This is a genomic window from Acinetobacter haemolyticus, from assembly GCF_003323815.1.
Taxonomy (GTDB): Bacteria; Pseudomonadota; Gammaproteobacteria; order Pseudomonadales; family Moraxellaceae; genus Acinetobacter; species Acinetobacter haemolyticus.
The window spans coordinates 519,043-576,713 of the sequence record NZ_CP030880.1 but is presented as its reverse complement, the minus strand read 5'-3'; the positions used below and the strand labels follow the sequence as shown (position 1 = coordinate 576,713).

Genomic DNA, 57,671 nt, shown 5'->3' with positions numbered 1-57,671 from the left:
GTTTTCTATTGAAGGTATCTGCCCATGGCTATGCGTCCAGATGTTCGTCGACATACCATTGTTATTATTGTGTTTTCACTCGCGCAATGGTTCCTTATGCGTTACATCTTGTCGAATGAACTCTTCAATATGACCACTTATCAACGCATCTTATATTTTTGTGTCAGTAGCTTAGCCGGCGCCTTACTGATCTTTGCAGCACTGATTTATATGGTGCTCAAAGGAAATGCGGATAAGCAAGATTAATTCACATGTCCTTTTATCGTACCTTGCTTCGAGTTTTACCTTTACCATTTTTACGTAGTATTGCAAAAGTGGCGGCATACTTTATCAATCAAAATCCAAACAAAAGTATGTTATGGAAAACTCGAATCAATTTAGCTCTCGCCTATCCAGAGCTAACGATCGATCAAAAAGAAAAAATGGCTCGGGAAAGCGTCACCAAGCAATGTCTCAGTTATATCGAATCTGGGAAATGCTGGGCAATGCCTCCTGAGTGGAGCATCCAGCAAATTCATACTGTGCATAATTTAGAAGTCTTAACCGATGCACTCAATGATCCTAAAGGCGCTTTAATTATTACCCCTCATCTTGGAACTTGGGAAATGATGAATGCTTGGGTACACCAATACGGTATCCCCACCATCATGTACAAACCAATGAAAGATAGTGGCTTTAATAGCTTTGCTCTCCATGCTCGTCAGCGACTCAATGCAACATTGGTTCCAACTGATGCCAATGGTGTAAAGGCTTTATTTAAAAACCTTAAACAAGGTGGATTTAGTGTAATTTTGCCCGACCATGTGCCCCAACCTTCAGGTGGTGTTGTGGTTCCTTTCTTCGGAATTCCCTGCCTTACGAGCACATTAGCAAGTAAAATGGCACAAAAAACCCAATGTCGTTTAGTAGGTTTAAGCTGTTTTCGTCGCGAAGATGATGAAGGTTTTGATGTCTACTGTGATGATCTTAATGATCCTCAACTCTATGATCGAGATATTGAAGTTGCAACGACTGCACTGAATAAAGCAGTTGAACAGATGATCAACCGCTTTCCTACAGAGTACATGTGGGGATATAAAAGGTTTAGGGGCGGTAATCAGAAATTTTATACAAATTAAATTACATTAATTCCCATTCAGCATATTTCCCCCAAACTATTTAAATTTGACAGTACGATAAGCTGAGAATTTTTTTAACTTCAAGACCTGAAAAATTAACCGTAAAAACTCTCTCTTTATTTTAAAAGCTAAGCTTAATTGACGTTTCTGCTTAGCGATAGCAATTCTTTCTGCCGCATGCCTAACCTCACGCTCATCTTCCAAATGACTTGGAAAATTATCATATTTATTATATAGGTAAAAATCCTGTGCACAAATTGCAGGGGTTATTTGATAAACTTTGTATTGCCCATACTTCACATCACGTCCAAACAAGATATGATCAACGGGAACTAGCTCAGGCATACTTTGGATAATTTTAAGAAAGTGTTCTGCTGCTTCTCTTGATAAGATATAACCAGCACCACCTAAATGCATAGCTTTTAAATGATATAAAGCTCTACCATTCTTTAGTAATTTTGGAAAAAAAGATAAATCGACTTCTTTATCAAATGCCTCTAATTTTATGACATGAACATCATTGGGAATCCAAGAAAAGTTTTCAAAAAAACTTTGTATATTTTTACCTAGATAGACATCATCTTCAAAAATTGCCATATATTCCAAGTTTTGATCAACAATTTTCTTCCACAGCATCACATGACTTAGTAAGCAAGCCACTTCGCCATTGGTTAAAACACCCTTACGTGTTAAATCTATTCCGACACTTTGAGCAGATTCTAATGCAGTAATAGGCGTAATTGCATTATAAAAATTAAAATCAATTAAACTCTTTTTAAACTCTTCACATATATGTTGTCGTCTCTCTTTAGCTGAATCTAGGCTAATAACAAAAACATTCATCTAGGAAACCATCATAATTAATATTGATAAATACTCATCACAATTATATACAATTCAAAAGTAAAATTTAAACTAAAGTAAAAAAACTGTGATCTCATAAAAAAGTAGTCGCACGATTTAATTTTCCATTAACTCTCACTACTCTTTATAAATTTTAATTTGGTTTTATATGGAAATTCCGCTAGTTGAATAAAAATTCGATAAAACTCTCTAAGTAGCTTTTTCACTCCTTTGGGTTTAATCTGTTTCTTATCTCGCCATTGAAGGCTAGTTTTAAACTTCTGCTCATCTGGATTCAAAATATAATCTTGAATACATAAAGTCGGATTCAACTGATAGATTCCCAAATCGCCTTCATGGATATACTTTCGAAAGACAATTTGGTCAATATGATCAAGTGTATTTTGATTTTTAAGATATTCAAGAAGTGCTACTGCACCACGATAAGACAAGATATAACCCGCAGCCCCAAGATGTGATTTTCTTAAGCGCCTCAAAACAAACTCTTTATTATTAAACACTTGAAACTTTGCTAAATCCAAAATTACACTTTTATAAGACTTCTCTAACTTAATAATGTCAAACTGTAACCAACTAGAATCTTTTAAAAATAGCTCCGCATCGTGACTCAAATGCACATCATCTTCAAAAATTGCGATTGCTGATATTTTTTCATCAACTACTTTTTGCCAAAGAGAAACATGGCTCATTAAGCAGGCCACTTCGTTTTGAGTAAGATCGCCCTGACGAATGGTAAAATTAATTTTTTCAGCCTGACTCTTGATCTGAGAAGGTTCAATCGCATCAAAAAATTGAAATGGAATCTGTTTATCCCCAAACTGTTCTTGAATATGAGCTCTACGATCAGAAGCCGATTTTAAGCTGATAACAAAATTTTCCATTGTATGCTTCCGTTTATTTAAACCCAACCGTTTTAAAGAAAATAAGATTCCTGATTTGCTGAAAAATTCGAATCAACTCTAACTTGACTTTTTCCATCCCATGCTTTTTATCATATTTTCTTCTGGTTAAGCGCTCTTTATACAAATGGCTTGCAAATCTGACACTATCTTTTGTAGAAAAGAGCGTAACATCTTGGATACATAATGCTGGTTTCATCTGGCATACAGCTAAAACTTTATCTTGAATAAGCTTTTCAAACATTAAATGATCTAATGCAATCAACTTATCCAATGATTGAATATAATTGATTAATTGCTTAGCTCCATGTAAAGACAGAATATAGCCAGCCGTTCCCAGATTTTTACTTTTAAGGTCAAACAACGCTCTTTGTGGTTCAGTTTGAAACACTTTAATTTTTTCACCCAAAGCTACTTTTGGTGTAAATTCCTCTATTTTAATCAGATGCCAATCAGGTTCAATCCAAGAAGTTTCTGTCAGGAATGTTTTAACGTTCTCACCTAAATAAATATCATCTTCAAAAATTGCCATATGTGGAATATTCTCGCTAATCATTTTATTCCACAAGAACACATGGCTCATAAAGCATGCAACCTCACCCTTTGTTAAAGACTGTTCATCAACGTTTAAGTTAAGTTCTTTCGCAAAAAGAGCTGCAGGCTCGGGAGTTAAAGCATCAAAAAAGTCAAAATTTATACTTTTTTTACCGAATTCACTAGAAATATGCTCTCTACGTTCATTCGCTGTAGATAGACTGATAACAAATTTTTTCATAATAGTATAAAGCTGAAGATTAGCCGTATTTTACTATTTTTTTGAATAAGCTTCACCTCCAATTAATATAGACAACAAATGTGGTCAGATATTTAAGAGAAATCTAGAAGAGAGCCTTCCAAATACATTCCTTTTTTATAGTAATGACTCAGTGTCTTTCTTTCCTTGCCTGCAAGCTTGATCAGCTTTGGCATTTCAGTAGGCGAATGATGAATTGCCATATCAATGAGTACTTTCTCTTTGATCCATTGATGTTTCACCTGAAAATACAGTGCATTTTTATCGCAGTTAATTAAACACATACTTGGCAAATGATTACGCATTACTTTCTGACAGGCAACATACGCTACAAGATACTCGAGGCGACCAATGTGCTGAAATAAGTCCTGACAATCAGGTTCTGTTTCTTTTAATTTTTGCAAATACGCTTTAGGACTTAATTCAATCGCTGTGACCAGCTCATCAAACCAGTACTTAAAAAATGGATTTTTTTCTGCGCTAGCCAACAACCAGTTTTCAAGAACAGGAGATGCTTTAAGGGTTGTATTCTTGGCACGATAATAAGCAAAACTATTGGTCTGGGTCTTTTTAACCAGATCCTGAATCCAATCTAAAGACTCATACACGATGATACTGGCATCTAACCAGATCCCTCCATATTGATAAATCAGTTCAAAGCGGAGCAGATCGGCCTTTTGTTGTGGCGTTGCCTTTGGGAAACGGCCAAAATCAATATCACAGAAGTTTTTGACTGTATCAGGTGTGAGAAAATGGACCTCATAATCTGGATTGGTCTTTTTAACTTGTTCCACACATTCTTTCACAAATCCAGCCAGCGGACCTTCCCAATACATCCAGATTTTCTTTGGAATGGCCGCATCAGTAATAGTCGGATTAAGCACAATCAAATCTGCTTCATTGTCTATGGCAGCATTAACCCCTCTCTTTTTGTTCGAATACATCGTATAGAACTTTAAGAGATAGAATATTTTTTTAAATATTTTCATACAGGTCACTCAGCCATATCTTTATATTACTTCAGTCCATCTTTGTTCCAAAGTGATTTACCCAAACAATTTTAATTAAAAATAAAGATGTTTAATCGCATAAAAACGGTCACGCCACATTCTTTTCTGCTTCTTAAAACCATGTGAAGCACTTCTATTTTCCAGTGCTTTACGTTGAATACCCTGTGTTGCCACAGTGCCTAGAATATCACTATCAATCCCTGCAGGCTGAACGAAAGGCTGCCACACACCCAACCCTTTACCATTTTTACTTAACCAGCTTTGAAAAAAGATATCGACAGGGACTTGCATGGTTTTACCCAGCTCAACAAATGCCTCTGCACCTGCTCTTGACCATATTAATCCTACACCGCGGATCGGAAAGTAATAAGCATGCCAAATTGTATAACCATCAATCTGAACGATGTCTTTTGCTAATTTTTTCTTTTTTGCAGCAAGATTAACCACATACCATTCGAGTTCTTTATGCTGATCAAGATAGCTGATTAATGAATTAAGATTTTGTTTAAAGTTCGGTAACACTTGAATATCATCTTCAAGGACAACAAGATAATCAGCATCGGTTTCTAAAAATTTTTTAGCACAACCATAATGACTAAGGTAACAGCCTAACTCGGAACTTATCAAACTGCGACCTAATATTTTCTGGGCTGCTGCATCATCATAATTTTCAAATTCGGATAATGCTTTACCACGCCCATCATAGGCAGGAAAACGAGAAAATGCCCAATCTGCTTGTTGCAACTGAGCTGTAGCACTTGCTAAACGCTGATCACTACCCTCTAGATTTATAAGATAAGTAATAACTTTCATCCGATTTTCCTTTGCTTATCCTGCAATAGTCGCTTGGATTTGACTAGGCAAAACATCTTTAAATTTATGAATGAGTTCATGACGTATATGCTGCTCATCATTGTGTTGCAGTTGGTCCAAACTTTGAATACAACCAAATTTCACATCTGGATTAGATAAAGCCTGAGTAAATAACTCTAAATCACGATGATCTTTTAAATAAGCGATTTCAACATCATCGTTGAGAATTGCTTGGTCATTTTTAATCGCTAGATGATTAGATAAACCTACAGGTAATATCTGATCGATATTCCTAAATTTAAAGCTAATTTGCTTCTGCAATTGTTGCATATTTTTCTCAAAATAATTGCAGAGAAGTATCCGATTCAAGATATGCGGACGATGGTGAATCTCAAAATATTTAGACATGCCAACACAATCTGCACTTAACATTTGCGCCATTGTATATGAGGGTTGTGCCAGTTTTCCAAATTTATTTTGCACAAACTTTCTAACAATATATTTGATTTTTTTTACTAGATTACTTTCCCAATGCCCATACATCACCATTTGACTATCGATTAAAAAGTCTTGTGGATCAGAGGGTTGGTTAAAGAAGAAATCATCATTTAAATAAATAAAATAATCTGAAATACTTGGGATATTCCAAAGCATCGTTTCAATACTTAAAGAATTAAACGTCGGCAATGCAAATTCGTATCCTCTAAACAACTCTGTGTGGTCGACCACTCTAATTTTGCCTTTCTCACAGAGATTCTGCTGCTCAAACTGATCCAGCCATTGTGGTGTTTGTTGATCAGTGACTACATAAATTTTCCCACAATACGGTACAAATTTGAGTATGGAGGCAATACAGAAATAAATTTCATCATTACTCGCAAAACGCGTTGCATCTAAAGCATTTGACGGTGCAGTTCGATTTATAAATTGTTGACGCTTGTTTTTTAACTTAGGATCATTTCCATCCACCCAAGCAATTACGATATCAATAGGTTCTATTGTATCTTTCATAAATCAAACTCTTGTAATGATGTCGTCTTGCTTACTGCCAAGACTCTTTGATCCAATCAGAAGGCAATACATAGCGATACCACTTACCACCACCACCAGAAACTGCATCAGGTGGGTTAATCTCACCGTGGAAAATAATAATTTTTGCGCCTTTAGGTTTAATCGGCGGTTGAAAATACGCAAATGGTACTTTTCTTAAACAGTGGTATTTGTAACTCTTACACCAATCTTTATCCCAATAACTCAGCTTCCCCTCTTTGTGTACAAACCAAGAGAGATATTCTTGCTCATTGCGGAATTTTTCACGGATTTCATCAAAATTTTCACGGAAATACGGTAAAATCCCAGAAAACTCGCCGAGTTTAAAGCGATACACTGAGCTATTACCCGTGACACGCCACGGGCGTTTCCAATCGTGGATAATTAAAAACTCACCTGGTGCCTGAAAGAAACCATCGATGTTGTCGACAATCACCACGTCTAAATCGAGAAAAAGCGCATTGCCTTTTAAACCATACAGATCAGGTTCAAAGGTAGATAATTTATTCCAGCCTCGCTCGGGTGCACCTTCAGGTAAATCTAGGGATGGAATCGGAAAACATTGAACATTTGGGTCAATACCTTCAGTACGATCCGTCAAACATACCATTTTAAATGGCAATGTAAGATGGCGCTTCACCATGTTATACAAACGATTGACGTATTCAGCACCGTATTTGGTTCCCCACTTCATACACAAAATAATATTTTCTTCGTGTGTTTCTGAATTTTGTTGAATATCGACCATTTGATAACCTTGAATGCCTGAAATCGTATTTTTGCTTGGCGCATCCAAATCGCAAGCTTTAAATAATATGCACCGAATACCAACTATCTTAGCATAGGCATGATTAAATTGATTATTATAAATTCGTCAAACAACAAGCATTAGCGTGGGTTTATTTTTAAAACTAATTCACACCAAATAAATCTCGCGTATAGATTTTTTCCATCACATCCCCAAACATTGGCACCATTCTGTTCACAATGATCAAATCCGATTGGTTTTTAAACTTTTGCAAACTAAACTCAATCGGATGACCTAAATATTCCTTCACATCCAGCGTCGGTTCATAAATCACGATTTTGATTCCATGATCAGCTAGACCTTGAAGTACATCATGCACCGCAGACTCTCTAAAATTATCTGAATCAGCTTTCATGGTTAATCGATAAATCCCAACACATGCAACATTTCGGCTTAAAATATCTTCAATAATCGCTTGTTTGCGTGTTTGGTTGGATCGAATAATTGCAGAAATCAGTTCTTGTGGTGTTTCGTGATAATTGGCGAGCAACTGTTTGGTGTCTTTCGGTAAGCAATAACCACCATACCCAAAAGACGGATTATTGTAGTGATCGCCAATTCGCTGATCCAACCCGACACCTTTAATAATATCTAGCGCGCTTAATTTATTTTTTATGCAATAGGTGTCCAACTCATTAAAGAAAGCAACGCGCATCGCCAAATATGTGTTAGAAAATAATTTAATTGCTTCAGCTTCTGTGGACTCCACACATAGCAATACCGCATCTTTTTTAATTGTTGCTTTAAGATACAGCTTAGCAATTTTCTCTGCACGTCTTGATTTCTCACCAACAATAATACGAGCAGGGTATAGATTATCTTGCAAAGCTTGCCCTTCCCGTAAAAACTCAGGAGAGAAAATCAGATTTTTTAATTTGAGTCTTTTCGAGATTTCTTGGGTATAACCGACAGGAACTGTTGATTTGATTAACATCAACGCTTTGGGATTGACAGCCTGCACATCATTAATCACGGCTTCGATACTTGAAGTATCGAAATAATTCGTTTCAGGATTATAGTTGGTGGGTGTTGCGATGATAATCAGCTTAGCATCTTGATAAGCCAAAGTCTTATCGCAAGTCGCCTCAACGTGAGATTCGGATAAATAATTTTGAATACAGGTATCACTGATCGGAGATACTTTCTGATTGATTTGCTTCACTCGAGCCTTATCAATATCTAAGATCATCACATCGTGTTGTTTGGAAAATAATAAGGCATTCGATAAGCCCACATACCCAGCACCAACCACCGTAATTTTCATTGTTACTCTATTTTTTAATTTTGCTTATAGATCAAGCTAATTGAGTTAAATGAAAGATTGATGATCGTTTGGTTGCAATCTATTGACAGTTTTAGCATAAAAAAAGCGAAGCCTAAGCTTCGCTTTAATCATGGATTAAGCTTATTTGATATAAGTTAACCAATCTGCATACTTGTCATTACGACCTTGTACGGCATCAAAGAAAGTCTTTTGAATTTCAGTGGTGATCGGACCACGTGAACCACAACCGATTTGACGGTCATCATATTCACGAATTGGTGTGACTTCAGCAGCAGTACCCGTAAAGAAAGCTTCATCTGCGATATAGAATTCATCACGCGTGATACGGCGTTCAACGATTTCATAACCCAAGTCTTTCGCAATGGTCATCACGGTTTGACGAGTAATCCCTTCTAATGCGCCACCAGCCAAATCTGGTGTATGTAAGACACCATCTTTGATCAAGAATACGTTCTCACCCGCGCCTTGGCATACAAAGCCCTGAGGATCAAGCAACATTGCTTCGTCATAACCTGCACGTGCCACTTCTTGATGTGCCAAGATGGAAACAGTGTAGTTACCACATGCTTTTGCTTTACACATGGTCACGTTTGGATGATGGTGCGTAAATGAAGAGGTTTTTACACGAATACCGTGCGCCATTGCTTCTTCACCAAGATATGCACCCCAACCCCATGCCGCAACCGCAGCATGAATTGTATTTTCAGTTGCAGCAATACCCAACTTCTCAGAACCAATCCAAATAAGCGGACGCAAATAGCAAGATGCCAATTTATTTTCGCGCACAACATCAATTTGTGCTTGTTCTAATGTCGCTTGATCAAATGGCACATTCATTTGATAAATTTTTGCTGAATTTAATAAACGCTTAGTGTGATCTTGCAAACGGAAGATGGCTGTTCCATTTGGTGTTTCATAAGCACGAACACCTTCAAAGACACCCATACTATAATGCAGTGTATGTGTTAAGACGTGAATTTTTGCATCACGCCAATCAACTAATTTTCCATCTTGCCAAATAAAACCATCACGATCAGCCAAACTCATCGCACATACTCCATTTTTTTCTACACAATTATTCACTTTCCAATGCTATTGCAGTTGGATCAACTAATCTTTGCCATAACTTGCAAACGATCTCACGGGTATCGTGCCAATCCGCAGCATTGACTTGCATAGATTGATTTGCAAGCGCTAGACGGTGACTCTCAGCTCGTTCACGGAGATAAGCGTGGATTAATGCTGTGGCATCTTCACTGGATAAGCAGCCTGCTTTAGCAGCATCTTCTAGAATTCTTACATTATCGGAATAATGGGCGAGATCTGGATTCGTCCCACTCCATGCAAGTACCGCATACTGTGCCATAAATTCAATGTCAACGATACCACCTGAGTCCTGTTTTAAATGAAAAATCCCATGTTTTTTTTGCTCAGAAGATGAACCTAAATGATCTTTCATTTTTTGACGCATTTTGATCACTTCTTCACGTACCATATTTTCATCACGGACTTGGGTCAGGATCTGACAACGTACCTTCTCGAACTGCTGACACAAAGCCTTCTCACCAGCGATAGAGCGCGCACGAACCAATGCTTGGTGCTCCCACAACCATGCGCTTTTCTGCTGATATTGCTCAAAAGCCTTGAGGCTTGTCACCAACATTCCTGCTTCACCTGAAGGTCGCAAACGCGTATCAATTTCGTAGACACGACCATCCAAAGTTTGTGTGGTCATCAAAGACATGAACTTCTGTGCAACACGAATTGCAAACTCAGCGCCACTAATTGACTTACGCCCATCCGTTTCACTTTGCTCTTCAAAGGTATGAATAAACACTAAATCAAGATCAGAACCATAACCAAGTTCAATGCCACCCAATTTCCCATAACCGATCACAGCAAAGCCTTTGGCATCTAAACTACAACGTTCACCTGTATTGCTGAGTGGATAACCATGACGCTGTGCGACTGCTTCATAAGCTAAATTCAATGTGGCCTGTACACTAACTTCTGCAATATCAGTTAAGGCATCAGATACTTTCATTAGCGGACTTTCTGCCAATACATCACTGGCAGCAACCGTTAAGACATTACTCTTTTTAAAGAGTCGTAACACTCGCATCTGATCTTCAACTTGATCAATTTCAATGCGCAATAACTGTTGGCGTAACGAATCTTCTAAATCTTGGCGTTGTGGCAAGCCAAAATCCATCGATAAGAACTCATCTAATAACACCGGATATTGCGCCAGTTCCTCGCAAATCCACGGACTCACGGTTGCCATTTTTACGAGTCGCTGCAAAGCTCCACGACTTTCCATCAACATCACTAAATACACAGTGCGGCGTAACACCGACTCCACCAATGGCATTAAACGCAATAATGCCACTTGTGGCCGATCTGACTGTAAAATTGCTTCTATCAAATGTGGCCAGAACTTCTTTAATCGTTCTAGCGCACTGGCTGGAATCTTGCGTAATGCTTGCCCATGCCAAAAATTCTGAATCAAATTTTGCGCATCAGGATCTAGCACTGCATTCAATTGCTGTTCCAATTGGATAAAATCATCAATCGGCGCAGAGAATTCTTTTTCCTGAATCAACTGTTTAAACTGAACTTTAACTTTGTCTCGTTTCTGATTGAGCTCAGCTAAAAAAGCAGACCAATCAGCAAAGCCCAACGTATCCAGCATCCGCTGTCTCAGATCTGGCTCTGTTGGTAAGGACTGTGTTTGTTGATCGTTCAGTGCCTGAATGGCATGCTCAACCCGTCTTAAAAATAAATAAGCATCTTCTAAATCAATAACCGCTTGCGCATCCAGCAACTCAGCTTGTCCAAGATGCTGTAAGTTCACCAAACATTGACGATCTTGTAACTCACGTCTCGAACCGCCATAAATCAACTGAAAAACTTGAACAATAAACTCGATTTCGCGAATCCCACCTGCACCCAACTTGATATCATCTTCAATATTGCGGCGCATGACTTCACGTTCGATCATGGCTTTCATTTCACGCATTGCAGCAAATGCTGAATAGTCCACATAGCGGCGAAATACAAATGGACGTGACATTTCCATCAGATCATCGCCAGCTTGTCCCCCTGTGATGACCCGTGCCTTAATCCATGCATAACGTTCCCACTCTCGTCCGTGCTGGCTTAAATATTTTTCTAAACCACTGTGACTAATGGCTAATGCCGAGCCATCCCCCCACGGACGCAAGCGCATATCGACACGAAAAACAAAGCCATCAGCAGTAATATGATCCAGCAAATAAATCAGTTTCTGTCCCCACAGAATACAGAATTGCTGCACATCGATACTTTTTCGGCCATTACTTTCACCTTGTTCGTCAAAAGCAAAAATCAAATCAATGTCACTGGATAAATTCAGCTCTTGTGCGCCTAATTTCCCCATACCGATCACAATCAAATCTTGAAACTGACCTGAGTATCCAATCGGTTCGCCATGTTTGGCAATCAAAGGAGGCAATGCAAATGCCTTTGCCGCACAAATACTAGCATCAGCAAAGTCTGATAACTCTCGAGTTAATGTCACAACATCTGTAAGTTGATTGGCATCCTGCCAAATCCAGCGGAACATCAATCTAGCACGTAAGATACGTAAGGCTTTCATCCAAGCCTGTTCATCGCTTATATCTGCAACAGCATGTTGAACCTTGTCAAAAATATTTTCAGTCGAAAGTGAGCAAAGAAATTGATCTTCTGCATAATCTTGTTCTAATTGTAATGTGTATAAATTTAAAACTTGTTCTGCATATTGACTTGCGACTAAGGTTTTTTCTAGCTGTTCCACATTCATATAAAAAAAGCTCAACTGATGCCATCGTAATAAGATCTATAACACCATTGTAGTTATATCAGTTACTGACCAAGGATTAAAATCTGTTTAGACTAATTTTTCCTGACTTTTATTTTGCTCAACGCACAAATCTACATGTTCACGCGCAACAGGCAATACCACCTTAAACAAAGTCCCTTCTCCTTCTTTTGAACTGGCACTGATCTTCCCGTGATTCATTTCAACAAAACGCTTACACAACGCCAACCCCAGCCCCGCACCTTTCTCACCTGCAGTGCCTTTTAAACTGATGGTTATACGTGGTTGAAACAAATCTTTGAGCTGATCAGGGGTCATACCTAAACCCGTATCTTTAATATAGATCTCAACAACGTCACCACGTGCCTTTGCTTTAATATAAACTTTGCCTGAACCATCCACATCGGTGAACTTCAGCGCATTTGAAACAAGATTTTGGATGACAGAAGTAATCATATTCATATCAGCATAAACTTTGAGGTTTTCATCGACCTCATTCACCAATTCAATATGCTTTTTCAAAGCCAAAGTTTTTAAAATATCAGTCACAATATTGGTTATTTGACGCAACTTAAAATTAATTGGGTGATAAACAAAACGCCCACCTTCAGCCATCGCCCAATTGAGTAGACTTTCTAATAAGTTATATGTTGATTGCGAGGTATCATGCAGATAATCAGCAATATTTTGAATACTCGACTCATCTAAGGTTTCACGTTCTTTCGCCAGAATCTCTGAAAACCCCAACAATCCATGAAATGGTGCTCTTAAATCATGCGAGATAATCGAGAAAAACTTAGTTTTACTAACATTGAGCGCAGCTTCTTGCTCATAAAGTTCCTTTAATTCATCATGATTAAATTTCAACTCAAGCTGCTGCATAAAGTTACGACAATGTGCTTGCAATAACTCTGTTTGTAGTTTTGAGAAGGCCTGCGCCTCTTCATCAAATAGGATCACATACCCCAAGGATGTCTGATCTGGATGTCTTAAATGCAACGCAACAGCACGTTGGACTTTCTTCTTGAAAACATTAAGAAAAGCCATCAAACTTGGGTAGCGAGGATGATCACAATCAATCAGATCATTATTGACAAATAAGGTATTTAAACTTTTTGCAATTTTTGTAGAATCAATTGCTTGTAGTTTTTCTGGGCAACGATGCCATAAATAGGGTTCTTGGTGGAATGCGAGCAATGCGGTACTTGCCTGCATCAATTTACGATTAAATTGCAGGAATTGTTCAATCAAGTTTTGCTCTGAGTTAAGACCCAAAGAAAGTGAAATTTTACAAGCGCTTAGCTTATCGGCTTGCTGTAATTCTAATAATTGAATAGCCATGCCCGCCTCTCGAATATTATCATTATTTGGTTATTTACGTTTTATTAAAAAAAATGTGAAAACCATCACTTAGTATTAACAAACTTTAACATAAAAGGCAATTGCTGCTTCCGACAATTTCGCAACAAAACGTGAAATTTCAACAATAATTTATTTCATTATTATAAAAATAGTAATTTTTGAACAATTTTTATAAAAAAACGATAAATTGCTCTAAAATTCAGCAACTGTTAAATCTGCATGATTGACAAGTGATTTAAACAAGGTATTATACGCAACACAAAGCATCGCACTCTTCCCGAGGTGGTGAAATTGGTAGACGCGGCGGACTCAAAATCCGCTGTCAGAGATGACGTGTCGGTTCGAGTCCGACCCTCGGGACCAAAATTTCAAAACCCCAAACTAGCACTAAAAGTTTGGGGTTTTTTCATATGTGGTAAAGAAAAATATGCAACTCTCCGACTTCTCTTTTGATCTCCCAGATGAACTTATCGCTCGCTACCCATTAGAAAGCCGCAGCGCATCACGCCTACTCCATATCGATACTCAAGGTCAGTATTACGACCATGCTTTCACCGATATTCTCGATCTACTTGAAGACGGTGATTTGCTGGTACTGAATGACACCAAAGTCATGAAAGCACGCTTAAAAGGTAAACGTGCGACAGGTGGTGCAATCGAAGTTCTGGTTGAGCGCATGTTGGATACTCACACGGCCCATTGCCATATCAAATCAAGCAACTCACCCAAAGCAGGTGCCGAACTGTATATCGGTGAAGATGCTGTTCCTGTCACCGTACAAGGTCGCCACGAAAACCTGTTTGTGGTGAAATTTTCACAACCGATTCTATCGGTACTGGATCAATACGGTCAGCTGCCGATTCCACCTTATTTCAATCGTGAAGCCGAAGAGATTGATACCGAACGTTATCAAACTGTGTTCCACGATCCTGAAAAAATTGCCAGCGTTGCAGCCCCAACAGCCAGTCTGCATTTCGACCAAAGCTTATTAGAAAAACTAGCCACTAAAGGCGTACAAAAAACATTTGTGACCTTGCACGTCGGTGCAGGGACATTTATGCCTGTACGTACTACAGACATTACCAATCACATTATGCACAGTGAATGGTGTGACGTACCACAAGCGACGATTGACCTGATTTTGGAAACCAAAGCACGTGGTAATAAAGTTATTGCAGTAGGCACTACGGCGACCCGTGCGCTGGAAAGTGCAGCACAAGCAAATGATGGCAAAATCGCAGCATGGACAGGCGACACTCAGATTTTCATTTATCCAGGTTATCAGTTCTGTATCGTGGATCGTTTGATTACCAACTTCCATTTACCTGAATCAACCTTATTGATGCTGGTTTCAGCGTTGTCGAATCGAGATAACATATTGGCTGCGTATAAACATGCCGTGGAGCAACGCTATCGCTTCTTTAGTTATGGCGATGCTATGTTGATTGATAAACTTGCTTAAATATATTTCCATAGGCTAAATCATGGTTTAGCCTATTTTTTAATATGATGATTTAAAAAAATTATGCCATTTATATCTAAAAAAATTCAAAAAGCTTTTCAAAATCAATTTATGCATAATCAGGTGACCTTAGAAAATATTGAGGCCATTCGCCACTTCCTTGAGGAACACCCTTCACCCGACACACTTATTAATCACTTAAAACACTGGCAAGGCGAGCAAAACCTGTATATCAAGAATTACCTGTACTGGACAATGTCCACGCTGAGCCTGATTTTTTTATTGGCAGGCCTTTTGTTCTCTGCCTACTATCTATTTGTTTGTGTTGTTCTGTTTAGTATTGGTGCGCGTTATCGTATTCCGACAACTGAATTAGACAGCCTAAAAGAACAATTAAGAATCTATGTTCTGGAGCAGACCTATCAGATTAAGTTTCATGCTGATAGCACCCCCTTAAATCCTGCTTTACTGGATCATCCCTTATTTAAATTAGGTGATAAAGACAATATTGTTAAAATATTGCTAGATGGGCAATTAGTGATTAAACAAAAAACATATGATTATTCTGTTTTTAACTATCACTACACCTATCAAACAAGAATAACCGATGATCAAGGCAAAGAATTCTATGAAACGACCCATTGTGATCTGTGGGGCGTACTGATGGAGAATTTTCCATTCAAAGGCATCAGCATCTCAGCTCACTATAAACATCAATGTCATCTAGGTATAGAGTGGAAATCTAGTGATATTCTCTTTAATAAGAAGTATCAGCAAACTGGCGTAAATAAATACGAGTTTGTTAAATTTTTAACTCCAGAAAGGCTATTGTCACTGGAAAAAATGATGCAAACTTTTCATGGGGATTTTTATGTACCTCCACAAACTAGTGTGATGTACTGGTTATTCAATGAATCCCCTTTAATCGAGAGTAATTATTTATTTCAGGCAATCACGGTAAATAAACTTGCTGAAAAGCTAGAACAACTTCAAATGCCAAAACTTCAACGTTTACAAGAAGCTCTTACCAGTCTACTCAAGACTCTCTAATTGCATCTATAACGATTAAAATAGCCCACAAGGTACTTCTTAGTTTCTGAAATTTAAAGCATAATCCACTCATCATCGACCTATTATAATGAACTGATCCTTTCCATGCCGATCGATACTGTACAACAAGCGCTTCATATAAGACGTAAAAAAAATGCTCAGGTTTTCCGTAATATCGCTCGGCTTTGGGATATTGGAAACAAATCAACCAATGATCAAGAGTTACTCGACAAGTTACATCCGTGGGGTGAAGCACATGATCTACATTTTTTTAATGTACTCCCCTTGCTCCTCACCATCGTTAGTGTCTGTTGCTTAGTGTTTGGCTACTTTATTCATCCGCATATTCAGTTCATTTGGAGCTTTTTAGCTGCATTTTTGATAGGATTTTTAGCCTATCTACTCTACGAGCCGAAACAACCTTTAATTCAGGTGACCGAGTTTCTCGAACAACGCATGATGACGCTACGTTATCAGTTAAATTTCCAGCAACTCCCAACCTATCTCCCAATCCAAGCACAACCCAGCTTAGTCATCAGCCGACTACGACAACTCTTTCCATTGTTTTATCGTGGTACTGAATCCAATCAAATTACCCAATATGCATCTACGACGTGGCATGATGGAACAACTGAGCATCAAGTTCTCATCTTTCAATATCACTATGTCAGTGAAATGCCGATCCTCCAAGATAAAACGAGTGATAAAAAAATCGTCAAGGAAATTCACAAAGATTTGTGGGGAGCTTTCATATTTCAAATACCCAACCTAGGTATCGCTGTCAGCAATCAACGCTCTCGTTTTTTTGAACCTTATGGTAGTGTTTGGGAAAGTAGTGATATTTCAGTAAATCGCAATCTAAAAATTTTTGGCTGTAGTCAACATGAACTGGCTAAAAGCATTAGTCCAAGTATGACCCTAAAATTACATGATTTTTTTCAACACTTTAAAGGTGATTTAATTTATCATCATCAAGAGCAAATACTTTGCTATGTTGGGGAACAAAACCTATTACAAACAACCAGTAAGCGCGATCAAATCAATGATATTCCTGCATTACGTGGACATTTACGCACCATGACCATGCCTCAATATCAAAGGTTCCAAGAATTGATGCTTAACTTAATTCGATAAAATTTCCCTCAGCGACGCATACATAGCATAAGTCGAAAGGGACAAAATAAAGGGGTATGGCGATGACAGGCTTAATTATTTTCTTAGGCATTTTCGTTGTCTTAATTGTTTGGGGAATTCATATCCGCAATACGATTGTGCGATATTTCAATGCAACCAAACGTGCGTGGGCAGAAGTTGCCAACTTCGAACGCCAGAAAGTCAAAACCTTAGAGGCTTTAGAAGATACGCTCAGTAAATACACTGTGTTTGAAAAATCAACTCTAGAGCAAGTGACGGCTTTACGTCAGCAAATCATGAATTTGAATGTGAATGACACCGATATTGCTAAATTGCAGCAGATTGAAAAATTAAATACCGATTTGATGCGTAGTCTAAATGTCGTTGTAGAAAACTATCCAGAACTAAAAGCTGACACGCTGTACAGCAAAATGATGGATGATATTCAAGAACAAAATGAAAATGTTGGTGCAGCAATCACCATATTTAACCGTAATGTCGAGTTATTTAATAATCACATTCAGATTTTTCCAAACAACTTAGTGAATACCATGACCTTAGCAAAGAAAGCGATTCGTCCTTTCCGCGATCAAGTAATTGACCGTAATTTTGACTACAAACCAAATTTTTAACGCAAGCTACATTTAGTAGTAGAACTACACGCCATAATCAAGGAAAATACCCGCTTTTGATCAGCGAACTGTTTTTTCGCCTTGATGGATAGTGTCATGAAATTTGAGAAATTAGGTCAGTCGGGACGCGCCCGTCGTGGTCGACTTACCTTAGAACATGGTGTTGTTGAAACACCTGTATTTATGCCTGTCGGTACCTATGGTACGGTAAAAGGCATGTTGCCTCGTGATATTGAAGAAATTCAGGCACAGATTATTTTAGGTAACACCTTCCATTTATATTTACGTCCAGGCTTAGAAGTCATCAAAGAGCACGGTGGCCTGCATGAGTTTATCCAATGGGATAAGCCGATTTTGACTGACTCTGGTGGCTTCCAAGTGTTCAGCTTGGGTGCAATGCGTAAGATCAAAGAAGAAGGTGTGACTTTCCGCTCACCGATCGACGGTTCAAAAGTATTTTTATCTCCAGAAATTTCGATGGAGATTCAACATGTGCTTAATTCAGACATCGTGATGATCTTTGATGAGTGCACACCTTACCCTGCTACTCATGAAGAAGCACAAAAATCATTGCAACTTTCATTGCGCTGGGCAAAACGTTGTAAAACGCACCATCACGATGAGCTCAAGAATAAAAATGCATTATTCGGCATTATTCAAGGTGGGATGTACGAAGACCTGCGTGATGAATCACTCAAAGGTTTACTAGAAGTCGGTTTCGATGGTTATGCCATTGGTGGTTTATCGGTAGGTGAACCTAAAGAAGAAATGATCAAAGTATTGGATTATCTTCCAAATAAAATGCCCGAAGACAAACCACGTTATCTAATGGGTGTAGGAAAACCAGAAGATATCGTTGAAGCTGTACGTCGTGGTGTCGACATGTTTGACTGTGTCATGCCAACACGAAACGCACGTAATGGTCACTATTTTGTCACCGATGGGCTGGTAAGAATTCGTAACAGTAAATATCGTCATGATAAAGGGCCTTTAGACCCACATTGTGATTGTTACACTTGTAAAAACTTTACTCGTGCCTATTTATATCATTTAGAGAAGTGCGGTGAAATGCTGGCATCTATGTTGGGCACAATCCATAACTTACGCTACTACCAGCGCTTAACCCAAGGCATGCGTGATGCCTTGGATAATGGCACTTTTGATGCCTATGTTGAAGATTTTTATGCACGTCGTGGTTTAGATGTGCCACCTTGTCCAAATTAATCTATCAAGATTTGCACGTAACGCCAAGACAAGGTACATTGCAAAACGAATTGGAACTTAATGTCAATTTTTTGACCTTTTAAACTTTAGGAAATTAAAATGAGCTTTTTCATTTCTACTGCCCATGCTGCTGATGCAGCAGCCCAAGGCCCAAGCTTGATGGCAAACTTATTGATGATCGCTGTATTTGTTGCGATCTTCTATTTCTTGATCTGGCGTCCACAAGCAAAACGTGCCAAAGAGCATCGTAGCTTGGTTGAAAGCTTAGGTGTTGGTAGTGAAATCGTATTTGCGGGTGGCTTAATGGGCAAAATTATTCGTTTAGATGGCGACTTTGCAACAGTTGAACTCAGCCGCGGTGTAGAAGTAAAAATCCAACGTGCAAGTGTTATTTCAGTCTTACCTGAAGGCACACTCAATAACCTTTAATCATTAAGATAGTCGTGCCTAAGCACGACTTTTTCATTTAAGAAGAAAGCGAATGCGTTACCCTGCATGGAAATATTTACTGATCCTCGTTGTCTTTGTGATCAGTACGTTATATGCACTTCCAAGCCTGTATCCTGATGAACCTGCTGTCCAGATTTCGGGCGCCAAAGCAGGTACTCAAATTGATCAGAGCGTAGTGCAAAGAGCTGAGCAGATTTTAAAAACGGCCAATATTAGCAGTCATGATGGTAGTTTCTCCAATAATGCAGCTTTACTCCGTTTAAGCTCATCTGAAGAACAGCTCAAAGCAAAAGCCATCCTCAGTCGTGATCTAGGCGATGACTATGTGATTGCACTCAACCTTGCACCAACCACTCCTATTTGGTTGCAAAAGATTGGGGCGAAACCGATGAAACTCGGTTTGGACTTACGTGGCGGTGTACACTTCTTGCTCGAAGTTGATATGGATAAGGCAATTAGTCAGCGCATGGAAACATCCGCAACTGATTTACGCCGTCAGTTCCGTGACAACAAAATTAAGTTCAATAACCTCGCTTTAAACAATAATACAATTACCATCCAATTTGCCAGCAATGCAGATCGTGATGCAGCGGCTGATTTCTTACGTCGTAATGGTAATGAGTTTAATCAGCAATCCATTGCCACAGCGACTGGTGCAACATTAAGATTGAATTATACTGATGCTCGTCGTCAGGAAATCCAATCCTACGCTGTCAACCAAAACTTAACGACTCTTCGTAATCGTATCAATGAATTAGGGGTTGCTGAAGCCTTGGTTCAAACTCAAGGTAGCAACCGTATTGTGGTTGAGTTACCGGGTATCCAAGATACAGCTGAAGCAAAACGTGTCCTCGGTCGTACAGCCAACCTAGAGTTCCGTTTGGTTGCAGATAGTAACGATCAATATATCGATCCTTATACACGTAAATACAATGGACAACCTGTGCCACCAGGAACAGAAGTTTTTGCTTTTGAATCTCTAGACAGTGGCCGTGACTTATTGCTTAACCGCAATCGTATTTTAACGGGTGAACGTGTACAAAATGCGAGCTCTGGTTTTAGCCAAGATACAGGTGGTGCTGAGGTAAATATTACCTTGGACAGTGCGGGTGGCAAGCTCATGGCAGATGGCACACGTAACGCAGTTGGAAAACGTATGGCGGTCTTGTTTATCGAAAATAAACAACGTATTAGCTACGTCACTGATCCTGAAACAGGGGCACAAACCGAAGTTCGTACACCTTATACTGAATCAGTTGTCATCAATGCAGCAACGATTCAAGCGGTGTTGGGTTCACAGTTCCGTATTACAGGTCTAGATTCACCTCAAGAAGCTGCTGAACTTGCACTGATGTTGCGTGCGGGAGCGCTTGCTGCGCCAATGTATTTCGTTGAAGAACGTGTGGTTGGTCCTAGCTTAGGTAAAGAAAATATCGAGAAAGGGGTTCAGTCAACCATTATTGGCTTTATCTTAGTTGCAATTTGGATGGTGGTGTTCTTCCGTCTATTTGGTTTGATTGCAAACTTTGCCCTGATTTTTAACCTTGCGATGATTTTAACGGTCATGTCATGGTTAGGTGCTTCCCTTACCTTGCCAGGTATTGCGGGTATTGTCATTACCATTGGTATGGCAGTCGATGCGAACGTATTGATCTGTGAACGTATTCGAGAGGAAATGCGATGGGGTGCATCACCGAAACAAGCCATTGTTGCAGGTTATGATCGCGCTTATAACACCATCGTTGATTCCAACTTAACCACATTCCTTGTTGCATTTATTTTATTTGCAATAGGTACAGGTCCGATCAAAGGCTTTGCTGTCACGTTGATGATCGGTATTGTTTGTTCGATGTTTACTGCAATTACAGTGACGCGTGCAATCGTACAACTCATTTATGGCAAACGCCGTAATTTGACCAAGTTGAGTATTTAAGGAGATTGATATGTCAGATCTGACTCAACGTGACTCAAAACAATACGGTCGTCCAGATGATTTAAAAATCATCCCATTTATGAAGATCGCTAAACCTGCTGCGATTATTTCGATCTTACTGACCATTGCGAGTATTTTCTTTATTGCAACCAAAGGACTGAATCTTGGCTTAGATTTTACCGGCGGTGTTTCTGCTGAATTGAACTATCAAAATCCAGTTCAACCTTCACAGGTGACCCAAGCGCTCAATCAAGCTGGTTTTAAAGATGCTGTAGTTCAGACCTTAGGAAGTAATACTGATCTGATTGTACGTATGCCTGTACAGGATGATCTCGTGGTCGATGATCTCAGCCAAAGCATCACTCAAGCAGTGCAGTTGCCGAATAATACGGTGAATGTACATAAAGTAGATGCAGTCGGTGGTGCGGTTGGAAATGAACTTTATGTTCGTTCAGCTGGTGCGGTTGCTCTTGCACTCATTTTAATGCTGATTTATGTCACTATTCGTTTCGAGTTTAAACTTGCAATGGGTGCAGTAATGTCACTGTTCCATGACATTGTCATCATTATCGGTGCGTTTGCTTTATTCCAATGGCCATTTGATCTAACCGTTTTAGCAGCCCTGCTAGCGATTATCGGTTTCTCGTTGAACGATAACATCGTCGTTTCAGACCGTATTCGTGAGAACTTCCGTAAGATCCGTGATACGAGCTCTCGGGAAATTATTGATATTGCCTTGACTGAAACGCTTCGTCGTACCATTCATACGTCTGCAACTTTATTATTGGTTGTCGTTGCGATGTTTATCTTGGGTGGTGATGGCTTACATTGGTTCTCTGCAGCAATGATTGTTGGGGTCTTTGTTGGTACCTATTCATCGATTTATATTGGTACAGCCTATGCCTTATGGCGTGGTCTCAGCCGTCAAGACTTTATCGTGCAAGTCAAACCTGAATTTGAAGATGATCAGATTCCTTAAATCTCGGCTTCTCTAGATTCAAACCAAATGCCAGTATAAACCACTGGCATTTTTTTATTCACATCAGTGTTGAATGATTTGAAGCTGTGGAAACTGGAACCCACGGCATGACTGCTCACTTCGCCATGCCACAGTTATCACAATACGATTTAAGATAAAATTTTGATAGGCAAATGTTCCGATCAGAGGATGCGTACACACTCCCCCAGTCTGTTCAGGATGAACCTGTGTATTTAAACTATTTAAATCTAAACGAATCCCCAAGCCCGAAGCTTTTAATATTGCTTCCTTCGTGGTCCACACCTTAAACCAATATTCTTTGTTCTGCTCTTGTTGCCAGATTTGATATTCATCAGGATGAAAAGCATGTTGTGCGAAAGCATCAAATCGAACTTTTCGATCTAACTCCTCGACATCAACACCTATATCTTGCACACGTTTACTCATAGCCAAAGCATAATAGTGCTGGCTATGTGAGTGATTGAAATGTAAAGCGTGAGAGCTTAAAAAAGGCTTACCATATTCATGTTTAGCAAAGCTGAGCGCTTCAATACCACTCTGCAAGTGCTCAGCCAACAGCTGGTCACGGTAAGTTCTTATTTGCTGTTGTTTATAAAAATTAAAGCTGCTTAAATCAGCAAAATCTGTTTTATTTTTTTTCAGCAGTTGCGCCAATGCCTGTAGATGTATTTCGATTTTACGTATGGTCATTGGTCCCTCCTTATAAAAAAGCCCAAAGCGAACTTTGGGCTAATCTAGATCTATTTATATTAACGCTTAAATTTCTTTTCAGCCTTTTTGAATTTCTGAACATAACGGCGTTTACGTGCCGCAACGCGCTCATCCACCTGAGATTTACGACCTTCAAATGGATTTTCAGACGTTTTAAAATCAATCTTAACGGGTGTTCCTTCAAGCTTATAGACTTTACGGAATACATTTTCGAGATAGCGGCGATAGTCTGCTGGTGTCTTATCGACCTTATTACCATGAATAACGATCGTCGGCGGGTTTTGCCCCCCCATATGCGCATAACGCATTTTAATACGTCGACCACTAATCATTGGCGGCTGATGTGCTTCTGTTGCATCATTTAAAATTTGAGTGAGTTTTGCTGGTGAAACTTTCAAATTCGATGATTCATAAGCGCGGTGGATGGATGGATATAACTCACCCACCCCAGTGCCATGTAATGCCGAAATTAAATGAATTTTCGCCCATGGAATAAAATCAAAGCGACGCTCAACATCTAGTTTACATTGCTTACGATCATACTCGGTCATGTTGTCCCACTTGTTGATCGCAATCACCATCGCACGACCTGCTTCAAGTGCATAACCGATCAAATGTAGATCTTGCTCAACAATACCTTCACGAGCATCTACAACGATTACGACCACATTGGCATCTTTCATCGCTTGTAGTGTTTTAACAATTGAGAATTTCTCAATCATTTCATCCACTTTACCTTTACGACGTACGCCTGCCGTATCAATCAAAGTATATTGGCGGCCATCACGTTCAAATGGGATATAAATCGAGTCTCGGGTTGTCCCTGGTTGGTCGAAAGCCACCACACGTTCTTCACCCAATAAACGGTTAACGAGTGTTGACTTACCCACATTTGGACGACCAATAATCGCTAAACGCAAACCCGTATTTTTATTATGCTCTTCAGGATTTTCATCTTCAGGTACTTCTGCAAGTACATCTTCTAACATTTGCTGTACGCCACGACCATGACTTGCAGCTACTTGCAATGGCTCACCCATACCGAGCTTATAAAACTCGACTAAAGCAGCTTCAGCATGGACGCCATCCACTTTGTTAGCAACTAAATAAACCTTCTTACCTAAGGTGCGTAGTTCTCGTGCAATTTGTTCATCTGATGCCAATAGACCAGCACGCGCATCTACCACAAAAACGATGATATCCGCTTCATGTATCGCGGTTTTTGACTGCTCCGCCATGTAAGAGTCAATACCACCTTCATTTTCACCGATACCACCGGTATCGACGACGATAAATGATTTATTTTGATATACCGCATCTCCGTATTTGCGGTCACGAGTTAAACCAGCGAAGTCAGCAACCAAAGCATCACGACTTTTAGTGATTTGGTTAAATAGCGTTGATTTTCCGACGTTTGGACGACCAATGAGCGCAATAACGGGTTTCATAAATTACCTTAATCTGAGTTAGATTTTTAAAATCATCATAATGGTGTCTTGCTGATTTATCACCCAATACTTGGATAAGCTTTCAGTTAGACTGACTTTCTTTTTACCCAAACAAGCACTTGAAGCTTCGTAAAGGCAAAGACAGTTATCCATACTACAAGACTCAATTCGCATACAATATTCGCAGCAGAGCTACTCGTCTTACACCCAGACAAAGCAGTGCTTTGTGTATCTTCGCTCAGGTTGCGGATGCCCCTAACGAGTATCATATTCGGATTGAAAAATTTATGTTGAAATTTAAATTCTATAAAAAATGCAGGGCATGGTATTTTGCCATGCCCTATTTTCTAATTTTACCACAAGCTTGGATAAAATTAACGATTCTGCCAAATGCTTAATGCACCTTTTTGAGTGGAAACGTAAAGCTGATCATTAATCACACGTAATTTACGAACATCTCCACGTGTTTTAGCACGACCAACCAAACGTCCTGTGGCTGGTTCTATCAGATGTAAAACACCATCTAAATCACCAACCACAAGGTTTTGTCCAAGCATAACTGGATTACTAAGCTTACGATTTAACAAGCTTTCGTTCTGCCAAACAAGCTCACCTGTCGCGAGATCATAAGCATTTAACTTGCCGTCTACAGTTGAAACAAAGACCTTATCTTCAGCAACTTCAGGGCGGTTAGTACTGCTTGCATCTTCACTCCAAACCACACGTTGGGTTGCTAGATCAGTAACAGTAACTTGTCCTTGGAAACTTGTAGTCACCAAGTACTGCCCTGCGACAACAGGATCACCATTAATATCATTCAAACGTTGAATATCAGAGCGTCCCTCACTGATTGCAACTCGACGTTGAAATCTTGGGATACCACTGATCACATCAATTGCATAAATATATGCATTTGCTGAAGCGATCAGGACAGTACGATCATCTAAACGAACTGGTGCGGCTTGACCACGTAAACTGAATTGTACATTTGGCAACTTATACGCCCAAACTTGCTGCCCTGTAGCAACATCATGAGCAAATACAGTTCCATCATTTGCCAAACTAATCACACGACCAGACTGAATCGAAGAAGGTGTTAAAATTGCACCCGACAATTGTGCAGTCCATTTTTGCTCACCTGTTGCTTGGTCAAGTGCAAATAACTGACCTTTACGGTTACCAATAACCACAACACCTTCACCAGCTTCAACACCAGCGGTCAGCTCTTGTTTGGTAATTTTACTTTTCCAAAGTCTTTCTTTGCCTTGGTAAGCAGACACCTGACCATCTGGATCAGGAGCAAAAATCACACCATTATCCGTGTCCAACTGCAATCGAATAGCATCTGCAGCACTGGTCGATGAAACACTTTGCGAGAACACAAGGTTTAAACTTTGCTCTTGGGTAATTTTCGGTAATGGGTTCGGCTTTACAGGCTTTACCTTATTACTCGAACAACCTACAAATAAAGCTGAAGCAATGGCGATTGCCAATGGTAGTTTTAGTTTATTCTGCATTAAGACTCATCCACATTGGTATCTAAGATCGGGCGCTCAACTTCAGGATCATCCACTAAAACGCCAACACTTTCGAGTTTAATTTGTAAAAGCTGACGCTCTAACTTACGCTCGACCACATTATCCCATGCACTTTGATAGGCCTTACGTGCAGCTTCTGTCTCTTGCTTTGCAACATAAATGTCGCCACGTAGCTCATCAGCAGTCGCTTTGAACGTTGGTTCAGTCACTTTATCTAAGGTTTTCAAAGCTTCATCATATTTTTTCTGTGCCAGTTGCGCATCTGCTAAACGTAATTTAACAATTTGCACCAACCCAGTATCTTTGATCGTCGAGTTTTCAACTTTCTTCAGCGCCTTTTCAGCTGCTGCATAGTCATCTTTGTCATAAGCTAGTTTTGCCAATAACAATTGAACCTGAATCGCATGCACAGAATTGGCATCTTCTTTGACAATCTTATCCGCCGCCTCAGAAATCGTCTCAAAAGCATTAGGTTGACCAGCAAGTGCTTGAGCCTCATCGATCAACTTTTGCACTTTAGCCGTCTGATTCTGAGCTTCAGCTTGAGTTTTCTTCTGCCAATATTCCCATCCGAAAAAGGCAATCAAGGCAATGAGAATCCCGCTAATAATTGCAGAACCATATTTTTTAGCAAACGACTTCAAACTGTCGAGTTGTTCATCATCACTTAAACTCATGTGATTGTCCTTTTCCTAAATGTTTTATTGTTTAAATTTTTCGATAAAAAATGGCGCCAACTCAGCCAAAGAAACCTGAGACTGTTCAGCCGTTGCAAGTTCTTTCACCAGAAGCTGTTGTGAATCCCACTCTCGCTCACCCAAAATCACAGCATAAACAGCACCCGATTGATCCGCCTTCTTCATTTGGCTTTTCATGCTACCTTGAGAACCAGTTTTGAGGCGAATCGTGCTATTCGCAGCTTCTAACTGGTCACGGATTTGCTCGGCCAATACCAATGCTTTAGCTTGATATGCTGGCTCTGCCAATAGGAACACTTCACAATCACGCGTATCTTTGGTCTGCGCTACTTGCTCAAGTAATAGCAGCAAACGCTCCATCCCCATCGCGAAACCAACCGCAGGTACGGATTGATCTGGCTTACCTTTTAACTGACCGACCAAACCATCATAACGACCGCCTGCACATACTGTTCCTTGAGAGCCCAACATGGTGGTCGTCCACTCAAATACCGTTTTGTTGTAGTAATCTAAACCACGTACTAACTTTTGGTTAATCACAAACTCAACGCCAGCATCAGTTAAATATTGCTGTAGTTGTTGGAAATGATTGAGCGAATCTTCTTTTAAGAAATCATGCAATTTAGGTGCATTTTCTAAAATCTTTTGTGTTGATTCGATTTTAGAATCCAAAATGCGCAAAGGATTTGTGGTTAATCGACGTTGTGAGTCTTCATCTAACTGATCTCTATGTTGATTCAGAAACTCAACTAATGCGGCACGATACTCAGCGCGCTCATCCGTTTCACCTAAAGTGTTTAATTCTAAACGCACATTTTCCGCCATTCCCATACGTTTCCACAAACGTGCTGTCATGAGAATAATTTCAGCATCAATATCAGGCGTTGCAACACCAAAAGTTTCTACACCGAATTGATGAAATTGACGATAACGCCCTTTTTGCGGTTTTTCATAACGGAACATGGGTCCCACATACCATACTCGTGGCGCAGCGCCACGAAGTAAGTTGTGTTCTAACATTGCACGTACACAACCCGCTGTCCCTTCTGGACGTAAGGTCAATGACTCTGGTGGTGTTCCCTTATCGAAAAAGGTATACATTTCCTTTTCGACAATATCAGTCGCATCGCCAATAGCACGTTTGAATAAACCTGTTTGCTCAACGATAGGCAAACGGATTTGCTGATAACCATAAGCATCCATTAAAGATGCCAATTGTTGTTCTAGACTTCTCCAAGCCGCAGTTTGCGTTGGAAGGATGTCATTAAAACCTTTGATAGCGACGATTGAACTCATGATGAACTACGAATAATTTCTTTAGATTTGGCTTCTTCAAGCTCTTGAACACGTTGACGAACCATTGTTTCAATTTCATCAACCAACTGATTGGTGTCAATTAAATGACTTTTTTCACCATTTCGATAGACCAGCGAACGCGGTGATGCGCCTACAATTCCGATATCAGCTTCTTTAGCTTCACCAGGACCGTTCACTTTACATCCGATAACAGATACATCCATCGGAGTACGAATATCCTCTAAACGCTCTTCCAAAGCTTGCATCACTTGGATCACATTAAACTCTTGGCGTGAACAGCTTGGGCAAGCAATAAAGTTAATGCCATTCGAACGTAAGCTCAATGATTTTAAAATATCGAAACCGATTTTAATCTCATCTTCAGGCTCAGCAGCCAAGGAAATACGCATGGTATCACCAATGCCTTCCATCAACAGCCCACCAAGCGCAATCGCTGATTTCACAGTACCGGTACGGTAGATCCCTGCTTCAGTTACACCGAGATGCAATGGATTATCAATCTGTTGTGACAACAAACGATAAGCATCCATGGTTAAAAAAACATTTGATGCTTTCACGCTCACTTTAAACTCATGGAAATTTAAGCGATCTAGAATATCAATATGACGCATCGCAGACTCAAGCAACGCCTGCCCAGTTGGTTCGCCATATTTGATTTGCAGGTCTTTTTCCAAAGAGCCGCCATTTACACCAATACGAATCGAAATCCCATGATGCTTTGCCGCTGCAACCACCTCACGTACTTTTTGATCCGAACCAATGTTTCCTGGATTGATACGCAAGCAATCAGCGCCATAATCAGCGACCGCTAACGCAATACGATGATCAAAATGAATATCAGCAACTAAAGGCACAGAAACACGTTTACGAATAGCACCAAATGCTTCTGCTGCCTCCATCGATGGCACAGAAACACGCATGATATCCGCACCTGCATCTGCACAGCGCTGGATTTGTGCAACCGTTGCATCGACATCACAGGTTTCAGTATTGGTCATGCTCTGCACACTAATGGGAGCATCACCACCGACATACACCGACCCCACACGGATTTTTCGTGTTGGACGACGCTTAATTGGGTTCACGATCATCGTATAGCTACCTATTTAGCATTAGCGAGATAAACGGAATTCAGCTTTACCATTCACTGTATAAGGACGCAATGAAATCTGTTCTTGATTCAAACTTAATGTTACGGCAGTCGCATCATCTAAGCGAATTTGAAATGGTGATTCGCCACTCAAATTTAATGTTGACGCTTGGCGACCTGTCGCAAGGACTTTACCTGTTGCATCAACAATATTAATGGATGTCGGACGGCTAAAGTTCAATACTAACTGATCTCCCGATGCCACAGATGTGTTTGCCATCGGTAAAATTTCAATATCTGAATTGGTAATCTTAGGAATATCGACATCATCTTTACTGCTACTCGATGACCAGTTTTGTACAGCCATAACAGCCAACCAACCCAGCAATAAAACAACAGCCAAAATCACCAGACGTTTTAACCATTTACGATTACGTACGCTTTTTGAACCCGCCAATTTACCCATGGTTTTAATTGGTGAATTATTCAAGGCATGGCTTGCTTTAAGCCCCGTATCATTGGCATATATTTCATCAAAACGTTGAATAATCGCGCTCGCATCAGCATTTAAGCATTTCGCATATGCTCGATAATAGCCCTTAATAAACGTCGCCTCTGGCAAAGCGGTATATTCATCCTGCTCTAATGCTGTCAACGTTTTGACCGGCATATTCAATACGCTTGCAATTTCTTCAAGTTCTTTCTTTTGTGCAATACGAATTTGACGCAAATACTCACCAGGTCGTTGAATATTTCCCAATGTTGACGATGGCGAGGTTGAGCCAGTTGGCTGATGTGAATTTGGATTTATTTCCATACGGCCTCAGTACTGTACTGTAATTGCAAATAACGTTGATATTCTGGACTATCAGGAAATAAAGCGCGTAATTGGTTGACTAACACTTGCATTCCTAACTGATCCGCATTCGCTCGAGCAATGCGTATCCCGATCCAAAGTGCTCTAGCACCTTGGTTGCGCTGTCCCACGCTACGAACATATTGTTCATATAACTGGGATGCATCTCTATTGTTTTGTTGCAAATAGAAAATTTCCGACAACTCTAACATTGAAATGGTTGCATTTCGATTTGCTTGCAGCGCCTGTTTGAATGATTTTTCAGCATTCGTCACATCGCCCAATAATAAATAGATTCGCCCTAGGTTTTCCAATGATTGAAATCGTTGATCATAACCTAAGGTTGCACCAGCACGCGTGAACTGCTCAATTGCTTCATTATAACGCTGCATCTGATATAAGTATGTACCGTAATTATTACGCGCTTGAGCATTGTCTGGCTCAGATGAAATCGCTCGCTTAAAATAAGCATCTGCTTTTTCCATATTGAGCTTACTTCCCTCTTGTTGCAGCAAAATACCCATCATCATATTGGCATTTGCATCACGGGAATTAAGTTTCAATGCTTGGTCAAGTGAACGTTTTGCAGAGTCCAAATCACGCGTACGAATATATTCCGCAGCCAATTGGGTGCGAACCTGAACAGCTTTCTCTGGATCTTTCGTAGATGGTGTCGATTGGCAAGCTGTCAAGCCACCTGCCATAAGTACAACTGTTATCGCTATGGTCGTTTTTAGTCGAGTTGTATTCAACGCATTGTCCCCAAGTTTTATCCTTGTGTGCGCAAAATTTCTTGTCGCTGCGCCACTTTCTTTTTCCATTGTTCAGCACGACGAGTCCGGTCAGCAACTTGCCCTACCAATTGACCACACGCCGCATCAATATCATCACCACGTGTCTGACGAATCGTACACACAAATCCTGCATCAGACAAAGTTTTTTGGAATGCAATAATACGATTTCTGCTTGAACGACCATATGGCGCATGCGGAAAAGGGTTAAATGGAATCAGATTGATTTTACTTGGTAAATTTTTTAACAATTTAAGTAGCTGTTGCGCATGCTCTGGCTGGTCATTGACCCCATCTAACATCACATATTCAATGGTGACATGACGGCGCGCACTTTCATTGCCATCTTTTGCTAAATAACGCTGACATGCAGCGATCAATTGTTGTAATGGATATTTTTTATTAATCGGTACCAATTCATTACGCAGCTCATCATTCGGTGCATGTAATGAAATTGCCAATGCCACATCAATATCTTGCGCCAATTGGTCAATCTTTGGCACTACACCAGAGGTGGATAAGGTTACACGACGTTTTGACATGCCATAAGCAAAGTCATCCAACATCAACTGCATTGAACTCAATACCGCATCATAATTGAGTAATGGTTCACCCATCCCCATCATCACGACATTGGTCACCGTGCGTTCGCGCTCAGCAACAGGCACCTCTTCCATATAGGAATAGTTTGCCATCCAAAGCTGACCAATAATTTCCGCTGGTGTCAAATCACGCTGAAAACCTTGTTTGCCTGTTGAACAGAACGAACAATCCAGTGCACAACCAACTTGTGACGAGATACATAAGGTTTTACGTGCGCCCGTTTTATCTTCGGCAGGAATCAAGACGGTTTCAACCAAAGAACCTTCGCCATCGCCAACACGGAACACCCACTTACGGGTACCATCTTTTGAGTAATTGCGATGTACCACTTCAGGTGCTTTGATTTCACAAATTTTTTCTAATTTTTCACGTAACTTACCTGAGATATTGGTCATCTCAGCAAAATCAGTAACAAAATATTGATGAATCCATTTCATCACCTGACCAGCGCGAAACTTTTTTTCGCCCAAGTCTTCGAAGAACTTTTCTAATTCTGCACGTGACATGCCCAGTAAATTGACTTTATTGTCAGCAGCATGAACCACAGGCATAGAAACAGACTGTTGTTTTTCATCTAAATTTTCGGATGAAACGACCACTGCAGAACTCATGAACATTTACCTAAACAATATCAGCGCTAAATATGCTGTGTATTCTTTACACAACACAATTTATAAAAAATAAAAAACCAGATAAGTAGTATACCACTTATCTGGCTTGAATACTTTGGATTAACGAGTGCGTGGGCAGATCTCGTTATCAGCAAAGAAGTAAGCGATTTCACGCTCAGCAGAAGCAACTGAGTCAGAACCGTGAGCAGCATTTTCATCGATGCTTACAGCAAAATCAGCACGGATCGTACCAGGTGCAGCTTCTTTAGGGTTTGTCGCACCTAAGATTTCACGGTGAGCAAGAACTGCATTTTCACCTTCAAGAACTGAAACAACAACTGGACCAGAAGTCATGAAAGCAACTAAATCACCAAAGAAACCACGTTCTTTGTGCTCAGCATAGAAACCTTCAGCATCTGATTGAGAAAGGTGTTTCATTTTAGTTGCAACGATTTTTAAACCCGCTTTTTCAAAACGAGCAAAGATATCGCCGATGTGGTTTTTAGAAACTGCATCTGGTTTAACAATAGATAAAGTACGTTCAATCGCCATGATTGGCTCCCATTATGGTCTAAACATTAAAAAATTTGCCGCATTATACCGATGTCATCGCCAATAATCAGCTGGAATCTGTAAAAGTTCCACGATTTCAGATGAATTTCTAACGAACTTCGTCCAACCACGCCATTTGAATCGCTTCTAATAAGCCTTCAGTTGATTTGTTTGGATCATCATTAAAGTCTGGCAATGCACATACCCACGCATGTAAATCAGTAAAACGAATCCATTGCGGATCGACATCAGGATGTGCCTCAACCAATTCAATTGCGATATCGATCGTATCTGTCCAACGTAAGCCCATATGACAACCTGAATAAAAAAATAGGATTATCCCGTACTTTAACAAATCATTCGATTTGAACGATAGCCCTATTCCCTAGATTCACTACAAAATAATATTCAAGCTCGGTGCCAGTAAAATGACCGCGCTTGCAACTGAGGCACCAATGATTGCGCCGACAATCACATCACTTGGATAGTGTAAACCCAGTACCATCCGCGACAAGGCAATCAAGATCGTAAATGGGAGCATCAAAATCAACAGTACAGGCTGGATATAACCCAATACAATCGTGACCATCACCGCATGTAAAGTATGTCCCGATGGGAAGCTGAAATGGTCCAATGGTCGCTCACCGAGTACAATGACCTGATGGACCTGATAAGGTCTTGGCCGAGTGGTTTTATGTTTTAAAAACTTATAAATCAAGGTTCCAACAGAACCAGCGAGAATTAAATACAGAATCTGTAAGCCGTATGCCAGACCTTGTGTTGCCCATACAGATAGCAACATAACGTACCAAAATGGCCCATCACCTAAACGACTGATCGTTTTAAAAAACAAGGCAACACGCTGTGAATGTGAGAGATGATTTAGGTATAAACACCCTTTTAAATCAAGATCAAGTATTTTTATTTTTGCATTTTCAAATTTCATAATCTTCTCCTATATGAGAATCGTTAGCTAGAAGTCATCGGAGACTCCTTGGCAACTTGATAAAGTGCTTGTTCTAATTGTTGTACAGGAAACTGCCAACTGGTTTCTTGCACGCTTTCACTGGCAAGCAACCCCATTTGTCTAAGCTGTGGGAGCGCAGGTAAATGACAAATCGATTGGATCAAATCAGTGGTATGTCCCAGTGGACTCAACCATCCTGTAACATCATGTTTGATATGTTGATGAGCAGCGACATAGTCATAAGCGACCACAGGCAGTCCACTCGCAATTGCTTCAAGCACAACATTCCCGAAGGTATCGGCTTGGCTAGCAAATGTAAAAACATCGGCACTGGCATAAGCTTCTGATAACTCACGACCACTTAGACTTCCCATAAAGATCACATCATTCGACTGAGCTAATTTCCCTAAGCGAGCGCGATCTGGACCATCACCAACAATGACAAATTTAAAATTAGTACCTTGTTGAGTCCGTAGTGCATGGAAACTCTTAATTAGAACATCCACTTCTTTTTCAGGTGAGAGACGCCCAACATATAATAAGACTCGCGTATCAGCATCTACACCCCATCGCTGGCGCAACTGTTGCGAACGATGTTTGGGTGAAAACTTTGCTGTATCCACTCCACGTCCAACAACAACTAACGGACAAGTCACACCAAAACCACGCAGAGCTTGCTCTGTATATTGGCTAGGTACACACGTCACATCGGTACTGTTATGAAACCAAGTGAGATAACGTTGAATAGGTTTGACTAAAAATGCCAAATCAAAAAATCGACTAAAATCATGAAAAGCGGAGTGAAAACCACTTGATACAGCAATTTTTTTAGATTTTGCGGCTTGTAATGCAGTTAAACCCAAAGGCCCTTCCGTCACGATATGCACCACATCTGGCGCAAATTTTTCAAATGCTTTGGACACTTTGAGATATTGAGGCCAACCAAATTGAACACTTGGATACTTCGGCACAGGTTGTGAAAACACCAAGCATTCCTGATCTGGATGAAACTCAGTACAGACATTTTTCTGTACAGGGCGAACCAGTAAAATCTTATGACCGAGGCGCTGTAAGCCCTGACATAATTGCATCATCGACATCGCAACACCATTAATTTCTGGTGGCCATGTTTCGGTCACAATTGCAATTCTCAAACGAGGGCGAACAAGGTCTTGAAGTTCAGACAATTGATCTTGTTGATCTTTGAAATGTTTCCTTTTAAAGTAAAATTTTAAACTTTCAGGAAACTGTTCTTGCTTTAATAGAGATGTCGCGTATGTACTTTGCATATCGCCATCCATTTGTGTCGTTATTTTCATGCTTTAAGCATAAAAATATTTTTTGACACTTTAATGATCAATAGATGACAGTTTTTTGACAACCCTAAAATAAAAAATGCCTCACCCTATTCAGGCAAAGCACAATTTGATCACCCCAACCAGATCAGGTTCTATCGATATTTCAATTGAGCCTAAGCATCAGATGCTCACGGCTCAATCCATGGATTTTCAACAGCGAATAACTGTTTATCCTCTAAACGGTAAGCCACCAACTGATGCCCCCAAACACACCCACCATCAACACTTTGAATATCATCACTGATGCGTTTTGCATGCAAAGCGGCCCAATGACCAAAGACGAGGTGATGTGTCTTAGCAGCTTGACTTTCATAATCAAACCACGGCTTGTAACCTTTAGGCATTGGTGCATCCAAGCCCTCTTTAAACTCAAACTCTAACTGACCTTCTGCGGTCGTTAAACGCATACGGGTTAGATAGTTGGTAATGCAACGCAAACGAGCCATACCCGTCAAATCATCAGACCAAAGATCAGGTTGAGCACCAAACATTTCAGCTAAGAATGCATCTAAGACCATCAAATCTTCATGGCCAACCGCATCTTGTACCTCTTGTGCAAGTTCAGCGGTTTTTTCTGCTGACCAAATACAAGGTACTCCCGCGTGCGTCAACATCGTTTCAGCATTTGGAAATAAACATAACGGTTGTTTACGCAACCAATCGATTAGTTCATCTCCATCAATCGCATCAATCACATCCTGAACTCGATCTTTGGCTTTGATTTTTTTGAAACCACGTGCAGAAGCAATTAATGATAGATCGTGATTTCCTAAAATCGTTGCAGCAGCCCCACGATCCGCCAGTTTTTTTATAAAGCGTAGAGCACCAACCGAATCTTCACCACGTGCAACCAAGTCTCCCGTAAACCAGATAAAATCTTGGTCAGGATCAAAACGAATTTCTTTGAGTAAGGCTTTGAGTGCAGCAAAACACCCCTGCACATCACCAATCACATAGTTATAGCGTTTTGACATTAAGACACCATCTGGTCAGACAGGGCAACAAAGTCAGCCAAGCTTAAAGTTTCTGGGCGCGCCATCGGATCAACACCTGCTTTTTCAAAACCATCATCAGCCAGCATGCCTTTTAAACTGTTACGCAAAGTTTTTCGACGTTGTGTAAACACATGGCTCACAAGACGAGCCAACGCTTTCTCATCTTTCGCTACAATTGGCTTAGTTTCATACGGCTCTAAACGGAAAACTGCTGACGTCACTTTTGGCGGCGGATTAAATGATCCCGGCGGTACTTCAAATAGAAATGTCGGTTTACAATAATACTGAATCATTACCGATAAACGACCATACTCTTTGGTATTAGGCACTGCCGTAATGCGATCAACCACTTCTTTTTGCAACATGAAATGCATGTCTTTGACTTTGTCACCAAACTCTAAGAGATGGAATAATAATGGCGTTGAAATGTTGTATGGTAAGTTACCCACGACTCTCAATGGGCGACCATCTTGAAACAGTTGAGTGAAATCATACTTTAAAGCATCCGCTTCAATAATCGTCAAACGTTCAGGATGTGGTACCCGCCCTGGCAAACCTGCCGCCAAATCCCGATCCAGCTCAACCACAGTCAAAGCATCGCACTCACCAATCAGCGGAGATGTCAATGCAGCCAATCCTGGACCAATTTCCACAATATTTTCGCCCGCACGCGGATTCACTGAGCGTACAATTTTGGCAATCACACGCTGATCATGTAAAAAGTTCTGACCAAAACGTTTTCGAGCCTGATGCCCTTCATCTCTAGGGTTTAGGGCATTAATTTGATACATAATAATTCCAACGTGAATAATTTACTCGTGAGTCACTAACGAGCCAAATCTAGTGCTAAATCTACTGCAACATGTAAGCTTGAAGCTTTAGCCTGTCCAGTGCCTGCAAGAGAAAGTGCTGTACCATGATCGACAGAGGTTCGAATAAATGGCAAGCCTAATGTAATATTTACAGCTTCACCAAAGCCTTGAGATTTTAGCACAGGTAAGCCCTGATCGTGATACATCGCTAAAACTGCATCTACATCTTTCAAGTTTTCGGGTGTAAACAAGGTGTCTGCAGGCAAACTTAGACTCATCTTCACACCCTGTGCGCGATACGCTTCCAACACAGGATTGATCACCTCAATTTCTTCTCGTCCAAGATAACCATCCTCACCTGCATGTGGATTTAAACCGCAGACTAAAATTTTGGGATACGCGATTTTGAACTTTTGATTTAAGTCCTGAATTAAGATGTCAATCACTTGATGCAAACGCTCTTGGGTAATTGCATCTGGCACATCACGTAACGGCAAATGAGTCGTTACCAAGGCGACACGCAAACTTTTAGTCGCCAACATCATAACGACACGATCAACACCAGCGAACTCTTGGTAATATTCAGTATGCCCACTAAAGGCGATACCTGCTTCATTAATAATGGATTTTTGCACAGGTGCTGTTGCTACGCCAACACTTCGACCTGACATCGCATAATCAGCTGAACGTCGTAATTGCTCTAAGACATAACCTGAGTTTATTGGATTTAATCGTCCTTCAATTACAGTCTCTATCAATGGGACATGTTCAACAAATAGCTGACCTTTTCGACTAGATGTTGATTGACCTTGGTATGGAATAAGCTCGACAACAAGGTCTAATTGATCAGCACGCTGCTGTAACATCTGCAAATCAGCTAAAATGACAATAGGACGCTCATCTACTCGTTCGGCCAAGCCCAAACAGATATCAGGTCCTATTCCTGCAGGTTCACCAGAAGTGACATATAAAGGAAGCATATTTTTCGCCGATCATTTGATACTTTTCTTAGTGTAGCGAAAATCTAAAATCAGCTGTAGTTTTTCAGCCTTTATTTATATTCAAATTAAGGGCTGGTTGTCGTTTTAGTGAGATTCTGAGGCACTAAATTTGACGGGACAAAGCTTGGCGCACGTGTCCAAGGATTAATGGTAGCCTGTGGTTTTCTTTCAGCGGGTACACTTACTGCCAAATCCGCCTTCTTCTCTGCAATTCCCCCTGCATTATTTACTTTATCGAGAGTAGGATTGATCGTAATTTCTTTTTTCTCAATCACAGCTATTGTTTGTGCAACTTGAATCTCTTTTTTCTCAGTCATAGGAATTACAGCAGCTGTGGTATTAGGCTGAGTATATGCCGGAGCCAACATTCCCTGCTTCACTACTGTTTGAGTCGAGGGTTGTTGCGATTGCGGAAGAGTGGCCGATGGACGCGTTGTTACTTGGTCTTGTGGTGTAATCAGGTCTACAGGTATTTCGATTGCTTTCATCTCGGCCGTGACAGCCATCATTGGATCAACATAATCACTCCCTCGACTTTCTAATACTTCTAATTTTTTAGTCGTCCCTTCCCTAGGTTGAAACTCTGAATAGTTGGTCACACTGCTTTGGTCCACCCATTTATAAAGTCGTCGTGCATTTGTCTGTGTAGAACAAACACCTATTAATAAAGTCACTACAACAATTTTTGTAGAAAACGACAATCTCATCCAGATCCCCAAAAGAACATGTAAATACTTCTATTTATTTCAAATAATTAATAAAAATAATAAGTCAAACTCTCCCCTATCACAAGCGAAACAGTACAAGCTCAAATTATGGTCTTGTTGTTGACCAAATCAGTCACTTTGCAGCAAAATAATGCTTCTGGCATGATTTTTTGTTGTGCCGTTTTATAAATTAATGTAGAATTCGGTCTCCTTTTGTTTGGACAGATTTCACCGTCCAAACCAACTATAATAGGTAGTGGTTTAATGAAAACTCTCAGCGCTAAGCCAGCTGAAGTTCAACATGACTGGTATGTTGTTGATGCTTCTGGCAAAACTTTAGGTCGCCTCGCGACTGAAATCGCTCGTCGTTTACGCGGTAAGCACAAAACTTCTTATACTCCTCACGTTGACACTGGTGACTACATCGTTGTTATCAATGCTGAGAACATTCAAGTGACTGGTAACAAAGCACTTGATAAAAAGTATTATCGCCATACTGGTTTCCCTGGTGGTATCCGTGAGACTAACTTCGAGAAGTTAATTGCTCACAAACCTGAAGCTGTTTTAGAAAAAGCTGTTAAAGGTATGTTGCCAAAAGGTCCTCTTGGTTATGCAATGATCAAAAAAATGAAAGTGTACGCTGGTAGCGAGCATCCTCATACTGCTCAACAGCCACAAGTTTTGGACATCTAAGGGATACAGCACATGGCTACTAATTATGGTACAGGTCGCCGTAAGACCGCAACTGCACGTGTTTTCTTATCAGCTGGTACAGGCAAACTCGTAATCAACAATCGTACTTTAGAGCAATATTTCGGTCGTGAAACTGCTCGTATGGTTGTACGTCAGCCTTTAGAACTTTTAGAAGTTACTGAAAAGTTTGACCTTTACATCACTGTTAAAGGTGGTGGTATCGGTGGTCAAGCTGGCGCAATTCGTCACGGTATTACTCGTGCGTTGATCGCTGCAGACGAAACTTTAAAACCTGCTCTTCGTCAAGCTGGTTTCGTTACTCGTGATGCTCGTGAAGTTGAACGTAAGAAACTTGGTTTACGTAAAGCTCGTAAGCGTCCTCAATTCTCTAAACGTTAATCGTTTTACGAATTGGACCAAAACCTCGGATTATTCCGAGGTTTTTTTATTTATCACTTGGGTCGAATCTCATGGATGCTTTTTCTACGTTTTTTTAGTATGCTAAAGCGTTTATATCTCTAGCTTTGTCATATGTCATCGGTTGAAAATACACCAGTTCAGGGCATCACCCTTTATAGTCACGCAGATGATTTCCGTTCTCACTGGATTCGTTTATTACTCGCCGAAAAGCAGATCAAATATCATCTGATTCTTACTGATCATGAAGATGAAGATTTGGCCGATCTTAACCCGTACAATCAACTCCCAATGCTAATAGAGCAGAACCTCAAACTCTTCTCTGCACCTGTGATTGCTGAATATTTAGATGATCGCTATCGTCAAAATAAGCTTTATGCTGATGCCCCGATGGCCAGAGCAGAACAGCGCCAATATATTTGGCGTTTTGAACAAGACTGGTTTAAGCTCGTTGATCATATGCTCAGACATACGGATACCCTCGATTTAGCTCAAAAACAACAAGCACAAAAGGAATTGAGGAATACCTTAATTTCACTTACACCATTATTTCAACACTATCCCTTTTTTATGTCTGAAACATTTTCCATCTTGGACTGTATGCTTGCACCGATCTTCCTAAGACTCAAAAGTATGGGAATAGATTTACCTCAACAACACTGTCGACCAATTTTCTTGTATTGTCATCGTATCTTTAGCCGCCCATCTTTCATTAAATCAATGACAGCTCAAGAAAAAAACAGCTACAATAAATTGATTTCTACGATTTAATAAGTTTTTAATTATGTCTGAGCAAATAACGTTTACCCCTACACGCCCCTATCTTGCTCGTGCCATTTATGAATGGATTTGCGATAACCAACTCACGCCATATCTATTGGTTGATGCAACTCAACCGCATACTGATGTTCCACTACAATTTGTTAAAGATGGTCAAATTGTTTTAAATCTTGCACCTCATGCCGTCCATCAATTGCATATCAGCAATGAAGCAATTACTTTTTCTGCACGATTTGGCGGTGTTGCCAAAGAAATTTACGTGCCTATCCGAGCTGTACTCGGTATTTATGCAAAAGAAAACGGCCAAGGTTTATTTTTCGATCCTTCTGAGTATGCTGATATTGAAGACACAATCAGCACTGCAAACGAAGAATCACAACAAAAAGCTGAAACAACTAAGAAAAAACCTTCGCTTAGAATTTTAGATTAATTGAGGATATATATAATGGCCTTTGACTTAGTTCAATATTTTGCTGAACAAATTAAAATTCAAAAACCGCAACTATTCAGTCAATATTCTCAACAAGAAAAACTGCTGTATATCAGTGAGATCAATGCTCTCGCACTGGGTCGCTTGATTAGTCTCTGGAAACAAAATCCTCAGAAGCATTATCAAGAGGTTCAAACCTCTGATCCACTGTATATCCAAGAAATTACACGCCACCTAACCACTTCCGCGCATAACCAATCAACGCTCAGCGCAACTGAATTAGAAATGAGCCTTGCTGAGGTTTTATCCTTACAACTTGCTGAGCTAAAACAGTTAGATGAAACAGGAAGCTTTGGCCAAACTGGTCTTACTGAGTTACTTTTAGGCCAAGTAGAGCACTTATCTGGTCAAGCAGAAGACTGGGTTTGGTCAACCAATCAATTAGCGGAACTGCTTGGCTCAAAACCCATTGAACAAGAAGATGTTTCACTTGAAGCAACCATGCAAGAATTCAACAAAATGGTACACCAGGCTCAACCCAATGTAGATCACCAAGAAACCGTTGATATTGAGCCACCAGTAACGCCAACATGGTCTTCTATTACAGCACCTTTCGTTGCTTTATTTATTTTAGGCATCTTGTATTGCTCATATACACAGCTCGTTGCTTAAATAGACGCATGATAAAGAAAGATTGATTTCTTTCTTTATCACATACTTAGGAATAATAAAGTTTAGATAAATATTATATTTAAGCAAGTTAATAGAATATTTTACATTTATTTACAATCACAATCTCATTAAAAACCCAGCTAATAGCGTGACAAAAATCACAATAAAATCAAAATACCATCTTCATTTAATATTTTAATTTCCAATCATGACAAAAATTGTCAATTATTAACATCCTTTATATTTCCATTATTCTATCGCATGATTGATTTAATAAAATACTTTCCTATAATGAAATTAACTACTTTTGAAAACCAATTAAAACAAAAGTAAGTTATATAAACTTATAAACAATAATGTATTAGTAGAGATAATATCATGGCTAAAATTTCACTAGAAAGCTTATCAAACATTGATGGTTTCGTTGCAGCAGCATTAGTAGACACGGAAAGTGGCTTAGCCCTTGCAACACAAGGTGGTGGGGCAATTGATTTAGAGCTTGCAGCAGCGGGTAATACCGAAGTTGTACGAGCAAAACGCCGTGTTGCTAACTCACTGAAATTAAACGATGATATCGAAGATATCTTAATCACGCTTGGTAAGGCATATCACTTAATTCGACCATTAGAAAGCAATGGTAACCTTTTCCTCTATGTTGTACTTGACCGTACAAAATCAAACCTAGCAATGGCTCGTCACGAACTCAAGACTTTTGAAAAAGAATTAGATTTTGCTTAATTTGCAAAACTAAAAATTTAGTATATTAGACTTCTTATATCTATTTTTATTTAAAACAATAAAAATAATATAAGAGGTCTAGTATTAGTCTTTATATATTATATAAAGACCATTTTCATGCAGTCCAATATTTTAACAATATTAAAGTGATACTATGAATGGGCATTGCATTAATATCGCAATTTCAGGTATAAGTTTAAAAGTTTCAGATGAATTAAAAATAGAGCTTAGAAAAACCATACCCAATGATTTTGGAATTAACTGGATTAATATTGCAGATCCGAATATAGACTTATTATTAATAAATGAAAATTTTTTTGATACCGAAGGTATTCAGCGTATTTTAAAAGAGAAGAAACTTCCTTGTTTAAAAGTTTCAAAGGGACAAGGTAGCTGTAACATCGAAGAAAATAATACTCTATACCTACCTTTTCAACAAACTGATGCATTGAAAAACTGGATTCAACTCCGTCTTTTAAGCTATCTATCACATCAACAATCACAGCAACCTAAAACAGAAACAGTTTCAACGCACAATGCCGTAGATGCAAAGTTTCTAACGGATATGTTAGATCCTGAAAATGCACGTCTACATCTTTTTGACGATCACGGCACATTGGCAATTATCGATACACGCAGCCAAGTTGCTTGGCTAGAACCCACACGTATACATACACATACCAATCACAGTTTTAATTATGGATTTGCGACAACATTTGATTTCACCAAAGTTTCTCGTAAAGTTGAATACAATTTACAAGACTGGCTATGGAACTTGATATGGTACTCGCATGAGTTTCAAACACTAGCACCTGTTGCAGAAGAATATTACAAAATTGATTATTGGCCTCAGCCGATGCAAAGCACTGATCGAAAAATCATTCTTTTGCTGTCTGCTTGTTTTATCCAAGGCGCTCAATTGAATCACGTTGCAAGCCACTTAAACATACCAATTCAAACAGTGCAGCAATATATTGCCGCCTGTATTGCCTCAAATAATGGCAGCATTATTTCAGCTACTGACGGTCATTACTTAAAATCAAATACAGTAGAACAACCTACTGAACAACAAGGTTTTTTGAATAAGTTTTTTGGGAAAATTAGACGCCGCTTTGGGCTTTAAGGAATAATATGATTCTACAACAATATAAAATTGTTTTTGCAGGAAGCATGGGCGCAGGTAAAACTGAAGCAATACGATCTCTTTCTGAAGTTCCTGTGCTAGCAACGGAAGCATTTAATACGGACACTCAAGCGCACAGCAAAGCCGAAACAACTGTAGGAATTGATTACGGCGAAATCACGCTAGATGACGGTGTTAAGATAGGTTTATATGGCACGCCAGGACAGACGCGTTTTGATTTTATTTGGCCCGTCATCTGTCAAGGGGCACTAGGAGTAATTCTGTTAGTTGATCATAACAGTAAAGTGCCTATCGAAGAGCTTGAAGGCTATCTAGACACATTCAAAGACTATACACAGAATATTTCGATTGGTATTACTCATGTTGACGAAAATAAAGGACAATCCACGACGATGTATCGAGAATGGTTGACGCAGAATAACTACCAATATCCACTTTTTTTTATTGATGCCCGCAAACAAGAACATATTCTACTGATGATTGAATCACTGATTGCAACTTTAGAAGTAAATTTAAAAGCAACCCATTAACGACTTTAATAAAGAGAAAAATTATGTTCAGTATCCCAAGTCAACAACGCACTGCACCCAAAGAGCTGATCCAGTTCGCAAAATCGCAAGCCAATGATATTCTCGTTAATATTCGTGGGATTGATTATATTATGATTTGTTCTACCGACGGTTTTGAGTTGGCATCTATTTATAAAAAAAATCCTTATAACAGTAGTAAACTGGCTGCGGTGAGTAGTTCTATTTTGGCAATGGTCAGCGCTTTTCTCAATGAAATTCAACTTACAGGATGCCAGAGTATTACCTTAGATGCTGAAAATGGCAAAGCGATTCTAACAGCCATCCCAGCACCACATCATCCAATGGTGCTAGTGACACTAAGTAATAAAGATGTCCTTCTCGGACAACTGTTATATAGCTTAAAGCAAGCCAGTGCAGCGATTAGTGCAGCAGATCAAACTTAATCCGTCCTCATCAATTTAATTTAATCTGTCAGGAAAAATCCTCCTGTCAGATTTTTTTAGCCCTGAATTTAGTTATTTACAAATTTAGATTTTCATATTCGAATCTACACTGTAAACACCTATCACTCCTCTCCGTACAATATTTCTGAATGTCTACTTGAAAATCATTTATATAAATTACTTCATTTAAATCAGATGAACGGTATAAAAATTACATGATTTAGCAATAATTTTTCATTATGATAATTTTCGAACAAATAACAACATAAATGTTCAAAAATGAAAATCAACACTATTGCCTGATGAAACTTATTAATCATCTATGCAATACACGATCAACAAGGAGAAAGATCTAATGGGGCTAAGCACTATTAAATTCAGTGTCGGTACAGCACTACTGATGGGGACATTTGCCATGCAAAATACATTGGCAGATTCTTATGTTTTTATTACGAATACCACTCCTGAAACGGTATCTGTACAAGTCAACCATACAGGCACTCAAATTCTGCAACATGGAAATCAATGGGCACAAGAGGCAACACAGATAGCACCTTATGAAACCAAACGCGTACTTCGCATGAATCGATATTCAGGTCTTAAATCTGGTCAAACCTATAATTTTGATACCGTAGTTTCCAGTGGCAGTTCTCAAGTCACCTTTAAGCAATCCATGACAGGAACATGGTATGGCAGCACCATTAAACATGGTATGCAAACCGCATCGACAACCTCACCTTGGTATACGGATCGTAATATATATCGCATCAATACTGTATATGCTGGTTTAGCCGCACAAACTGCTGTGAAAGCAGAATATACAGGGGGTTACGATGATTTTCATTACACCATTCATCAAAATACGGTAACTGAACCCATCTCAAACAATGCCGATGAAATTAAGGTTTTATCCTACAATATTTACGCCCTACCTATGGTTGCAAGCAAAATTAGTGAACGCCTAGCAGAGTTACCAAATCATTTAAATGGATATGATGTCATTCTCATGCAGGAAGCATTTTCATCTTCGCGAACTGGTATGCTCAATCAACTCGCACAACAATATCCATATCAAACACATGTTCCGATTGGATCTGGCTATAACTTATTCGATAGTGGCGTATTGGTATTAAGTCGTTACCCTATTGTTAAAACAGCTGAAATGATTTATCCAGACTGCACTGGAACGGACTGCTTCGCGGATAAAGGCGTGATTTATGCAGAAATCATCAAAAATGGTAAAGCCTACCATGTGACTTCAACCCACACGGCATCATTTGATACCAATGAAGCTCGTGCGTTACGTCAGGTTCAATTCCAACAAATTCGACAATTGATTAATCAGCAAAATATCCCAAGTTTCGATGCTGTATTGATGGGTGGCGATTTCAATGTAAATAAGCTGTTATGGCCACAAGATTACCAAGATATGCTGATGAATCTCAATGCGACTGCACCTGTTAGCACGGGCTATACGGCCTCTACTTTTGATCCACGTATCAATAAACTTGCTGGTGCAGCTGGCTCTGGGGGAACCACCGTTGAATATCTAGATTATGTTGTTTCATCAAATAATCACCGTCAACCGACCCAATCTCGCAACGATGTTCGCATTCTACGTTCGGCTGCTGATCCATTGTTTATGACATGGGATCTTTCCGATCATTTCCCTGTGATGGGACACTTTAATTACAACCCATAAAGCGGAAAGCCGAATGAATAAGAGACTACTACTGACAATATTTCTTGTTTTACTGGTCTTGGTCGGAATTGCAGTTTGGAAGAGCACCGCCTCTTCCGCTGCAATTGAACAAGCAGCACGGACCGAATCAACAAAACCCAATTCAACCCAAGATAAATACATGCAACATAAAAATGCAGATCAAATTTTACAAGAGTCTTTGTCCACTCAATTAAAATCCTTGCAGCATCAACCTGGAAATATCACTCAATTTATCAATGCGTTTAAAGCCAATTGCCAACTAGAAAGCTGTGATGCTGCCTTAGCCAAAGCTCTGGCAAATTATCCTGATCAAAAATTTGCTCAAACTGTGCAGAATTTATTGAAACGTATGCCGCAATATGAACAGCAAATGCAAAGCACCGTACTTTCAACAACGCTATCACCAAAAGAGCGCTTTGATGCAATTTGGAAACTTAGAGAACAGACGCTAGGCAAAGATGAAGCGGCTTTAGGTTTTGGACAAGAACGTGAATATGCAGATTATCGTTTTGCTTATGCAGAACTTAAACAGAATACGCAATTGAATCCTGAACAACGATTGGCTGCCTTAGAAACGCTTCAACAAAAATACCCTCGTCTCATGGAGCAAGAAAGTAGTTTTGGTCGTTATGAGCAGGCGGTTCAACTGCTTGACGAGAAACAGCCCTCTGCTGAAACACAACGTCTAAAACAAGAGTTACAACAACGCTATCTCTCACAACAAGAGCAATTAGACCTGCAATTTAAGCAACACCGTGAACAACAGCAGCAACAGAAAGTGGATCAATACCAACAAGCGCTCAAACAACTGCAACAAGAAATGCAACCGCTTAAGTCTCAGCTTTCTGAAAGTGAGTGGCAAAAGCAGTATCAACAACGTCTTGAAAGCTTACGATCGAATCTGTTTCCTTAAAAATAATCCCATCTGATATACAGATGGCGACTATTTCAGCATCTAATTTTTTCACCTATACTGCTGTAAAAATAACACTCACGAACGCTTCTTTATTTTTGGAAATCAATGGAATGAATTACCCAAAACTGCAACAGGACTTAAATACTGCACTTGAATCTGAGATCTTAGGTGAATTGATTTTTCTGAATGCAGCAAAGTATACCCGCTCGACTGAACAACAATATAAATGGCAGGTTTTGGCTCAATTAGAAACTCAAACTTTACATAAGTTACGACAGTTTTTGATTCAAAATGGTCATACCGCAAAGATTCGACCACATATTAAATTACAAGCCAAAGCATCAGGGATTGCGATGGCAAAGCTTCCGTGGAAAGTTGCGATGCATTTGCTTAAACAAGGCACCAAACCGTTTATGGAAACGTTTGAGAGAATGAATCAACATGCCGATGCTCAAACTCAAACTTTTCTGCAATATTTATTGGCACATGAACAAGCTTTGGCAGAGTTTGCAACACAAGAATTAAAGGGAAATTCGGAAAGTTCACTCGATGCTGTAGAAAAATTATTAAAAAGCTAGGTCTAGCCTAGCTTTTTAATTCATACGTTTTATGCAACTGCGACATTTAATAACAATTGTCGTTTTTTCACTTGTTGACCAACTTGACCAATCAGCTCATCAACGACACCATCCACATCAGATTTAATCTGTTGCTCGATTTTCATCGCTTCCAAAATCAATAAAGTTTGCCCTTTGGTAACGGTATCTCCAGCATTGACCAGTAGATTTACAATCGCACCATCCATTGGTGCTCGAATCTTCCCATCACCAATGACTTCAACCGCTTCAGGTTCTGCATAAGTGCTATTCTCAATTATGAGATTACCATTCGCCGTATCTAAATAAAGTTGATTTTGGTCAAGTACATAATTCAATTTACGGCGTATACCATCTACATCATAAATGATCTGTGTATCTTGAATCGCTAGAATTTTAATCTTGACTTGCTGATCACATAGCATAGCGATCAGTTGATCGTGATCTGTTTGGACATGAAGTAATAGCTGTTGATCAGCACATTTCAGTTTTAATGGGAAAGGCACAGAAATACCTGTTTGCCATGAAACTTTCGCTTGGTTCAGTTGAGTGAACAATGCTGCAGCAACCGCAAGATTTTCCAAACTTGGCCCTTGTTGATGTAGGCTGACATCATCTTGAAAATGTTGTTGAATAAATGCGGTATTCGTATCGCCTGCCACGACAATCGGATGACGTAATAAATTCACCAAAAACTGTTTATTACTGTTCACACCCAATAGCACACAATCATCTACTGCACGCGCTAACAGACGAATCGCATCCTGACGAGTTTTACCATAAGCAATTATCTTCGCCACCATTGGATCATAAAACGGGCTAATTTCACCCTGTTCTAACATACCATGATCAATCCGAACATTTGATAACATTCCATCAGAGCCTGCAGGTTGCCAACTGAGCACTTTTCCAGTTTGAGGCAAGAAATCCTGACGTGGATCTTCTGCATATAAACGCACTTCAATTGCATGTCCATTTAAAGTGAGTTCATGCTGCTGTAGAGGTAAAGTTTCACCATTTGCGACACGTAGTTGCCATTCAACTAAATCGAGGCCCGTGATCATTTCTGTCACTGGATGCTCAACCTGTAAACGGGTATTCATTTCAAGGAAATAAAACTCGCCTGATTGATCAAGTAAGAATTCAACTGTACCTGCACCGATGTAGTCGCAAGCTTTGGCGGCAGCAACAGCAGCCTCGCCCATTTGCTGACGTAATTCAGGTGTCATCACGGGACAAGGTGCTTCTTCGACTACTTTCTGATGACGGCGCTGAATTGAACAGTCTCGTTCAAATAAATAAACGTAATTGCCATGCGTATCACCAAATACTTGAATTTCCACATGACGAGGTGCGATCACTGCTTTTTCAATAATCAGCTCACCTGAACCAAATGCATTTTCGGCTTCTGAACGCGCTGTTTTTAAAGCTTCGAGTAAATCAGCAGACTGGTGAACCAAACGCATACCACGCCCACCACCACCAGCAGATGCCTTCACCATCAAGGGGAAACCAATTTTTTCTGCTTGTTCAGCTAAATATTCGATATCTTGTCGATCACCTTCATAACCCGGTACACAAGGTACGCCCGCCTCAATCATGGCAATTTTTGACAAACGCTTACTACCCATCAAATGAATCGCAGCGGCATTTGGACCAATAAAAGTGATGCCATGATCACTACAAGCTTGGGCGAAATCGGTATTTTCAGATAAAAATCCATAACCAGGATGAACAGCATCCGCACCTGTCTTTTTGCAGGCTTCGATAATATTGGTGATCGACAAATAAGACTCTGAGACTTTAGATGCACCAATGTATACAGCTTCATCAGCCACTTGAACATGGCGAGCATTGGCATCTGCATCTGAATATACAGCAACTGTCTGATAGCCCATCGCTTTCGCTGTTTGCATCACTCGAACTGCGATTTCACCACGATTTGCGACTAAAACTTTTGAAAATTTCATCATTGCTCAGTCCAAGTTGGTAAACGTTTTTGAATAAATGCCATCGTACCTTCTTGACCTTCTACTCCACCGACAGCTTGCGCAAATTGCTGTGCAGCATCATCGAGTAGAGAATCTAAAGGTTCATTCAAAGTACGATGTAATAAAGCTTTAGTATTGCGAGAGGCCAATGGTGCAGCACGTTTGATTTGTTGAACTGTATCGCTCAGTAACTGCTCAAGCTCATTTTCATCATGCACTACATCATGTACTACACCTAACTTCTGGGCAGTCTCACCATTAAAACGTGAACCTAACAACGCCAAACGACGCGCTTGTGTTAGTCCAATGCGTTTCACTACAAAAGGTGCAATTTGCGCTGGCAAAACACCTAGGCCTGTTTCAGGTAAGCCAAACTGAGCATTGTCACAACTAATCGCGACATCAGAAACACAGGCCAAGCCAAAACCTCCACCTAAGACGGCACCTTCTAATACCGCAACAACCGTTTGCGGAGCTTGATCAACTTGTTCAATCATGGCACCAAAACGGCGGTTAAAATCCACATAAGGTTGCAAGCTACCTGCATTCGCTGCTTCAACACGCAAAGCCGCCATATCCTTAATGTCACCACCTGCACAGAAATGTCCGCCTTTACCACGTAAAATCACAGCACGAATCGATACATCATCTGCTATTTGGGTAAAGACCTGTTGAATCGCATTGACCATATTGAGACTCATAGCATTGCGGCTTTCAGGTCGATTAAGCCAAATCGTTAAAATACTACCTTGTAGTTCAAGTTGGATGCTGTCATCAACCTGAAAATCAGTTAGAGAAGTTGAAACTGTCATTTTCTTCTCCTAGTTTTTCTGTTTCTTCGGCAGAATATCCATCAACTTGCAAATAATCCCGAGCATAATTTCATCGGCTCCACCACCAATTGAACCAAGGCGACCATCACGATAAAGTTGAGAAGCTGGGTTATCCCACATAAAGCCATTGCCGCCCCAATATTGCAGACAGGTATCAGCGACTTCACGAGTGAGACGTCCCGACTTGAGTTTCGCCATTGAAGCTAACATCGTGACATTTTCCCCAGCAATATGCTGTTCACAAGCTTGATAAGTCAGCGCCTTTAATGCTTCAACTTCAGTCATTAACTCGGCGAAGCGGAAATGTACATATTGGTTATTAATCAAGGGCTGACCAAAAGTAGTACGTTCTTTAGCGTAATCAATCGTTTGTTGAATGACTTTTTCTAAACCGCCTACTGCATTGGCACATGCCCACATACGTTCTTCTTGGAACTGCATCATTTGCATCATGAAGCCCATGCCTTCTGCACCAACTAAATAGCGTTGTGGTACTCGAACATTATCAAAATAGACTTGAGCAGTTGTTGTTGAACGCATACCTAATTTATTCAGTGGCTCTGAAAAACTGATACCCGCAGTCTTCGCAGGCACAATAATCATGGATTTATTGACATGCGGTTTGTCATCTGAAGTATTGGCAAGTAAACAGAAGAAATCCGCTTGCAATGAATTGGTGATCCACATTTTGCTGCCGTTAATCACGTAATCATCACCCTCTTTTTTCGCAGTGGTTTTGATTGCTGCCACGTCTGAACCTGCATGCACTTCTGATACTGCAATTGATGCCACATATTCACCGCGAATCGCAGGATTCAAAAACTCTTCTCTTAATTCTTTGCTACCAAAACGAGCAAGTGCAGGTGTCGCCATATCGGTTTGCACTCCAATCGCCAGTGGCACACCACCACATGCAGCACGTCCTAATTCTTCAGCGACAACAAGGTTATAGGAATAATCTAAACCCAGACCGCCATTTTCTTCTGGCTTACAAATACCCAGCAAACCTAAATCTGCCATTTTCTTAAACACGTCATGAATCGGAAAGCGTCCCGCTGCTTCCCATTCTGGAATAAATGGATTGAGTTCGTTTTCTACAAACTGACGTGCGGTACGACGTAATGCTTCATGCTCTGCGGTAAATTTCATTATTTTTTTCCTTAAATTTAATCTCCCCTAACCCCTCTTTACAAAGAGGGGAACTCCTCCCTTTTTTAAAGGGAGGTCGGGAGGGATTTTTAAAATCTAGATACACCAAAACGTGTTGAATTAAGTTCACGTTGTTGTGCTTCATAAATGGTTTGTAGCAAGAAGATCAGGACTTTACGCGTATCTCTTGGATCGATAATGCCATCGTCATGCAACATTGCTGTATTAAATAAAGCGGTTGATTGTTGTTCTAATTTCATCGCAGTGCTTTGCTCTAGGAAATCCAACATTTGCGGATTCGGTTCCATTCCAGAAGCTTTCTGTTTACCTTCTGCGACGATACGCAACACTTTCCCCGCTTGTGCTGCCCCCATTACCGCAACATGTGAATTTGGCCATGCAAAGATAAAACTTGGAGAGAGACTACGCCCACACATCGCATAGTTGCCTGCACCGTAGGAACCAGCCACAATAATCGAGATTTTCGGTACAGTCGCATTCGCAACTGCTTGGATTAATTTCGAACCATGCTTAATGATGCCGTTCTGTTCAGCATCTGTTCCCACCATAAAACCTGTGGTGTTATGCAGGAATAAAAGTGGTCGTTTGGTCTGCTCACACAGATGAATAAATTGTGCTGCTTTGACCGCACCTTGTGGTGTAATCGGACCATTATTAGTAATAATGCCAATATGTACCCCACCCATTTTCGCCCAACCACATACGGTTAAAACATCGTATTCCTGTTTAAACTCAAGGAAATCTGAATCATCAATAATACGAGCTACAACCTCTTTCATATCAAAAGGCTGCTTTGGATCTTTGGGAATAATGCCAAGCAACTCTTCAGGCGCGAAACGCGGCTCTTTGTAGTTTTGATTTAGACTAGTGGTTTGTTCCTTCCAATTCAAATGCTCTAAAATCTCACGAGCAAGTCGAATCCCATCAGCATCATTTTCAGCCAAATATTCTGCTACACCTGAAACTTGGGTATGCATTTCAGCACCGCCCAACTCTTCAGCCGTTGCCACCTCACCAGTCGCAGCCAATAACAATGGCGGACCAGCCAGTAACATTTCGGTTTGTTTGCGCACCGCGATCACATAGTCAGACAGACCAGGCTGATATGCTCCACCTGCTGTAGCATTACCATGTACCACCGAAATTTGTGGAATCCCTGCCGCAGACATCCGTGCTTGATTGGCAAAGGTCATACCGCCATAGGTAAATACTTCAGCAGCATAATTAAGATTCGCCCCACCACTTTCCGTTAAAGTAACAATCGGTAGTTTTTGTTCAAGTGCGATTTTCTGTAAGCGTAAGGTTTTCTGTACACCCATCGGTGACATAGTTCCACCTTTGATCGCACTATTGCTGGCAGAGACAAGGCAGCGTACACCACTAACAAAGCCCAAACCCGCAATAATACCGCCACCCGCTTCTGAGCCATCTTTATCATCATGCATGTTGTAGCCGACTAAGCCACATAACTCGACAAAAGGTGAATCAGCATCTAATAGTAAGCGCACACGTTCGTGCGGCAAGATTTTGCCTTTCTTATCAAACTTTGGTTTAGCCGCATAAGATTTATCAATACTCTTTTGCTGTACTGCTCGTACTTCCGCAATTTGATTCAACAAAGCTTCACGGTTTTGTTGGTATTGTTCACTACCGACTGCAATTTCAGATTGGAGAATGGTCATTGTTTTTCCTCACTCCAAGCCTAGCTTGTCGTCTTGCGGCTGGGCAGAGCGTTGCTCTGCTTTTCCAGCCTCATCTTTAAAAATTTCAGGAATAAAGGCACGATGGAAACCATTAAAAGATTGGCTATTGGTTGCATCCGCCAGTGGATACATACGTGTTCCCTGCGATGCAGCCCCATCAATACGTAAAGTCACCCCTGAAACAAAAGCCGCAGCATCAGAAAGTAAATAGCAAATTGCTGAAGAAATTTCAGATTCTGTACCCATACGTTTTAACGGAACATTACCTGCCAAACTTGGAATGATCACTTTGGCAAAGTCACCACTATAGTTGTCCATACCTGATGAAATAATCCATCCTGGCGCAACTGCATTGACGCGCACACCCGATTTACCCCATTCTACAGAAGCCGTTTTAGTCAGGTTATCCACACCTGAGCGTGCTGCACCTGAATGCCCCATACCTGGCATACCGCCCCACATATCTGCAGTCATGTTGACGATGCTGCCCCCATGTTTAGCCATCCATTGGTTATAGGCTTCACGCATTAAATAGAATGTAGAATGCAAGTTATTGCGAACCACAGCATCAAAGCCATTAGCAGAAATATTTTCCAATGCCGAAGGAAATTGCCCACCTGCGTTATTCACTAAACCATCGAGCTTGCCAAATTTTTCAATGACTTCAGCAATCATACTTTTGACTTGTTCTTCATCACGGTTATCACAAACGATAAAATGGACTTTTCCACCATCTTCGGTAATTTCTGCTGCAGTTTTTTCTAACTTTTCAATTTTTCGACCTGTAATCACAACTTGAGCACCTAAAGATGCCAACTCGTGTGCTGTACAGCGTCCAATACCTGAACCGCCACCTGTGACGATAATCACTTTGTCGGCAAATGCATCTGCTCTGAAAATTGATTGATAACCCATTTGATTTACATCCCTTACTTATTTTTCTAACAATTTCGCTGGTACTTTGACTGGCATATCTAACAACTGCTGTGCAAAAGCCTTACCTTGTGGATCAATACGTAAACTTGCAATCCCACCGCCACCTAAGGCATTTTCCAACATAAAATTCAGTGCATTCATCGCAGGCAATTCATAACGAATTACCTTTGATTTTTCTGGATCTAAAACATGGTGCATATAGTCTGAAACATTGGCTTCAGTGAGTGCTGCTCGAATCCAAGGCAAATATTCTGCTTTACGCGCAATCACACCAATATTGCTATGGTTGCCTTTATCTCCACTACGAGCATGAGCAATCTCAATCAAAGGCACTTCGATTTCATCACCTTGATAAGTTGCGACGTCACCAGTTGGATGGGGAGCGAAATTCTGTGTAGCTGAGCCAGTTGGAATCTCAACAGGATGTCGCTGGCCTGCAAAATCAACCTCAACCTTGATTTGATCTTTATCAATCAAGAAAGAAAACAACTTGACCACTGCTGAGGCTTTAGGGCGACCACCGACAATGCCCGCTAATGCAGGTGCCATACCTGTAGAAGCTTGTGCGATTTCCGAAGCAAAGAACATACATGCTTCTTTAAACATATGTTTGACTGCAATTTTGACCACGACTTCACGGCTTTCTTTAATGCGTGCATGTGCCCCATAGGTACTTTCAATACCTAAAATTTCGATCGATTTTTCTGTAAATGGAGGGACAGAACGTAAAGCCAATACGCGCTCACATTTATTGATAATGGCATTGGCAATCGTTTGTGCTTTCTCAGGCGCTTCGCGACCTGCGATCAAGAAACTGACTAAAACACGATAACCATCGGCATAAGTGGCACTCACTTTATATTGTTGAGTTGGTGCTCGACCTGTTGCACCTGTGACTTTAACTCGATCATCACCCACTTGTTCTAAATGGACTTGGCTAAAATCAGCTGTCACATCAGGAAGTAAATAGGTTTGTGGATTACCTATTTCATAAACGATTTGCTCTGCGACCGTTGCAGTCGACACCAAACCACCTGTACCTTGTGGTTTAGTCACAACAAAAGAGGAATCTGCACTGACTTCTACAATTGGAAAGCCCATGTTGTCAAAGCCTTGTACCAAACGCCAATCAGTAAAATTACCACCTGTACATTGAGCACCACATTCAATTACATGCCCAGCCAATGAACCTTGTGCGAGTTTGTCATAGTCATCCAATGACCATTTGTATTCATGCAACAACGGTGCAAGTACCACAGCCGAATCAACAACACGACCTGTAATCACGATATCCGCGCCCAAATCCAAAGCGTCACGAATGGCAACAGCCCCTAAATAGGCATTACTGCTCGCTACATGCGCAGGCAAAGAGTCACCATTAAACATTTCTTTGATATTTTTTTGCTGTAGTTCTGCGTGCTTTGGCAATACGTCATCACCAAGTACCACCGCAACTTTTAAATCCAAGCCTTTTTCATCAATGATTTTTTGTAAAGCATCCCGACAAGCTAAGGGATTCACGCCCCCTGCATTACTGATCACTTTGATTTTCTTTTCAGCAATTTTATTAATCAGTGGAGACATCACGCGGCTAACAAAATCTAATGCATAACCATGATTTGGATCAGTCATCATTGCTTTAGCCATGATTGACATGGTAATTTCAGATAGATAATCAAAGACTAAATAATCAATATCACTCAGATGTACCAACTGAAAAGCAGCTGTATTGGTATCACCCCAAAATCCTGAAGCACATCCGATTTTTACTGGCTTTTGGTCATCCTGCTTGACGCTTGTCATGAGCTTTCTCATTATTATTAAAAACAACACAACATTACCAAGCAAGTGCTTGGTTTGTAAAGTGCATAATGATATGCTGTATTAGCAAAAACAGACAAATTCAAGCAAATGCTTGTTATAAAAAGATAAGACAATTCATGAAATGAATTTTGTTACAATACACTTTGATAAGACGGGATAGACTGACAGGCATGATCGCAACTTCAATTGAGCAAATACCTAAAATCGTATGTTTTGACGATAGCCCACGTGGACGTTTGCTCTTAGGTGCCGCCTATCTATTTTATAAGCAAGGATATGATAAAACCACGGTTCGCCAACTTGGTGAATTTATTGGTATTCAATCAGGTAGTCTTTTCCATCACTTTAAAAGTAAAGATGACATTCTTGCTACGGTGATGGAACAAACCATTATTTATAACTTTGCGCGGCTTAAAGAAGCGGCTGAGCGTTCAAATGATCCTGAACAGCAATTGCGTGATTTAATCAGAGCCGAATTGATTTCAATTACTGGTGATACTGGTGCGGCTATGGCGGTGCTGGTTCATGAATGGTTTGCGCTCTCGAAAGAAAAACAAGAATACCTTTTGAAAATGCGTAATGAATATGAGCAAATCTGGCTTGATGTGATTGAAAAATTACGTGCTCTAGGCAAGGTTAAACATGATGCATTTATTTGGCGACGTTTAGTCGGTGGTTCTATTTCTTGGACAGTCACATGGTACCGACCTGAAGGTAAAGTTAAAATTGATGAATTGACGGAAATGGTCTGGGAAATGGCTTTGAAATGAGTTATCGAATGCATCCAAAACAACTAGAGAATGTATTTGCGTTAACAAGCAAACAACGTTATGAACATTTTATTTCAAAAGTTTGTGATTGGGAGGAACTTTGGATCCTAGAAGACAATAATGAAAATTTCCTAATTATTACTCCGCAGCAGGACCTCGAATATTTACCTGTATGGCCCCATGCTGACTACGCATTAGCTTTTCATGAAGTTTACCCATCGCTTAAACCATCACGAATACAGTTAGATACCTTTCTTGAAATATGGCTTCCAAATTTAAATAATGACGGTCTAAAAGTAGGCGTGTTACCTAATCTAGGAACAACCGTTTGGATTATAGATCCTCTCGATTTAAAAGAAGAATTAGAAAATGAACTAAAGCAATATGAATAAAATAGAAAATATTTATTTACGTAAGCCTCAACTCAGCGATTTAGCTGAAATCAAACAAGCCTACCAAAATAGTATTCATCTACATCAACCATGGACATATCCTCCTACAGATTTTGAACAATACCTACAGCAAGAACATCGTTATTTTGTCTGCTTAACTGAGAACCATGCAATTGTAGGAACCTTT

The 57,671-nt window shown here is 40.1% G+C and carries 59 protein-coding genes and 1 tRNA gene (1 of these 60 running past the window's edge); 26 read left to right on the top strand and 34 right to left on the bottom strand.

The window, feature by feature from the left end:
• Window positions 1–24: 24 nt before the first annotated feature.
• Together DS737_RS02760 and DS737_RS02755 are read left to right on the top strand one after the other, a co-directional pair.
• The gene (locus DS737_RS02760; protein ID WP_004640773.1) at window positions 25–246 is read left to right on the top strand and encodes a hypothetical protein; all 222 of its coding nucleotides are present in this window, start codon (window positions 25–27) and stop codon (window positions 244–246) included.
• A 5-nt stretch (window positions 247–251) separates the two neighbouring features.
• Window positions 252–1,118, top strand: a complete 867-nt coding sequence (locus DS737_RS02755) for a lysophospholipid acyltransferase family protein (protein ID WP_113996704.1) — start codon at window positions 252–254, stop codon at window positions 1,116–1,118.
• 36 nt (window positions 1,119–1,154) lie between these two features.
• On the opposite strand, the gene DS737_RS02750 is transcribed toward DS737_RS02755, so the two are convergent.
• The 11 genes from DS737_RS02750 to DS737_RS02700 form a co-directional block, all read right to left on the bottom strand.
• A complete protein-coding gene (locus tag DS737_RS02750) occupies window positions 1,155–1,961 on the bottom strand; it encodes a glycosyltransferase family 25 protein (protein WP_113996703.1) in 807 nt (268 codons plus the stop codon).
• Window positions 1,962–2,089: 128 nt separating this feature from the next.
• Window positions 2,090–2,863 (bottom strand): glycosyltransferase family 25 protein, encoded by a 774-nt coding sequence (locus DS737_RS02745; protein WP_113996702.1) that lies wholly within the window; start codon window positions 2,861–2,863, stop codon window positions 2,090–2,092.
• A 13-nt stretch (window positions 2,864–2,876) separates the two neighbouring features.
• Window positions 2,877–3,656 (bottom strand): glycosyltransferase family 25 protein, encoded by a 780-nt coding sequence (locus tag DS737_RS02740; protein ID WP_113996701.1) that lies wholly within the window; start codon window positions 3,654–3,656, stop codon window positions 2,877–2,879.
• Between the two features lie 92 nt (window positions 3,657–3,748).
• Window positions 3,749–4,663, bottom strand: coding sequence for a glycosyltransferase family 32 protein (locus tag DS737_RS02735; RefSeq protein ID WP_113996700.1), 915 nt, complete (start codon window positions 4,661–4,663; stop codon window positions 3,749–3,751).
• Between the two features lie 75 nt (window positions 4,664–4,738).
• On the bottom strand, window positions 4,739–5,497 hold the full coding sequence (locus DS737_RS02730; protein ID WP_113996699.1) for a glycosyltransferase family 25 protein: 759 nt from the start codon (window positions 5,495–5,497) through the stop codon (window positions 4,739–4,741).
• A 15-nt stretch (window positions 5,498–5,512) separates the two neighbouring features.
• Window positions 5,513–6,508: a Stealth CR1 domain-containing protein gene (locus tag DS737_RS02725; RefSeq protein ID WP_113996698.1), complete on the bottom strand. Its 996-nt coding sequence runs from the start codon at window positions 6,506–6,508 to the stop codon at window positions 5,513–5,515.
• A 31-nt stretch (window positions 6,509–6,539) separates the two neighbouring features.
• Window positions 6,540–7,295: a hypothetical protein gene (locus tag DS737_RS02720; protein WP_042874730.1), complete on the bottom strand. Its 756-nt coding sequence runs from the start codon at window positions 7,293–7,295 to the stop codon at window positions 6,540–6,542.
• A gap of 163 nt (window positions 7,296–7,458) precedes the next feature.
• Entirely contained in the window at window positions 7,459–8,619 is a 1,161-nt protein-coding gene (locus DS737_RS02715; protein WP_004640788.1) for a nucleotide sugar dehydrogenase, read from the bottom strand.
• A gap of 141 nt (window positions 8,620–8,760) precedes the next feature.
• Complete coding sequence (locus tag DS737_RS02710) at window positions 8,761–9,687, bottom strand: branched-chain amino acid transaminase (RefSeq protein ID WP_113996697.1); 927 nt, start codon at window positions 9,685–9,687, stop codon at window positions 8,761–8,763.
• 28 nt (window positions 9,688–9,715) lie between these two features.
• Window positions 9,716–12,463, bottom strand: coding sequence for a bifunctional [glutamate--ammonia ligase]-adenylyl-L-tyrosine phosphorylase/[glutamate--ammonia-ligase] adenylyltransferase (gene glnE, locus DS737_RS02705; protein ID WP_113996696.1), 2,748 nt, complete (start codon window positions 12,461–12,463; stop codon window positions 9,716–9,718).
• An 87-nt stretch (window positions 12,464–12,550) separates the two neighbouring features.
• On the bottom strand, window positions 12,551–13,822 hold the full coding sequence (locus DS737_RS02700) for a sensor histidine kinase (protein ID WP_004640791.1): 1,272 nt from the start codon (window positions 13,820–13,822) through the stop codon (window positions 12,551–12,553).
• A gap of 297 nt (window positions 13,823–14,119) precedes the next feature.
• Between DS737_RS02700 and DS737_RS02695 the strand changes: the two genes are divergently transcribed.
• The 9 genes from DS737_RS02695 to secF all read left to right on the top strand — a co-directional run bounded on the left by DS737_RS02695 (window position 14,120) and on the right by secF (window position 22,707).
• Window positions 14,120–14,206 (top strand) — tRNA-Leu (locus DS737_RS02695).
• Between the two features lie 64 nt (window positions 14,207–14,270).
• The gene (gene queA, locus DS737_RS02690; RefSeq protein WP_113996695.1) at window positions 14,271–15,305 is read left to right on the top strand and encodes a tRNA preQ1(34) S-adenosylmethionine ribosyltransferase-isomerase QueA; all 1,035 of its coding nucleotides are present in this window, start codon (window positions 14,271–14,273) and stop codon (window positions 15,303–15,305) included.
• A 63-nt stretch (window positions 15,306–15,368) separates the two neighbouring features.
• On the top strand, window positions 15,369–16,355 hold the full coding sequence (locus tag DS737_RS02685) for a hypothetical protein (RefSeq protein ID WP_113996694.1): 987 nt from the start codon (window positions 15,369–15,371) through the stop codon (window positions 16,353–16,355).
• Between the two features lie 105 nt (window positions 16,356–16,460).
• The gene (locus DS737_RS02680; protein WP_113996693.1) at window positions 16,461–17,489 is read left to right on the top strand and encodes a hypothetical protein; all 1,029 of its coding nucleotides are present in this window, start codon (window positions 16,461–16,463) and stop codon (window positions 17,487–17,489) included.
• Window positions 17,490–17,551: 62 nt separating this feature from the next.
• Entirely contained in the window at window positions 17,552–18,121 is a 570-nt protein-coding gene (locus DS737_RS02675) for a LemA family protein (RefSeq protein ID WP_005083367.1), read from the top strand.
• A gap of 96 nt (window positions 18,122–18,217) precedes the next feature.
• A complete protein-coding gene (gene tgt, locus DS737_RS02670) occupies window positions 18,218–19,345 on the top strand; it encodes a tRNA guanosine(34) transglycosylase Tgt (RefSeq protein ID WP_005083369.1) in 1,128 nt (375 codons plus the stop codon).
• 99 nt (window positions 19,346–19,444) lie between these two features.
• Window positions 19,445–19,774, top strand: a complete 330-nt coding sequence (gene yajC / locus DS737_RS02665; protein WP_004640804.1) for a preprotein translocase subunit YajC — start codon at window positions 19,445–19,447, stop codon at window positions 19,772–19,774.
• A 52-nt stretch (window positions 19,775–19,826) separates the two neighbouring features.
• Window positions 19,827–21,728, top strand: coding sequence for a protein translocase subunit SecD (gene secD, locus DS737_RS02660; RefSeq protein WP_004640806.1), 1,902 nt, complete (start codon window positions 19,827–19,829; stop codon window positions 21,726–21,728).
• Between the two features lie 10 nt (window positions 21,729–21,738).
• Window positions 21,739–22,707: a protein translocase subunit SecF gene (secF, locus tag DS737_RS02655; protein ID WP_109439783.1), complete on the top strand. Its 969-nt coding sequence runs from the start codon at window positions 21,739–21,741 to the stop codon at window positions 22,705–22,707.
• Between the two features lie 63 nt (window positions 22,708–22,770).
• On the opposite strand, the gene DS737_RS02650 is transcribed toward secF, so the two are convergent.
• The 17 genes from DS737_RS02650 to DS737_RS02570 all read right to left on the bottom strand — a co-directional run bounded on the left by DS737_RS02650 (window position 22,771) and on the right by DS737_RS02570 (window position 38,783).
• Window positions 22,771–23,418 (bottom strand): 4'-phosphopantetheinyl transferase family protein, encoded by a 648-nt coding sequence (locus DS737_RS02650; RefSeq protein ID WP_113996692.1) that lies wholly within the window; start codon window positions 23,416–23,418, stop codon window positions 22,771–22,773.
• Between the two features lie 59 nt (window positions 23,419–23,477).
• Window positions 23,478–24,887, bottom strand: coding sequence for a ribosome biogenesis GTPase Der (gene der, locus DS737_RS02645; RefSeq protein ID WP_004640809.1), 1,410 nt, complete (start codon window positions 24,885–24,887; stop codon window positions 23,478–23,480).
• 374 nt (window positions 24,888–25,261) lie between these two features.
• Complete coding sequence (gene bamB / locus DS737_RS02640; protein ID WP_004640811.1) at window positions 25,262–26,404, bottom strand: outer membrane protein assembly factor BamB; 1,143 nt, start codon at window positions 26,402–26,404, stop codon at window positions 25,262–25,264.
• Entirely contained in the window at window positions 26,404–27,102 is a 699-nt protein-coding gene (locus DS737_RS02635) for a YfgM family protein (protein ID WP_004640812.1), read from the bottom strand. The genes bamB and DS737_RS02635 overlap by 1 nt, the downstream gene beginning before the upstream one ends.
• 24 nt (window positions 27,103–27,126) lie before the next feature.
• A complete protein-coding gene (gene hisS, locus DS737_RS02630) occupies window positions 27,127–28,419 on the bottom strand; it encodes a histidine--tRNA ligase (RefSeq protein WP_113996691.1) in 1,293 nt (430 codons plus the stop codon).
• Entirely contained in the window at window positions 28,416–29,531 is a 1,116-nt protein-coding gene (gene ispG / locus DS737_RS02625) for a flavodoxin-dependent (E)-4-hydroxy-3-methylbut-2-enyl-diphosphate synthase (RefSeq protein WP_113996690.1), read from the bottom strand. The genes hisS and ispG overlap by 4 nt, the downstream gene beginning before the upstream one ends.
• A gap of 21 nt (window positions 29,532–29,552) precedes the next feature.
• Window positions 29,553–30,347: a helix-turn-helix domain-containing protein gene (locus DS737_RS02620; protein WP_004640817.1), complete on the bottom strand. Its 795-nt coding sequence runs from the start codon at window positions 30,345–30,347 to the stop codon at window positions 29,553–29,555.
• Complete coding sequence (pilW, locus tag DS737_RS02615; protein WP_026056343.1) at window positions 30,338–31,138, bottom strand: type IV pilus biogenesis/stability protein PilW; 801 nt, start codon at window positions 31,136–31,138, stop codon at window positions 30,338–30,340. Before pilW ends, DS737_RS02620 begins: the two co-directional genes overlap by 10 nt.
• Window positions 31,139–31,155: 17 nt before the next feature.
• Window positions 31,156–32,391, bottom strand: a complete 1,236-nt coding sequence (rlmN, locus tag DS737_RS02610) for a 23S rRNA (adenine(2503)-C(2))-methyltransferase RlmN (RefSeq protein WP_005083389.1) — start codon at window positions 32,389–32,391, stop codon at window positions 31,156–31,158.
• Window positions 32,392–32,511: 120 nt separating this feature from the next.
• Window positions 32,512–32,943, bottom strand: a complete 432-nt coding sequence (gene ndk, locus DS737_RS02605; RefSeq protein WP_004640823.1) for a nucleoside-diphosphate kinase — start codon at window positions 32,941–32,943, stop codon at window positions 32,512–32,514.
• A gap of 109 nt (window positions 32,944–33,052) precedes the next feature.
• Window positions 33,053–33,253: a Fe-S cluster assembly protein IscX gene (gene iscX / locus DS737_RS02600; RefSeq protein ID WP_004640824.1), complete on the bottom strand. Its 201-nt coding sequence runs from the start codon at window positions 33,251–33,253 to the stop codon at window positions 33,053–33,055.
• An 84-nt stretch (window positions 33,254–33,337) separates the two neighbouring features.
• Window positions 33,338–33,889, bottom strand: a complete 552-nt coding sequence (locus DS737_RS02595) for a phosphatase PAP2 family protein (RefSeq protein WP_004640826.1) — start codon at window positions 33,887–33,889, stop codon at window positions 33,338–33,340.
• A gap of 23 nt (window positions 33,890–33,912) precedes the next feature.
• Complete coding sequence (locus DS737_RS02590; RefSeq protein WP_228206839.1) at window positions 33,913–35,229, bottom strand: glycosyltransferase family 4 protein; 1,317 nt, start codon at window positions 35,227–35,229, stop codon at window positions 33,913–33,915.
• 167 nt (window positions 35,230–35,396) lie between these two features.
• Window positions 35,397–36,242: a symmetrical bis(5'-nucleosyl)-tetraphosphatase gene (locus tag DS737_RS02585; RefSeq protein WP_113996689.1), complete on the bottom strand. Its 846-nt coding sequence runs from the start codon at window positions 36,240–36,242 to the stop codon at window positions 35,397–35,399.
• Complete coding sequence (gene rsmA / locus DS737_RS02580) at window positions 36,242–37,054, bottom strand: 16S rRNA (adenine(1518)-N(6)/adenine(1519)-N(6))-dimethyltransferase RsmA (RefSeq protein WP_113996688.1); 813 nt, start codon at window positions 37,052–37,054, stop codon at window positions 36,242–36,244. The genes DS737_RS02585 and rsmA overlap by 1 nt, the downstream gene beginning before the upstream one ends.
• A 35-nt stretch (window positions 37,055–37,089) precedes the next feature.
• A complete protein-coding gene (gene pdxA / locus DS737_RS02575) occupies window positions 37,090–38,055 on the bottom strand; it encodes a 4-hydroxythreonine-4-phosphate dehydrogenase PdxA (protein ID WP_113996687.1) in 966 nt (321 codons plus the stop codon).
• Window positions 38,056–38,141: 86 nt separating this feature from the next.
• A complete protein-coding gene (locus DS737_RS02570) occupies window positions 38,142–38,783 on the bottom strand; it encodes a hypothetical protein (protein WP_113996686.1) in 642 nt (213 codons plus the stop codon).
• Between the two features lie 264 nt (window positions 38,784–39,047).
• Here DS737_RS02570 and rplM point away from each other — a divergent pair, with 264 nt between their 5' ends.
• The 12 genes from rplM to DS737_RS02510 all read left to right on the top strand — a co-directional run bounded on the left by rplM (window position 39,048) and on the right by DS737_RS02510 (window position 47,847).
• Window positions 39,048–39,476: a 50S ribosomal protein L13 gene (gene rplM / locus DS737_RS02565; RefSeq protein ID WP_004640836.1), complete on the top strand. Its 429-nt coding sequence runs from the start codon at window positions 39,048–39,050 to the stop codon at window positions 39,474–39,476.
• Between the two features lie 12 nt (window positions 39,477–39,488).
• Window positions 39,489–39,875, top strand: coding sequence for a 30S ribosomal protein S9 (gene rpsI, locus DS737_RS02560; RefSeq protein WP_004640839.1), 387 nt, complete (start codon window positions 39,489–39,491; stop codon window positions 39,873–39,875).
• 132 nt (window positions 39,876–40,007) lie between these two features.
• The gene (locus DS737_RS02555) at window positions 40,008–40,664 is read left to right on the top strand and encodes a glutathione S-transferase N-terminal domain-containing protein (RefSeq protein WP_004640842.1); all 657 of its coding nucleotides are present in this window, start codon (window positions 40,008–40,010) and stop codon (window positions 40,662–40,664) included.
• 13 nt (window positions 40,665–40,677) lie between these two features.
• Entirely contained in the window at window positions 40,678–41,103 is a 426-nt protein-coding gene (locus DS737_RS02550; protein ID WP_004640844.1) for a ClpXP protease specificity-enhancing factor, read from the top strand.
• 15 nt (window positions 41,104–41,118) lie between these two features.
• Window positions 41,119–41,775, top strand: coding sequence for a hypothetical protein (locus DS737_RS02545; protein ID WP_113996685.1), 657 nt, complete (start codon window positions 41,119–41,121; stop codon window positions 41,773–41,775).
• Window positions 41,776–42,153: 378 nt separating this feature from the next.
• Window positions 42,154–42,513: a roadblock/LC7 domain-containing protein gene (locus DS737_RS02540; protein ID WP_005083406.1), complete on the top strand. Its 360-nt coding sequence runs from the start codon at window positions 42,154–42,156 to the stop codon at window positions 42,511–42,513.
• Window positions 42,514–42,667: 154 nt separating this feature from the next.
• Window positions 42,668–43,636, top strand: a complete 969-nt coding sequence (locus tag DS737_RS02535) for a hypothetical protein (RefSeq protein WP_004640848.1) — start codon at window positions 42,668–42,670, stop codon at window positions 43,634–43,636.
• Window positions 43,637–43,644: 8 nt separating this feature from the next.
• Window positions 43,645–44,187 (top strand): GTP-binding protein, encoded by a 543-nt coding sequence (locus DS737_RS02530; protein ID WP_004640850.1) that lies wholly within the window; start codon window positions 43,645–43,647, stop codon window positions 44,185–44,187.
• A gap of 23 nt (window positions 44,188–44,210) precedes the next feature.
• Window positions 44,211–44,630 (top strand): roadblock/LC7 domain-containing protein, encoded by a 420-nt coding sequence (locus DS737_RS02525; protein WP_004640851.1) that lies wholly within the window; start codon window positions 44,211–44,213, stop codon window positions 44,628–44,630.
• Window positions 44,631–44,985: 355 nt separating this feature from the next.
• Window positions 44,986–46,332, top strand: a complete 1,347-nt coding sequence (locus tag DS737_RS02520; protein ID WP_113996684.1) for a sphingomyelin phosphodiesterase — start codon at window positions 44,986–44,988, stop codon at window positions 46,330–46,332.
• A 13-nt stretch (window positions 46,333–46,345) separates the two neighbouring features.
• Window positions 46,346–47,266 (top strand): lipase secretion chaperone, encoded by a 921-nt coding sequence (locus DS737_RS02515; RefSeq protein WP_113996683.1) that lies wholly within the window; start codon window positions 46,346–46,348, stop codon window positions 47,264–47,266.
• Between the two features lie 113 nt (window positions 47,267–47,379).
• Entirely contained in the window at window positions 47,380–47,847 is a 468-nt protein-coding gene (locus DS737_RS02510) for a hypothetical protein (protein ID WP_113997947.1), read from the top strand.
• A 29-nt stretch (window positions 47,848–47,876) separates the two neighbouring features.
• Here the strand turns inward: DS737_RS02510 and DS737_RS02505 are convergent, their stop codons facing one another.
• From DS737_RS02505 to DS737_RS02480, 6 genes are all read right to left on the bottom strand, one after another.
• Window positions 47,877–49,835 carry an acetyl/propionyl/methylcrotonyl-CoA carboxylase subunit alpha gene (locus DS737_RS02505; RefSeq protein ID WP_113997946.1) on the bottom strand — a complete coding sequence of 653 codons (1,959 nt, stop codon included), beginning with the start codon at window positions 49,833–49,835 and terminating at the stop codon, window positions 47,877–47,879.
• Window positions 49,835–50,668, bottom strand: a complete 834-nt coding sequence (locus DS737_RS02500; protein ID WP_113996682.1) for an enoyl-CoA hydratase/isomerase family protein — start codon at window positions 50,666–50,668, stop codon at window positions 49,835–49,837. The genes DS737_RS02505 and DS737_RS02500 overlap by 1 nt, the downstream gene beginning before the upstream one ends.
• Before the next feature lie 9 nt (window positions 50,669–50,677).
• Entirely contained in the window at window positions 50,678–51,838 is a 1,161-nt protein-coding gene (locus DS737_RS02495; protein WP_005089110.1) for an acyl-CoA dehydrogenase family protein, read from the bottom strand.
• Window positions 51,839–51,927: 89 nt separating this feature from the next.
• Complete coding sequence (locus DS737_RS02490; protein WP_113996681.1) at window positions 51,928–53,541, bottom strand: acyl-CoA carboxylase subunit beta; 1,614 nt, start codon at window positions 53,539–53,541, stop codon at window positions 51,928–51,930.
• 9 nt (window positions 53,542–53,550) lie between these two features.
• Window positions 53,551–54,477 carry an SDR family oxidoreductase gene (locus DS737_RS02485; protein WP_113996680.1) on the bottom strand — a complete coding sequence of 309 codons (927 nt, stop codon included), beginning with the start codon at window positions 54,475–54,477 and terminating at the stop codon, window positions 53,551–53,553.
• 18 nt (window positions 54,478–54,495) lie between these two features.
• The gene (locus DS737_RS02480; RefSeq protein WP_113996679.1) at window positions 54,496–56,301 is read right to left on the bottom strand and encodes an acyclic terpene utilization AtuA family protein; all 1,806 of its coding nucleotides are present in this window, start codon (window positions 56,299–56,301) and stop codon (window positions 54,496–54,498) included.
• Window positions 56,302–56,492: 191 nt separating this feature from the next.
• On the opposite strand from DS737_RS02480, the gene DS737_RS02475 reads away from it, so the two are divergent.
• The 3 genes in view from DS737_RS02475 to DS737_RS02465 are tightly spaced (at most 8 nt apart) and all read left to right on the top strand, a layout consistent with a single transcriptional unit that may run on beyond the window.
• On the top strand, window positions 56,493–57,092 hold the full coding sequence (locus tag DS737_RS02475) for a TetR/AcrR family transcriptional regulator (RefSeq protein ID WP_099949214.1): 600 nt from the start codon (window positions 56,493–56,495) through the stop codon (window positions 57,090–57,092).
• Window positions 57,093–57,100: 8 nt separating this feature from the next.
• Entirely contained in the window at window positions 57,101–57,484 is a 384-nt protein-coding gene (locus DS737_RS02470) for a DUF2750 domain-containing protein (RefSeq protein ID WP_113996678.1), read from the top strand.
• 1 nt (window position 57,485) lies between these two features.
• Window positions 57,486–57,671, top strand: partial view of a GNAT family N-acetyltransferase gene (locus DS737_RS02465; RefSeq protein ID WP_113997945.1) — the beginning only. Its footprint extends 324 nt past the window's final position; the window shows 186 of its 510 coding nt (coding positions 1–186); the start codon lies at window positions 57,486–57,488; the stop codon falls past the right edge of the window.

What these genes read in the sequence shown, in the direction of transcription:
- DS737_RS02550 (WP_004640844.1), top strand. Translation starts at nt 40,678, where the DNA reads ATGTCTGAGCAAATAACGTTTACCCCTACACGCCCCTATCTTGCTCGT.
- DS737_RS02545 (WP_113996685.1), top strand. Translation starts at nt 41,119, where the DNA reads ATGGCCTTTGACTTAGTTCAATATTTTGCTGAACAAATTAAAATTCAA.
- DS737_RS02510 (WP_113997947.1), top strand. Translation starts at nt 47,380, where the DNA reads ATGAATTACCCAAAACTGCAACAGGACTTAAATACTGCACTTGAATCT.
- ndk (WP_004640823.1), bottom strand. Translation starts at nt 32,943, where the DNA reads ATGGCGATTGAACGTACTTTATCTATTGTTAAACCAGATGCAGTTTCT.
- DS737_RS02515 (WP_113996683.1), top strand. Translation starts at nt 46,346, where the DNA reads ATGAATAAGAGACTACTACTGACAATATTTCTTGTTTTACTGGTCTTG.
- DS737_RS02680 (WP_113996693.1), top strand. Translation starts at nt 16,461, where the DNA reads ATGCCGATCGATACTGTACAACAAGCGCTTCATATAAGACGTAAAAAA.
- DS737_RS02675 (WP_005083367.1), top strand. Translation starts at nt 17,552, where the DNA reads ATGACAGGCTTAATTATTTTCTTAGGCATTTTCGTTGTCTTAATTGTT.
- DS737_RS02490 (WP_113996681.1), bottom strand. Translation starts at nt 53,541, where the DNA reads ATGACCATTCTCCAATCTGAAATTGCAGTCGGTAGTGAACAATACCAA.
- secD (WP_004640806.1), top strand. Translation starts at nt 19,827, where the DNA reads ATGCGTTACCCTGCATGGAAATATTTACTGATCCTCGTTGTCTTTGTG.
- DS737_RS02495 (WP_005089110.1), bottom strand. Translation starts at nt 51,838, where the DNA reads ATGAAATTTACCGCAGAGCATGAAGCATTACGTCGTACCGCACGTCAG.
- ispG (WP_113996690.1), bottom strand. Translation starts at nt 29,531, where the DNA reads ATGATCGTGAACCCAATTAAGCGTCGTCCAACACGAAAAATCCGTGTG.
- DS737_RS02595 (WP_004640826.1), bottom strand. Translation starts at nt 33,889, where the DNA reads ATGAAATTTGAAAATGCAAAAATAAAAATACTTGATCTTGATTTAAAA.
- DS737_RS02620 (WP_004640817.1), bottom strand. Translation starts at nt 30,347, where the DNA reads ATGGAAATAAATCCAAATTCACATCAGCCAACTGGCTCAACCTCGCCA.
- yajC (WP_004640804.1), top strand. Translation starts at nt 19,445, where the DNA reads ATGAGCTTTTTCATTTCTACTGCCCATGCTGCTGATGCAGCAGCCCAA.
- rplM (WP_004640836.1), top strand. Translation starts at nt 39,048, where the DNA reads ATGAAAACTCTCAGCGCTAAGCCAGCTGAAGTTCAACATGACTGGTAT.
- secF (WP_109439783.1), top strand. Translation starts at nt 21,739, where the DNA reads ATGTCAGATCTGACTCAACGTGACTCAAAACAATACGGTCGTCCAGAT.
- DS737_RS02755 (WP_113996704.1), top strand. Translation starts at nt 252, where the DNA reads ATGTCCTTTTATCGTACCTTGCTTCGAGTTTTACCTTTACCATTTTTA.
- bamB (WP_004640811.1), bottom strand. Translation starts at nt 26,404, where the DNA reads ATGCAGAATAAACTAAAACTACCATTGGCAATCGCCATTGCTTCAGCT.
- DS737_RS02500 (WP_113996682.1), bottom strand. Translation starts at nt 50,668, where the DNA reads ATGACAGTTTCAACTTCTCTAACTGATTTTCAGGTTGATGACAGCATC.
- DS737_RS02525 (WP_004640851.1), top strand. Translation starts at nt 44,211, where the DNA reads ATGTTCAGTATCCCAAGTCAACAACGCACTGCACCCAAAGAGCTGATC.
- DS737_RS02650 (WP_113996692.1), bottom strand. Translation starts at nt 23,418, where the DNA reads ATGACCATACGTAAAATCGAAATACATCTACAGGCATTGGCGCAACTG.
- DS737_RS02685 (WP_113996694.1), top strand. Translation starts at nt 15,369, where the DNA reads ATGCCATTTATATCTAAAAAAATTCAAAAAGCTTTTCAAAATCAATTT.
- DS737_RS02740 (WP_113996701.1), bottom strand. Translation starts at nt 3,656, where the DNA reads ATGAAAAAATTTGTTATCAGTCTATCTACAGCGAATGAACGTAGAGAG.
- iscX (WP_004640824.1), bottom strand. Translation starts at nt 33,253, where the DNA reads ATGGGCTTACGTTGGACAGATACGATCGATATCGCAATTGAATTGGTT.
- DS737_RS02710 (WP_113996697.1), bottom strand. Translation starts at nt 9,687, where the DNA reads ATGAGTTTGGCTGATCGTGATGGTTTTATTTGGCAAGATGGAAAATTA.
- DS737_RS02530 (WP_004640850.1), top strand. Translation starts at nt 43,645, where the DNA reads ATGATTCTACAACAATATAAAATTGTTTTTGCAGGAAGCATGGGCGCA.
- DS737_RS02590 (WP_228206839.1), bottom strand. Translation starts at nt 35,229, where the DNA reads ATGAAAATAACGACACAAATGGATGGCGATATGCAAAGTACATACGCG.
- DS737_RS02745 (WP_113996702.1), bottom strand. Translation starts at nt 2,863, where the DNA reads ATGGAAAATTTTGTTATCAGCTTAAAATCGGCTTCTGATCGTAGAGCT.
- DS737_RS02485 (WP_113996680.1), bottom strand. Translation starts at nt 54,477, where the DNA reads ATGGGTTATCAATCAATTTTCAGAGCAGATGCATTTGCCGACAAAGTG.
- DS737_RS02730 (WP_113996699.1), bottom strand. Translation starts at nt 5,497, where the DNA reads ATGAAAGTTATTACTTATCTTATAAATCTAGAGGGTAGTGATCAGCGT.
- DS737_RS02700 (WP_004640791.1), bottom strand. Translation starts at nt 13,822, where the DNA reads ATGGCTATTCAATTATTAGAATTACAGCAAGCCGATAAGCTAAGCGCT.
- DS737_RS02470 (WP_113996678.1), top strand. Translation starts at nt 57,101, where the DNA reads ATGCATCCAAAACAACTAGAGAATGTATTTGCGTTAACAAGCAAACAA.
- DS737_RS02505 (WP_113997946.1), bottom strand. Translation starts at nt 49,835, where the DNA reads ATGAAATTTTCAAAAGTTTTAGTCGCAAATCGTGGTGAAATCGCAGTT.
- DS737_RS02480 (WP_113996679.1), bottom strand. Translation starts at nt 56,301, where the DNA reads ATGACAAGCGTCAAGCAGGATGACCAAAAGCCAGTAAAAATCGGATGT.
- DS737_RS02570 (WP_113996686.1), bottom strand. Translation starts at nt 38,783, where the DNA reads ATGAGATTGTCGTTTTCTACAAAAATTGTTGTAGTGACTTTATTAATA.
- DS737_RS02475 (WP_099949214.1), top strand. Translation starts at nt 56,493, where the DNA reads ATGATCGCAACTTCAATTGAGCAAATACCTAAAATCGTATGTTTTGAC.
- DS737_RS02520 (WP_113996684.1), top strand. Translation starts at nt 44,986, where the DNA reads ATGGGGCTAAGCACTATTAAATTCAGTGTCGGTACAGCACTACTGATG.
- queA (WP_113996695.1), top strand. Translation starts at nt 14,271, where the DNA reads ATGCAACTCTCCGACTTCTCTTTTGATCTCCCAGATGAACTTATCGCT.
- DS737_RS02540 (WP_005083406.1), top strand. Translation starts at nt 42,154, where the DNA reads ATGGCTAAAATTTCACTAGAAAGCTTATCAAACATTGATGGTTTCGTT.
- DS737_RS02735 (WP_113996700.1), bottom strand. Translation starts at nt 4,663, where the DNA reads ATGAAAATATTTAAAAAAATATTCTATCTCTTAAAGTTCTATACGATG.
- DS737_RS02760 (WP_004640773.1), top strand. Translation starts at nt 25, where the DNA reads ATGGCTATGCGTCCAGATGTTCGTCGACATACCATTGTTATTATTGTG.
- rlmN (WP_005083389.1), bottom strand. Translation starts at nt 32,391, where the DNA reads ATGAGTTCTGCAGTGGTCGTTTCATCCGAAAATTTAGATGAAAAACAA.
- DS737_RS02725 (WP_113996698.1), bottom strand. Translation starts at nt 6,508, where the DNA reads ATGAAAGATACAATAGAACCTATTGATATCGTAATTGCTTGGGTGGAT.
- DS737_RS02720 (WP_042874730.1), bottom strand. Translation starts at nt 7,295, where the DNA reads ATGGTCGATATTCAACAAAATTCAGAAACACACGAAGAAAATATTATT.
- der (WP_004640809.1), bottom strand. Translation starts at nt 24,887, where the DNA reads ATGAAACCCGTTATTGCGCTCATTGGTCGTCCAAACGTCGGAAAATCA.
- DS737_RS02585 (WP_113996689.1), bottom strand. Translation starts at nt 36,242, where the DNA reads ATGTCAAAACGCTATAACTATGTGATTGGTGATGTGCAGGGGTGTTTT.
- hisS (WP_113996691.1), bottom strand. Translation starts at nt 28,419, where the DNA reads ATGAGTTCAATCGTCGCTATCAAAGGTTTTAATGACATCCTTCCAACG.
- pdxA (WP_113996687.1), bottom strand. Translation starts at nt 38,055, where the DNA reads ATGCTTCCTTTATATGTCACTTCTGGTGAACCTGCAGGAATAGGACCT.
- tgt (WP_005083369.1), top strand. Translation starts at nt 18,218, where the DNA reads ATGAAATTTGAGAAATTAGGTCAGTCGGGACGCGCCCGTCGTGGTCGA.
- DS737_RS02555 (WP_004640842.1), top strand. Translation starts at nt 40,008, where the DNA reads ATGTCATCGGTTGAAAATACACCAGTTCAGGGCATCACCCTTTATAGT.
- DS737_RS02535 (WP_004640848.1), top strand. Translation starts at nt 42,668, where the DNA reads ATGAATGGGCATTGCATTAATATCGCAATTTCAGGTATAAGTTTAAAA.
- DS737_RS02635 (WP_004640812.1), bottom strand. Translation starts at nt 27,102, where the DNA reads ATGAGTTTAAGTGATGATGAACAACTCGACAGTTTGAAGTCGTTTGCT.
- DS737_RS02750 (WP_113996703.1), bottom strand. Translation starts at nt 1,961, where the DNA reads ATGAATGTTTTTGTTATTAGCCTAGATTCAGCTAAAGAGAGACGACAA.
- rpsI (WP_004640839.1), top strand. Translation starts at nt 39,489, where the DNA reads ATGGCTACTAATTATGGTACAGGTCGCCGTAAGACCGCAACTGCACGT.
- rsmA (WP_113996688.1), bottom strand. Translation starts at nt 37,054, where the DNA reads ATGTATCAAATTAATGCCCTAAACCCTAGAGATGAAGGGCATCAGGCT.
- glnE (WP_113996696.1), bottom strand. Translation starts at nt 12,463, where the DNA reads ATGAATGTGGAACAGCTAGAAAAAACCTTAGTCGCAAGTCAATATGCA.
- DS737_RS02715 (WP_004640788.1), bottom strand. Translation starts at nt 8,619, where the DNA reads ATGAAAATTACGGTGGTTGGTGCTGGGTATGTGGGCTTATCGAATGCC.